Source organism: Bordetella genomosp. 13, from assembly GCF_007679965.1.
Taxonomy (GTDB): domain Bacteria; phylum Pseudomonadota; class Gammaproteobacteria; order Burkholderiales; family Burkholderiaceae_B; genus Bordetella.
On sequence record NZ_VEHL01000003.1, the window covers coordinates 115,343 to 171,988 of the forward strand.

General features: G+C 67.5%; 49 protein-coding genes and 1 tRNA gene (2 of these 50 only partly in view). 26 read left to right on the plus strand and 24 right to left on the minus strand.

Translation table 11 applies throughout. The features are described 5' to 3' along the window. Positions 1–944, minus strand: partial view of an Nramp family divalent metal transporter gene (locus tag FS845_RS09280; protein WP_144633377.1) — the 5' portion only. 349 nt of this gene lie to the left of the window's left edge; only the first 944 of its 1,293 coding nucleotides appear in the window; its start codon is at positions 942–944; its stop codon lies beyond the left edge, outside the window. Positions 945–1,080: 136 nt separating this feature from the next. Then, positions 1,081–1,506: an OsmC family protein gene (locus FS845_RS09285; protein WP_144633380.1), complete on the minus strand. Its 426-nt coding sequence runs from the start codon at positions 1,504–1,506 to the stop codon at positions 1,081–1,083. A 142-nt stretch (positions 1,507–1,648) separates the two neighbouring features. On the opposite strand from FS845_RS09285, the gene FS845_RS09290 reads away from it, so the two are divergent. The 7 genes from FS845_RS09290 (at position 1,649) to FS845_RS09320 (ending at position 8,580) form a co-directional block, all read left to right on the plus strand. Then, the gene (locus FS845_RS09290; RefSeq protein WP_144633383.1) at positions 1,649–2,596 is read left to right on the plus strand and encodes an ornithine cyclodeaminase family protein; all 948 of its coding nucleotides are present in this window, start codon (positions 1,649–1,651) and stop codon (positions 2,594–2,596) included. Positions 2,597–2,847: 251 nt separating this feature from the next. Beyond that, positions 2,848–4,014, plus strand: coding sequence for an ABC transporter substrate-binding protein (locus FS845_RS09295; RefSeq protein WP_144633386.1), 1,167 nt, complete (start codon positions 2,848–2,850; stop codon positions 4,012–4,014). 159 nt (positions 4,015–4,173) lie between these two features. Then, positions 4,174–5,118 carry an ectoine/hydroxyectoine ABC transporter substrate-binding protein EhuB gene (ehuB, locus tag FS845_RS09300; RefSeq protein ID WP_144633389.1) on the plus strand — a complete coding sequence of 315 codons (945 nt, stop codon included), beginning with the start codon at positions 4,174–4,176 and terminating at the stop codon, positions 5,116–5,118. Positions 5,119–5,134: 16 nt separating this feature from the next. Next, complete coding sequence (ehuC, locus tag FS845_RS09305; RefSeq protein ID WP_144633392.1) at positions 5,135–5,776, plus strand: ectoine/hydroxyectoine ABC transporter permease subunit EhuC; 642 nt, start codon at positions 5,135–5,137, stop codon at positions 5,774–5,776. Then, on the plus strand, positions 5,773–6,444 hold the full coding sequence (gene ehuD / locus FS845_RS09310) for an ectoine/hydroxyectoine ABC transporter permease subunit EhuD (protein WP_144633395.1): 672 nt from the start codon (positions 5,773–5,775) through the stop codon (positions 6,442–6,444). Before ehuC ends, ehuD begins: the two co-directional genes overlap by 4 nt. After that, positions 6,441–7,211, plus strand: coding sequence for an ectoine/hydroxyectoine ABC transporter ATP-binding protein EhuA (gene ehuA / locus FS845_RS09315; protein WP_144633400.1), 771 nt, complete (start codon positions 6,441–6,443; stop codon positions 7,209–7,211). The genes ehuD and ehuA overlap by 4 nt, the downstream gene beginning before the upstream one ends. A gap of 259 nt (positions 7,212–7,470) precedes the next feature. Then, positions 7,471–8,580: an NADH:flavin oxidoreductase/NADH oxidase gene (locus tag FS845_RS09320; RefSeq protein ID WP_144633403.1), complete on the plus strand. Its 1,110-nt coding sequence runs from the start codon at positions 7,471–7,473 to the stop codon at positions 8,578–8,580. 4 nt (positions 8,581–8,584) lie between these two features. Here FS845_RS09320 and dut read toward each other — a convergent pair whose 3' ends face one another. From dut to FS845_RS09335, 3 genes are all read right to left on the minus strand, one after another. Beyond that, positions 8,585–9,034 carry a dUTP diphosphatase gene (gene dut, locus FS845_RS09325; protein ID WP_144633406.1) on the minus strand — a complete coding sequence of 150 codons (450 nt, stop codon included), beginning with the start codon at positions 9,032–9,034 and terminating at the stop codon, positions 8,585–8,587. Between the two features lie 137 nt (positions 9,035–9,171). Then, a complete protein-coding gene (locus FS845_RS09330) occupies positions 9,172–9,741 on the minus strand; it encodes a hypothetical protein (RefSeq protein WP_144633409.1) in 570 nt (189 codons plus the stop codon). Positions 9,742–9,755: 14 nt separating this feature from the next. After that, positions 9,756–10,391, minus strand: a complete 636-nt coding sequence (locus FS845_RS09335) for a DedA family protein (protein ID WP_144633412.1) — start codon at positions 10,389–10,391, stop codon at positions 9,756–9,758. 184 nt (positions 10,392–10,575) lie between these two features. Between FS845_RS09335 and FS845_RS09340 the strand changes: the two genes are divergently transcribed. Next, positions 10,576–11,613, plus strand: coding sequence for a metal-dependent hydrolase (locus tag FS845_RS09340; protein ID WP_144633415.1), 1,038 nt, complete (start codon positions 10,576–10,578; stop codon positions 11,611–11,613). Positions 11,614–11,757: 144 nt separating this feature from the next. Here the strand turns inward: FS845_RS09340 and coaBC are convergent, their stop codons facing one another. The 4 genes from coaBC to FS845_RS09360 are packed head-to-tail and all read right to left on the minus strand — an operon-like array spanning position 11,758 to position 17,337. Beyond that, a complete protein-coding gene (coaBC, locus tag FS845_RS09345; RefSeq protein ID WP_144633417.1) occupies positions 11,758–12,960 on the minus strand; it encodes a bifunctional phosphopantothenoylcysteine decarboxylase/phosphopantothenate--cysteine ligase CoaBC in 1,203 nt (400 codons plus the stop codon). A 39-nt stretch (positions 12,961–12,999) separates the two neighbouring features. After that, complete coding sequence (lspA, locus tag FS845_RS09350) at positions 13,000–13,518, minus strand: signal peptidase II (RefSeq protein WP_144633420.1); 519 nt, start codon at positions 13,516–13,518, stop codon at positions 13,000–13,002. A 2-nt stretch (positions 13,519–13,520) separates the two neighbouring features. Next, positions 13,521–16,382 carry an isoleucine--tRNA ligase gene (gene ileS, locus FS845_RS09355; RefSeq protein ID WP_144633423.1) on the minus strand — a complete coding sequence of 954 codons (2,862 nt, stop codon included), beginning with the start codon at positions 16,380–16,382 and terminating at the stop codon, positions 13,521–13,523. Next, a complete protein-coding gene (locus FS845_RS09360) occupies positions 16,372–17,337 on the minus strand; it encodes a bifunctional riboflavin kinase/FAD synthetase (protein ID WP_144633426.1) in 966 nt (321 codons plus the stop codon). Before FS845_RS09360 ends, ileS begins: the two co-directional genes overlap by 11 nt. Before the next feature lie 145 nt (positions 17,338–17,482). On the opposite strand from FS845_RS09360, the gene purN reads away from it, so the two are divergent. Both purN and FS845_RS09370 read left to right on the plus strand, forming a co-directional pair. Then, positions 17,483–18,085: a phosphoribosylglycinamide formyltransferase gene (gene purN, locus FS845_RS09365; RefSeq protein WP_260986245.1), complete on the plus strand. Its 603-nt coding sequence runs from the start codon at positions 17,483–17,485 to the stop codon at positions 18,083–18,085. 236 nt (positions 18,086–18,321) lie between these two features. Beyond that, entirely contained in the window at positions 18,322–19,809 is a 1,488-nt protein-coding gene (locus tag FS845_RS09370) for an RsmB/NOP family class I SAM-dependent RNA methyltransferase (RefSeq protein ID WP_144634554.1), read from the plus strand. Positions 19,810–19,873: 64 nt separating this feature from the next. Here FS845_RS09370 and FS845_RS09375 read toward each other — a convergent pair whose 3' ends face one another. Then, entirely contained in the window at positions 19,874–20,272 is a 399-nt protein-coding gene (locus FS845_RS09375; RefSeq protein ID WP_144633433.1) for a hypothetical protein, read from the minus strand. Between the two features lie 234 nt (positions 20,273–20,506). Here FS845_RS09375 and FS845_RS09380 point away from each other — a divergent pair, with 234 nt between their 5' ends. Both FS845_RS09380 and FS845_RS09385 read left to right on the plus strand, forming a co-directional pair. Beyond that, a complete protein-coding gene (locus FS845_RS09380; RefSeq protein ID WP_144633437.1) occupies positions 20,507–21,715 on the plus strand; it encodes a fatty acid desaturase in 1,209 nt (402 codons plus the stop codon). Next, positions 21,712–23,994 (plus strand): UvrD-helicase domain-containing protein, encoded by a 2,283-nt coding sequence (locus tag FS845_RS09385; protein ID WP_144633440.1) that lies wholly within the window; start codon positions 21,712–21,714, stop codon positions 23,992–23,994. The genes FS845_RS09380 and FS845_RS09385 overlap by 4 nt, the downstream gene beginning before the upstream one ends. Before the next feature lie 471 nt (positions 23,995–24,465). Here the strand turns inward: FS845_RS09385 and FS845_RS09390 are convergent, their stop codons facing one another. The 5 genes from FS845_RS09390 to dapC are packed head-to-tail and all read right to left on the minus strand — an operon-like array spanning position 24,466 to position 30,499. Next, on the minus strand, positions 24,466–26,397 hold the full coding sequence (locus tag FS845_RS09390; protein WP_144633442.1) for an ABC-F family ATP-binding cassette domain-containing protein: 1,932 nt from the start codon (positions 26,395–26,397) through the stop codon (positions 24,466–24,468). Further along, positions 26,394–27,287: a 50S ribosomal protein L3 N(5)-glutamine methyltransferase gene (prmB, locus tag FS845_RS09395; RefSeq protein ID WP_144633444.1), complete on the minus strand. Its 894-nt coding sequence runs from the start codon at positions 27,285–27,287 to the stop codon at positions 26,394–26,396. Before prmB ends, FS845_RS09390 begins: the two co-directional genes overlap by 4 nt. Before the next feature lie 6 nt (positions 27,288–27,293). Further along, positions 27,294–28,436 carry a succinyl-diaminopimelate desuccinylase gene (gene dapE / locus FS845_RS09400; protein WP_144634558.1) on the minus strand — a complete coding sequence of 381 codons (1,143 nt, stop codon included), beginning with the start codon at positions 28,434–28,436 and terminating at the stop codon, positions 27,294–27,296. Then, the gene (gene dapD / locus FS845_RS09405; protein WP_144633447.1) at positions 28,433–29,254 is read right to left on the minus strand and encodes a 2,3,4,5-tetrahydropyridine-2,6-dicarboxylate N-succinyltransferase; all 822 of its coding nucleotides are present in this window, start codon (positions 29,252–29,254) and stop codon (positions 28,433–28,435) included. Before dapD ends, dapE begins: the two co-directional genes overlap by 4 nt. Positions 29,255–29,302: 48 nt before the next feature. Continuing rightward, complete coding sequence (gene dapC, locus FS845_RS09410) at positions 29,303–30,499, minus strand: succinyldiaminopimelate transaminase (protein ID WP_186332220.1); 1,197 nt, start codon at positions 30,497–30,499, stop codon at positions 29,303–29,305. A gap of 45 nt (positions 30,500–30,544) precedes the next feature. On the opposite strand from dapC, the gene FS845_RS09415 reads away from it, so the two are divergent. The 6 genes from FS845_RS09415 to FS845_RS09440 all read left to right on the plus strand — a co-directional run bounded on the left by FS845_RS09415 (position 30,545) and on the right by FS845_RS09440 (position 34,184). Beyond that, positions 30,545–30,630, plus strand: a tRNA-Leu gene (locus FS845_RS09415). Between the two features lie 30 nt (positions 30,631–30,660). Beyond that, positions 30,661–32,226 carry a sensor domain-containing diguanylate cyclase gene (locus FS845_RS09420; RefSeq protein WP_144633453.1) on the plus strand — a complete coding sequence of 522 codons (1,566 nt, stop codon included), beginning with the start codon at positions 30,661–30,663 and terminating at the stop codon, positions 32,224–32,226. A gap of 154 nt (positions 32,227–32,380) precedes the next feature. Then, entirely contained in the window at positions 32,381–32,662 is a 282-nt protein-coding gene (locus FS845_RS09425) for a hypothetical protein (protein WP_144633456.1), read from the plus strand. Positions 32,663–32,701: 39 nt separating this feature from the next. Beyond that, positions 32,702–33,022: a hypothetical protein gene (locus FS845_RS09430; protein WP_144633459.1), complete on the plus strand. Its 321-nt coding sequence runs from the start codon at positions 32,702–32,704 to the stop codon at positions 33,020–33,022. Positions 33,023–33,354: 332 nt separating this feature from the next. Further along, positions 33,355–33,558 (plus strand): cold-shock protein, encoded by a 204-nt coding sequence (locus FS845_RS09435; RefSeq protein ID WP_066130314.1) that lies wholly within the window; start codon positions 33,355–33,357, stop codon positions 33,556–33,558. Between the two features lie 419 nt (positions 33,559–33,977). Next, on the plus strand, positions 33,978–34,184 hold the full coding sequence (locus tag FS845_RS09440; protein ID WP_144633462.1) for a cold-shock protein: 207 nt from the start codon (positions 33,978–33,980) through the stop codon (positions 34,182–34,184). Between the two features lie 95 nt (positions 34,185–34,279). Here the strand turns inward: FS845_RS09440 and FS845_RS09445 are convergent, their stop codons facing one another. Next, positions 34,280–34,849 (minus strand): TIGR00645 family protein, encoded by a 570-nt coding sequence (locus FS845_RS09445; RefSeq protein WP_144633465.1) that lies wholly within the window; start codon positions 34,847–34,849, stop codon positions 34,280–34,282. A 182-nt stretch (positions 34,850–35,031) separates the two neighbouring features. Between FS845_RS09445 and tig the strand changes: the two genes are divergently transcribed. The 4 genes from tig (at position 35,032) to lon (ending at position 41,145) form a co-directional block, all read left to right on the plus strand. Next, positions 35,032–36,339 (plus strand): trigger factor, encoded by a 1,308-nt coding sequence (gene tig / locus FS845_RS09450; RefSeq protein ID WP_144633468.1) that lies wholly within the window; start codon positions 35,032–35,034, stop codon positions 36,337–36,339. Positions 36,340–36,342: 3 nt separating this feature from the next. Next, positions 36,343–36,996, plus strand: coding sequence for an ATP-dependent Clp endopeptidase proteolytic subunit ClpP (gene clpP, locus FS845_RS09455; protein ID WP_066415548.1), 654 nt, complete (start codon positions 36,343–36,345; stop codon positions 36,994–36,996). Between the two features lie 147 nt (positions 36,997–37,143). Beyond that, positions 37,144–38,445, plus strand: coding sequence for an ATP-dependent Clp protease ATP-binding subunit ClpX (gene clpX / locus FS845_RS09460; protein ID WP_144633471.1), 1,302 nt, complete (start codon positions 37,144–37,146; stop codon positions 38,443–38,445). Positions 38,446–38,703: 258 nt separating this feature from the next. After that, the gene (gene lon / locus FS845_RS09465) at positions 38,704–41,145 is read left to right on the plus strand and encodes an endopeptidase La (protein ID WP_144633474.1); all 2,442 of its coding nucleotides are present in this window, start codon (positions 38,704–38,706) and stop codon (positions 41,143–41,145) included. Between the two features lie 217 nt (positions 41,146–41,362). Here the strand turns inward: lon and FS845_RS09470 are convergent, their stop codons facing one another. The 8 genes from FS845_RS09470 to FS845_RS09505 form a co-directional block, all read right to left on the minus strand. Further along, a complete protein-coding gene (locus FS845_RS09470; protein WP_144633477.1) occupies positions 41,363–41,752 on the minus strand; it encodes a DUF4150 domain-containing protein in 390 nt (129 codons plus the stop codon). 10 nt (positions 41,753–41,762) lie between these two features. Then, entirely contained in the window at positions 41,763–42,824 is a 1,062-nt protein-coding gene (locus tag FS845_RS09475) for a pentapeptide repeat-containing protein (protein WP_260986246.1), read from the minus strand. Continuing rightward, a complete protein-coding gene (locus FS845_RS09480) occupies positions 42,824–45,568 on the minus strand; it encodes a DUF2169 domain-containing protein (RefSeq protein WP_144633483.1) in 2,745 nt (914 codons plus the stop codon). The genes FS845_RS09475 and FS845_RS09480 overlap by 1 nt, the downstream gene beginning before the upstream one ends. Positions 45,569–45,588: 20 nt before the next feature. Continuing rightward, positions 45,589–46,011, minus strand: coding sequence for a DUF3592 domain-containing protein (locus tag FS845_RS09485; RefSeq protein ID WP_144633486.1), 423 nt, complete (start codon positions 46,009–46,011; stop codon positions 45,589–45,591). Between the two features lie 10 nt (positions 46,012–46,021). Next, on the minus strand, positions 46,022–48,376 hold the full coding sequence (locus FS845_RS09490) for a type VI secretion system Vgr family protein (RefSeq protein ID WP_144633489.1): 2,355 nt from the start codon (positions 48,374–48,376) through the stop codon (positions 46,022–46,024). 467 nt (positions 48,377–48,843) lie between these two features. Then, entirely contained in the window at positions 48,844–49,818 is a 975-nt protein-coding gene (locus FS845_RS09495) for a tripartite tricarboxylate transporter substrate-binding protein (protein ID WP_144633492.1), read from the minus strand. Between the two features lie 325 nt (positions 49,819–50,143). Next, positions 50,144–50,797, minus strand: coding sequence for a transcriptional repressor LexA (lexA, locus tag FS845_RS09500; RefSeq protein ID WP_144633495.1), 654 nt, complete (start codon positions 50,795–50,797; stop codon positions 50,144–50,146). Between the two features lie 249 nt (positions 50,798–51,046). Then, entirely contained in the window at positions 51,047–52,249 is a 1,203-nt protein-coding gene (locus FS845_RS09505; RefSeq protein ID WP_144633498.1) for an amino acid aminotransferase, read from the minus strand. 103 nt (positions 52,250–52,352) lie between these two features. Between FS845_RS09505 and uvrB the strand changes: the two genes are divergently transcribed. The 4 genes from uvrB to FS845_RS09525 form a co-directional block, all read left to right on the plus strand. Further along, positions 52,353–54,383 carry an excinuclease ABC subunit UvrB gene (uvrB, locus tag FS845_RS09510; protein ID WP_144633502.1) on the plus strand — a complete coding sequence of 677 codons (2,031 nt, stop codon included), beginning with the start codon at positions 52,353–52,355 and terminating at the stop codon, positions 54,381–54,383. A 247-nt stretch (positions 54,384–54,630) separates the two neighbouring features. Continuing rightward, positions 54,631–55,122 (plus strand): low molecular weight protein-tyrosine-phosphatase, encoded by a 492-nt coding sequence (locus tag FS845_RS09515; RefSeq protein WP_144633505.1) that lies wholly within the window; start codon positions 54,631–54,633, stop codon positions 55,120–55,122. A 215-nt stretch (positions 55,123–55,337) separates the two neighbouring features. Then, positions 55,338–55,871: a Fe-S cluster assembly transcriptional regulator IscR gene (gene iscR, locus FS845_RS09520; RefSeq protein WP_144633510.1), complete on the plus strand. Its 534-nt coding sequence runs from the start codon at positions 55,338–55,340 to the stop codon at positions 55,869–55,871. 17 nt (positions 55,872–55,888) lie between these two features. Further along, on the plus strand, positions 55,889–56,646 hold the 5' portion of the coding sequence (locus FS845_RS09525; protein WP_144633513.1) for an IscS subfamily cysteine desulfurase. The gene runs 454 nt beyond the window's last position; 758 of the gene's 1,212 nt are visible here — the first part of the coding sequence; it begins with the start codon at positions 55,889–55,891; the stop codon falls past the right edge of the window.

Consider the following 56,646-nt stretch of genomic DNA (forward strand, 5'->3'; position numbering starts at 1 on the left):
GTGGAGCTCTGGCCGGCCGCGTACAACGCGACGGCGAAGACCACGGCGGCGCCGGCGCCCAGCGTGTGGCCGATCGCGGCATGCGCGTCGTCCAGGCTGGCCACGACCGGGCCCAGGCCGGACAGGGAGGCGGCCGCCACGATCATGATGGCCGCGTTGATCAGCATGGCGATACCCAGCGACACCACGGTGTCGTTGCGCGCGATGCGCATGGCCAGCGGGCGATCGCCTGTTGCCAGGTCGGCGGCGCGCTGCGCGAGGGCGCCCGAATGCAGGTAGAGGTTGTGCGGCATCAGTGTCGCGCCCAGGATGCCCAGCGCCACCAGGAAGGCCTGCGGGTCGCGCAGCGTGCGGCCGGTGTCGGCCAGGCCCGCGGCCATGGCGGCGGCGGAGGGCTGCGCCCGCACCAGCAGGTACACGAAGGCCAGCGCGACGATGCCCAGCAGCACGCCGATGATCTGCTCGTGCCGGTCGGCATTGCGGCGCGCGGCGTAGAACACGGCCAGGGTACCCAGCGCGGTGACGGCCACGCCCGCCATCAGCGGCAGGCCCAGCAGCAGCCGCAGCGCGATGGCGCCGCCGATCAGTTCGGCCAGCGCCGTGGCCAGGATGGCGGCCTCGCCGGCCACCCAGGCGGTGCGCGCCAGCGGGCGCGGCAGGTAGCGCGAGGTCAGCGTGGCCAGGTCCTGGCCGGTGGCCAGCGCCAGGCGCGCCGTCAGGACCTGGAATCCCATGCCCAGCAGCGCCGCCGCGAACACCACGGCCAGCAGGCCATAGCCGAAGCCGCTGCCGCCGGCGATGTCGGTGGCCCAGTTGCCCGGATCGATGTAGCCCACGGCCACCAGCAGGCCGGAGCCCGCCAGCGCGCGCAGGCCGGCCATGCGCGCGGGTTGGGCCCGGTGGGCGGCGTCGGTGCCGGACATGGCGAGGATGAGTGTGTTCATGAGGCGATCCTGAGAATGGTTTCCATTCTCGGGATCGCGCTCGGGCGGGTCAAATTGATTTAGGGCAAGGGTCCGATAGGTTTTACGAACCCCGAGCCAGAGAAGGCCCCGAGGGGGCCCTCAGCGCGCGATTGGCTCAGTTCTTGAGCGTCGCATCCATCGTGATCTTGGCGTTCAGCACCTTGGAGACGGGGCAGCCGGCCTTGGCCTTGGCGGCGGCTTCCTCGAACGCCTTGGGGTCGGCGCCCGGGATGGCGGCCACGACCTTGAGGTGGACGGCGGTGATGGAGAAGCCGCCTTCGTCCTTGTCCAGGGTGACTTCGGCCGAGGTCTCGATGCGGTCGGCCTTCAGGCCGGCCTCGCCCAGGATGTTCGACAGAGCCATCGAGAAGCAGCCGGCGTGCGCGGCGCCCAGCAGTTCCTCGGGATTGGTGCCGGGCTCGTCGCCGAAGCGGGTGTTGAAGCCGTACGGCTGCTCGCGCAGCGCGCCGCTCTGCGTGGAAACGGTGCCTTTGCCGGTCTTGAGATCGCCTTGCCAGACGGCGGATGCAGTCTTCTTCATGGGGACACTCCTGAGAGGTTGGGGCGTCTTGACGCCTGAGTAGGGCCCTCCATGATACGGCGGCGAACCAGCAGGAATGTGTCCGCCAGGTTTCGAGGCGCGCGATAATGCTGCGTCCCTGACAGCTTCGGAGCGCGTGTCCATGCAGGTGATCGATACCGCCGCCACGCGCGGCGCGCTGGCGTTCGAGACGGTGATTCCCGCCCTGCGCGACGCCTTCCTGGGCGACGTGGCCGTGCCGCCGCGGCACGTGCACGCCATCGAGTGCGACGGCGCGCATGGCACCTCGCTGATCATGCCGGCCTGGAACGCGCAGGGCTATTTCGGGGTAAAGGTCATCAACATCTTTCCCGGGAACACCCGGCAAGGCCTGCCCGGCCTGCATGCCACCTACACGCTGTACAGCGCCCGCACGGGCGTGCCGCTGGCGCAGGTCGACGGCGACGTGGTCACGGCGTTCCGTACCGCCGGCGCGGCGGCGCTGGGGGCGTCCTACCTGGCGCGCGGCGACGCGCGCACCTTGCTGATCGTCGGGTCGGGTCGCATCGCGGGTCTGCTGGCCCAGGCGATGCGCGCGGTGCGGCCGATCGATCGGGTGCTGGTCTGGAACGTGCGACCCGCCGGCGCGCAGGCGCTGGCGCGGACGCTGGCCGCGCAGGGCACCGACGCCCGGGCCGTGACCGACCTGGAATCCGCGGCGCGGCAGGCGGACATCGTCAGTTGCGCCACGCTGTCCACCGAACCGCTGGTGCGCGGCGGCTGGCTGCGTCCCGGCACGCACCTGGACCTGGTCGGCAGCTTCAAGCCCGAGATGATCGAGGCGCACGCCGACTGCTTTGCCGGGGCGTCCGTCTACGTGGACACCGACGAGGCACCGACCAAGGCAGGCGACCTGCTGGCGGCCTTCGCGGCCGGCACGCTCGCGCGGGACGGGCTGCGGGGCACGCTGTTCGACCTGGCGGCCGGCCGCGCGCCGGGGCGCACAGAGGCGTCCGAGATCACGGTGTTCAAGGCCGTGGGCAGCGCGCTGGAAGACCTGGCGCTGGCTGCCCTGGTGTACGAGGCCGTGACACGCGCGAACGTGGGCTGAGGCGTGCGGCTTGCCTGGCCGGTCACCGCTGCCGCGCCGACGAAGGCGACGCTGGAACCCACTCCCATGCGCGTGCGGCGGCAGAGAACCGCCGGCGGGGCGGGCGCGTCGGGACACGCGCCGCATGGAGAAGCTACGTGGCAACCCTGTGACGGAAGCCCGGGCCATTGAGGCACAATGAGGTTTTCTCCCCGCAGGGCGTGGCCGCCGGGCCGCTCCCGCCAAACGTCTTCAACCTCACCGGATTCTTCATGCCTCACGCGTTTGCCCGCCTTGCCGCCGCCGTCGCCGTCGCGCTTCCCGCCCTGTCCGCCCCCGTGGCCCAGGCCGAGGTGGTCATCGGCGTGAACCTGTCCACGACCGGCCCCGCCGCAGCCATCGGCATCCAGAGCAACAACGCCGTGCGCATGTGGCCGGCCACGCTGGGCGGCGAGCCGGCGCGCTACGTCGTGCTGGACGATGCCACCGACGTCAGCCGCTCGGTGCGCAACATGCGCAAGCTGACCGCCGAGGACAAGGTCGACGCCATCGTCGGGCCCAACACCACGGCCGCCGCCGTGGCGGGCCTGGACGTGCTCGCCGAGACGGGCACGCCGATGGTGGCGCTGGCCGCCTCGGCCGTCATCGTCGATCCGCAGACCGATCCCAAGCGCCACTGGGCGTTCAAGATGCCCCAGAACGACACGCTGATGGCGTCCGTGCTGGTCGAGGACATGAAACGCAAGGGCGTGCACACGGTGGGCTTCATCGGCTTCGGCGATTCCTATGGCGACAGCTGGTGGCAGGCGTTCAACGCGGCCGCGGGCGACAGCGTGAAGGTGGTGGCACAGGAACGCTTCCAGCGCACCGACGCCTCGGTGGTGGGCCAGGCGCTGAAGGTGATCGCGGCCAAGCCGGATGCCGTGCTGATCGCGGGCTCGGGCACGCCGGCGGCCCTGCCGCAGAAGACGCTGCTGGAGCGCGGCTACACCGGGGCCATCTACCAGACCCACGGCATCGGCACGCTGGAATTCCTGCAGGTAGGCGGCAAGGACGTCGAGGGCACGCTGTTTCCCACCGGCCCGGGCGTGGTCGCCCGCGAACTGCCGGACGCCAACCCGGTGAAGAAGGTGGCGGTCGAGTTCGCCGACCGCTACGAGGCCCAGTACGGCGCCAACACGCTCACGCAGTTCGCCGGCGACGCTTACGGCGCCTGGATGCTGCTGGATTCGGCCGTGGGCCGCGCCCTGAAGGACGGGGCCAAGCCGGGCACGCCGGAGTTCCGCAAGGCGCTGCGCGAGGCCCTCGAGACCACGCAGAACCTCATCGTGCCCAACGGCGTGCTGAACATCTCCACCAAGGACCATCAAGGCTTCGACGAACGCGCCCGTGTCATGGGCGTCGTGCGCAGCGGCCGCTTCTCGTATGCTGCGCAGTAACGTGTAGTTACTTGGATCACGCCGCCCACGGCGGCGCTTCCCGGAGGAGGCAGGCGCGGACCTGCCTTCTTTTGTGACATTTGATTCGTACTCAAATTATTTGATGGGATATCATTTTGAGCGAATCAATTGCATGGCACATCACGGGAGGAAAAGAACATGGCACCCTATGCCCACGCCGCGAAACGGCTCTTGCTGGCGGCAGGTCTGACGCTGGCCCTGGCCGCCTGCGACTCCGGCAGCGGTTCCAGCGACGGCGGCACCGCCGCATCCGGCAAGGCGCCCGCCGCCGGACAATCTGACGCTTCCGGCGGCGACACGCTGGCCGCCGCCCGTCGCGCGGGCACCCTCCGCATCGGCTATGCGAACGAAGCGCCGTACGCCTACATGGACAGCAAGGAGGCGCGCGTCACCGGCGAGTCCGTCGAAATCGCCCGCGTGGTGCTCAAGCGCATGGGCGTGAACGAGGTCGAGGGTGTGCTGACCGAGTTCGGTTCGCTGATTCCCGGCCTGCAGGCCAAGCGCTTCGACATCATCGCCGCCGGCATGTACGTCACGCCCACGCGCTGCGGCCAGGTGGCGTTCTCCAACCCCACCTACGGCGTGGGCGAAGCCTTCCTGGTGCAGAAGGGCAATCCCAAGAATCTGCACAGCTACGAGGATGTGCTGAAAAGCGATGACGCCCGCCTGGGCGTCGTGGTGGGCGCCATCGAGGGCGAATACGCCGAGAAGCTGAAGATCCCCTCCGAGCGGGTCATCGTGTTCCCCGACGCCGTCAGCGCGCTGTCCGGTGTGCAGGCCGGGCGCGCGGATGCCTATGCCGGCACGGCGCTGACCATCGCCGACCTGATGACCAAGGTGACCGACCAGCCGGTGGAGCGCGCCGATCCCTTCACCGATCCCGTCATCGAGGGCGCCGACGTGCGCGGCTACGGCGCCTATGCCTTCCGCAAGGAAGACCAGGCCTTCGCCGACGCCTTCAACGCCGAGCTGGGCAAGCTGATCGGCAGCGAGGAGCACCGCAAGCTGGTCGAGCCCTTCGGGTTCAGCCAGCAGGAGCTGCCGGGCGACGTGACGGCGGCCAAGCTGTGCGGCGCCAACTGAGGGGGGGAGCAGGCACATGAATGACGACATTTCCATCCTGCAGCCGCTGCTGGAAGGCCTGGCGGTCACGCTGCAGATCACGCTGGGGGCGGCCGTGCTGGCCGTGCCGCTGGCGCTGCTGGCCGGGCTGGGCCGCATGTCGGGCAGCGTGCTGGTGCGTGGCGTATCGATGACCTACGTCGAGATCTTTCGCGGCACGTCGGCCCTGGTGCAGCTGTTCTGGTTCTACTACGTGCTGCCCATGTTCGGCCTGAAGCTGCCGGCGGTGCTGGTCGGCATCGTGGTGCTGGCCGCCAATGCCGGCGCGTACGGGGCCGAGGTGGTGCGCGGCGCCATCGTCGCGGTGCCGCAGGGCCAGCGCGAGGCGGCCCTGGCGCTGAACTTCACGCGCGGGCAGATCATGCGCCGCGTGGTGCTGCCGCAGGCATTTCCCGCCATGCTGCCGCCCGCCGGCAACCTGGCCATCGAGCTGCTGAAGAACACCGCACTGGTGTCGCTGATCACCATCACCGACCTGACCTTCCGCGGCCAGCTGCTGCGCAGCGACACGCTGCGCACCACCGACATCTTCGTGGCGATGCTGCTGATGTACTTCGCGGTGGCGCTGCTGATCACGGGCGGTGTCCGCCTGCTCGAACGGAGGTTCAAAGTCCGATGAGCCCGATATTCGACTGGAGTTTCGCCCTCGAGATCCTGCCCACGCTGGCGCAGGCGCTGGTCATCACGGTGCAGGCCACGCTGATCGGCATGTTGGTGGCCGTCACGCTGGGCCTGGCGCTGGCGATGATGCGCCGCGCGCCATTGTGGATCGTCTCCGCGCCGGCCGCGCTGATCATCGAGTTCGTGCGCAGCACACCGCTGCTGGTGCAGATGTACTTCCTGTTCTACGTGCTGCCCGTCACCGGCGTCAGCCTGTCGCCGCTGACCACCGGCATCCTGGCGCTGGGCGTGCACTACGCCGCGTACTGCGCCGAGGTCTACCGCGCCGGCATCGAGGCCGTGCCGCGCGGCCAGGTGGAAGCTGCCACGGCGCTGAACCTGTCGCGCTGGCGCACGGCGGTGGGCGTGGTGCTGCCGCAGGCCATTCCGCCCGTGGTGCCCGCTCTGGGCAACTACCTGGTGGCCATGTTCAAGGACACGCCGCTGCTGTCGGCCATCACGGTGGTCGAGCTGCTGCAGCAGAGCAAGATGATCGGTTCGAGCACCTTCCGCTACACCGAGCCGCTGACGCTGGTGGGCATCATGTTCCTGGTGCTGAGCCTGGCGGCCGCCTGGTGCATGCGCCGCGTGGAGAGCCGACTGAAACTGATTGGAGGAAAACGATGAGCGCAAGCATCACGCTGAAGAAACTGACCAAGCGGTATGGCGACGTGGAAGTGCTGCGCGGCATCGATCTGGAGATTCCCGCCGGGCAGACCGTGTCGGTGATCGGGCCGTCCGGCTCGGGCAAGTCCACGCTGCTGCGCATGCTGATGACGCTGGACCGTCCCACCAGCGGCGAGATCGAGATCGATGGCGAGCCCATGTGGCACGACGCCAGCGGCAAACTGATGACGCCGCACTCGGCCCACGTGCGCAAGGTGCGCGGCAAGATCGGCATGGTGTTCCAGCACTTCAACCTGTTCCCGCACAAGACCGCGCTGGGCAACGTGATCGAGGCGCCCATCCATGTCGAGGGCCTCGGCCGCGACGAGGCCGTGGCGCGCGGCCGCGAGTACCTGGAACTGGTGGGCCTGGGCGACAAGATCGATTCGTACCCCGCGCAGCTGTCGGGCGGGCAGAAGCAGCGCGTGGGCATCGCGCGCGCCCTGGCCATGCGGCCCGAGATCATGCTGTTCGACGAGGTGACCTCGGCGCTCGATCCGGAGCTGGTCGGCGGCATCCTGCAGATCATGCGAGACCTGTCGGCCAAGCGCACCATGACCATGATCATCGTCACGCACCAGATGAAGTTCGCCGAGCGCTCGTCCGACCGCACGCTGTTCTTCGACCAGGGCAACGTGGTCGAGGACGCCGAGTCGGCCACGCTGTTCGCCTCGCCGAAGGAAGCGCGCACGCAGCAGTTCCTGCAGTCGGTGATCGAGGCGGAGTAAGCCGCGCGCGGCGCCTGCGCGGGACGTCGCCACGCGTGCGATGCCCGCGCACCCTGCTGGCTGAAAGGCCGCTGACGATCGCGTGCCTCTTGCGCGGGGAGGCTGCGCTCGGCGCCGCATACCCGTCCTCGCGTCATGGCGATGGGGCCTGCGTCGCAAACGCCCGGCTATGCTGGCGGCTTTGCGCCTCGCCATGTGCGGCTTCGGCACGGCGGGGCCGTTCACGGGCATCGCCCGGATTGCCACGCGCAGGAATCCCATGAGTCTGCTCTTCTCGCCGATCACCTTCGGCAACGTCACGCTGGACAACCGCATCGTCATCGCGCCGATGTGCCAGTACTCCGCCCAGGAGGGCTGTGCCACCGATTGGCACATGATCCACCTGGGCCATCTGGCGCTGTCGGGCGCCGGTCTGCTTATCGTCGAGGCGACCGCCGTCGAGGCCGATGGCCGTATCACGCCGGGCGACGTGGGCCTGTGGTCGGACCAGACCGAGGCCGCGCTAGCCAAGGTGGTCCATGCCATCCGCAGGCATTCGCCCATCAAGCTGGGCATCCAACTGGGCCACGCGGGCCGCAAGGCCTCCAGTCAGGCGCCCTGGGACGGCGGGCAGCAGATCCCGCTGGCCGAAGGCGGCTGGATCGCGCATGCGCCCTCGGCCGTGCCGCACCTGGACACCGAGCTGCCGCCGCGCGCCCTCGATGACGACGGCCTGGCGCGCGTCAGGCAGGCCTTCGTCGACAGTGCGCTGCGCGCCGACCGGCTGGGCTTCGAGGTGATCGAGCTGCATGCCGCGCACGGCTACCTACTGCACGAGTTCCTGTCGCCGCTGGCCAACCGGCGCGACGATCAGTACGGCGGGTCGCTGGAGAACCGCATGCGCTTCCCGCTCGAGGTCTTCCAGGCCCTGCGCGCGGCGCTGCCGGGCAAGACGCTGGGCGTGCGCGTGTCGGCCACCGACTGGGTGGAAGGCGGCTGGGATGCCGACCAGACCGTGGCGTTCGCCCATGCCTTGAAGGCGCTGGGCTGCGATTTCATGGACGCGTCCAGCGGCGGCGTGTCGCCCCGCCAGCAGATTGCGCTTGCGCCGGGCTACCAGGTGCCGTTCGCGCAGCGCATCAAGCGCGAGACCGGCTTGCCCACGATGGCGGTCGGCCTGATCACCGAGGCGCGGCAGGCCGAGCGCATCCTGCAGGAAGAACAGGCCGACATGATCGCGCTGGCGCGCGGCGTGCTGTACGACCCGCGCTGGGCGTGGCACGCCGCGGCCGAGCTGGGCGCGCAGGTGAAGGCGCCGCACCAGTACTGGCGCTCGCAGCCGCGCGACCAGAAGAGCCTGTTCGGCGAAACCCGGATCGGACAGCGCTAAGGGCTCAGCCGCGCCCCGTGCTGCCGAAGCCGCCGGCGCCGCGGTCCGACGCGCCGAACTCGTCGACCACGTTGAACGACACCTGCATCACCGGCACGATCACCAGCTGGGCCAGGCGGTCCATGGGCTGCAGCGTGAATTCGGTCGACCCGCGGTTCCAGGTCGAGACCATCAGCTGGCCCTGGTAGTCGGAGTCGATCAGCCCCACCAGGTTGCCCAGCACGATGCCGTGCTTGTGGCCCAGTCCCGAGCGCGGCAGGATCATGGCCGCGTAGCCGGGATCGGCGATGTGGATGGCCAGGCCCGTGGGCACCAGCCCGGTGGCGCCGGGGGCGAGGGTCAGCGGCGCGTCCAGGCAGGCGCGCAGGTCCAGCCCGGCCGAGCCGGGCGTGGCGTAGGCGGGCAGGAACTCGCGCATGCGCGCGTCCAGGATCTTCAGGTCGACGGAATTCATGGTGTGGGGGGAACGGGGTAGGGCGGGGCGCGGTGCGCCGGGGGGCCAAGGGTACCAAAGAACTGGCTGGCATATCGCCGACATGCCGCTGGCTTTGGCGGCCCCTGTCTTTGGAGGCAAGGCTGAGCCGGAGGGCTTCAGTCGCCTTTGCGCACCAGCGATTCCAGCTTGCCGTACTGCGGCAGTGCGCCTTGCCGCGCCTTGGCGCGCAGCCCACGCGCGGCGCGGAACAACATGAACGACACGAATCCCAGGAACACCGCGGGGAAAAAGGCTTCGATCTCGTAATGCTCGCGGTTGATGGCCTCGAGCACGGTGGACACGGCATTCCAGGCCAGCAGCGCGGCCACGACGGTCAGCACGAAGGCGACGCGGCGATGCGAGGCCAGCTTGGCCAATTGCGCCGACGCCTCGGGCGAGCCCGCCGCGAAGCCGCCGGGCGTGCCGCGCGGCGGCCGGGGCACCGGCTTGGCGGCGGCCGGCTTGGTGTCGTTGCGGCCCCAGCCCGTATCCCACTGGCTGGCCTGCGGCCCGCCCGGCACGGCGTCGGGAAACTGCTGCTCCTGGTGGACGATGGCCTGGCGGCGAGTCTTCTTCTCGGCACGGGTGGGCTTGATGACCTGGCCGGGCGCCTGCATGCCGGTGCGGCCCAGCGCCTCGACGTAGCTGGCGAAGTCGCCGTTCTTGGGTTCTCCGGGCAATGTCATGGCAGGGATTCCGGTCAATTGCCGCGGCGCTCGGCCACGGGACGGCGCTTGCGCATCAGCATCGACAGCAGGCCGCCGCCGATCACGATGGATGCCAGCACGCCGACCGCCAGCGTCAGTTGCTGGGCCTCCTGCGCGGCGCCCAGGCCGCGCGCGGTCAGGTAGCCGGGCGCCAGCATCAGCGGCAGCCACAGCACGGCCGACAGCACGTTGGCCGCCTGGAAGCGCCAGTGGTCCATGCGCATCACGCCGGCCACGGTGGGCACGGTGGAACGCAGCGGCCCCAGGAAGCGGCCGATCACCACCGAGGCGAAGCCGTACCGCCAGAAGAACAGGCGCGCCCGCGCCACGTTGGCGCGCTGGCGGTTCAGCGGCCAGCGGCGCAGCACGCCCGGCCCCATCCAGCGGCCGATGGCGTACGAGATGGCGTCGCCGACCACGGCGCCCGCCACGCCCCAGGCCAGGATGCTCCAGGGCGCCAGCGTGCCCGAGCCGATCAGGCCGCCGGTGATCAGCAGCAGGGCGGTCGCCGGAATGAACAGGCCGACCACCAGCAGCGATTCCCCCAGCGTCAGCAGGAAGGTGATCAGCCCCGCCCATTCCTGATTGGCCTGGATGAAGTCGCCGATCTGTTCGATGTAAGTGTCCATATGTGGGTGCAAAGCCTGAGCGTCCTGTATCTTAACGCCTGCCCGGAGGGGCCGCGCGGGGCGGCCGGCGGGCGCGCGCAAGGGAGTTCGCGGCGGGCCCGCGGCCGGGTGTAAAACACCCCCTGTCAGAGGGGTGTCGGGCGCCGCCCGCCGGATCCGGCGCATTTTCGGGATTGAAGTCTTCATGGATTCGTTGACGCAGGCGGTGCTGGGCGCCGGCATACAGGGCGCGGTGCTGGGACGCATGCAGGGGCGCCGCGCGCTGCTGTACGGCGCCTTGCTGGGCACGCTGCCCGACCTGGACGTGCTGGTGCGCTATGCCGACCCGGTGTCGTCCATGACGTACCACCGTGGGTTTTCGCATTCGGTGTTCGTGCTGAGTGCGCTGTCGGTCGTCATGGCGTGGCTGATCCGCAGGCGGTGGCCGCAGGCGCCGTACGGCCCGTGGCGGCTGCTGCTGGCCATCTGGCTGGTGCTGATCACGCATCCCGTGCTCGACGCCTTCACGGTCTACGGCACGCAGCTGTTCTGGCCGCTGGCCTGGACGCCCGAGAGCTGGTCGGCGGTCTTCATCATCGATCCGGTCTACACGCTGCCCATGCTGTTCGCCGTGCTGGCGGCTGGCATCGCCGGGGTCACCGTCCGCACGCAGCGGGCCATGGCGGCCACGGTGGTGTTCGGGGCGCTGTACCTGCTGTCGGGGCTGGCGGGGCGCTGGCAGGCCGAGCAGCGCGTGCTGGCCGAGCTGGGCCGGCAGGGCATGCAGGTCGACCGGGTCATCGGCACGCCCATGCCCTTCAACACGCTGCTGTGGCGCGTGGTGGCCGCCACGCCCGACGGCGACTACTACGAAGCCGTCAGCGGCTGGTTCGACCGCGCGCCGCCCGAGACCCTGCGCCTGCCGCGCCACACCGACCTGGCGGCCGCGCTGGCCGACGTGCCGCTGCACCAGCGGCTGCGCTGGTTCACCGACGACTGGCTGCGCTACGACGCCCTGGGCGACGCACTGGTGGTGACCGATCTGCGCATGGGCGTGGCCGGCTACTACACGTTCCGTTTCGTGATGGCCGAGCGCGGGGCCAACGGGCAGTGGCAGGCGGTCACGCCCTATCGGTGGCCCAGCGACCGAGGCGGCGGCGAGCAACTGCGTCGCATGGTGGACCGTGTCGTCGACGGCCTGCCGCTGCCGCTGGCCACGTGGTCGGAGCAGGCGCTGCACTGAGCGTGTCGGCCCGCATCCATGCGGGCGGCCGGGTGTCGCAGTTCCGGGTGCAGGACCTGCAGTTCCGCCGCGCCAGCAGAAATGAAGAAGGCCCGCGACTCATGTGTCGCGGGCCTTCGTTTTTCGTCGCAGCGGGGGCCTTGGTCAGGGCTTGCGAGGCAGCCGGGCCGCGATCTCGGCCACCAGCCGGCGCGCCGCGTCCAGCTTGGGCGCGGCGGGCAACGGATGCACGCCGGCTTCATCGAACAGCACCAGTTCGGTGGTGTCCGCGTCCATCACCTTGTGCGCCAGGTTGCCCACCAGCAGCGGAATGCCCTTGCGCTGGCGCTTGGACTCGGCGTGTTCGGCCAGCTTCTCGGTCTCGGCGGCGAAGCCCACGCACCAGGGGCCATCGGCCATGCGCGCCACTTCGGCCAGGATGTCGGGATTGGGTTCGAATTCCATCACGGGGGCGCCGCCGCCCTCGGAGGTCTTCTTCAGCTTCTGCTCGCTGACGTTCTTGATGCGCCAGTCGGCCACCGCGGCCACGGCCACGAAGACGTCGGCGTCGGCGGCGCTGGCCATCACGGCGTCGCGCATCTGGCGCGCCGTCATCACCTGCAGCGCGGTGACGCCGCGCGGCACGGGCAGGGCGGTGGCGCCGGTGATCAGCGTGACCCGCGCGCCGGCCTCGTGCGCGGCGCGCGCCAGCGCATAGCCGGTCTTGCCGGACGAGCGGTTGCTCAGCACGCGCACCGGGTCGACCGGCTCGGACGTGGGGCCCGCCGTCAGCAGCACGTGGCGGCCGGCCAGCAGCTTCGGCTGGAACGAGGCGATCAGGTCGGACAGGATCTCGTGCGGCTCGAGCATGCGGCCGCTGCCGGTCTCGCCGCAGGCCTGCTCACCGGCGGCCGGGCCCAGCACGCCGATGCCGTCGGCGCGCAGTTGCGCCACGTTGCGCTGCGTGGCCGGGTTGGCCCACATCTCGCGGTTCATCGCGGGCGCCACCAGCAGCGGACAGGCGCGCGCCAGGCACAGCGTGGACAGCAGGTCGTCGGCCAACCCATGTACCAGCTTGGCCATGAAGTCGGCGCTGGCCGGCGCGATCAGCACCGCGTCGGCGCCGCGTGTCAGGTCGATGTGCGCCATGTTGTTGGGCACGCGCGCGTCCCACGCGTCGACGAAGACCGGCCGGCCCGACAGGGCCTGCATGGTGACGGGCGTGATGAAGTGCGTGGCCGCCTCGGTCATGACGACGTCGACGACGGCGCCCTGTTCGGTCATGCGGCGCACCAGCTCGGCGATCTTGTAGCAGGCGATGCCGCCGGTCATTCCGATGACGATGCGTTTGCGGGCGAGGTCTAGCATGGCGGTGCGGCTCAGTAGGGGGTCATGCCATTATGCAGGCTATGCGCCCGCGGTGCGCGCCTTGCGGGCGCGCAGGATCTCGTCGAGCACCAGCAGCACCGCACCGCACGTGATGCCTACGTCGGCCAGGTTGAAGGCCGGATAGTACCAGTCGCGCCAGTAGAACAGCAGGAAGTCCACGACGTGGCCATAGGCCACGCGGTCGATCACGTTGCCCAGCGCGCCGCCCATGATCATGGCCAGTGCCAGGCAGAAGCGCGGCTGGCCCTTGGTCCGGCGCAGCAGCCAGGTGATGAAGACGGCCGCGCCGATGCCCAGCAGCGTGAACAGCCAGCGCTGCCAGCCTTCTTCCTTGGCCAGGAAACTGAAGGCTGCGCCGCGGTTGTACATCAGCGTGAAGTCGAAGAACGGCAGCACATTCAGGCGCTGGCCGTACGAGAACGCGTTGTCGAAGTACAGCTTGGTCGCCTGATCGAACACGATGATCAGGGCGGCCAGGCCGAGCCAGCGCCCCAGGTTGGAGCGGGCGCCGTCGTCGGTGGTGGCTGCCGGGACCATGGTCAGGCCTTCTCGCGCGGTTCGCCCGCGCCGAACAGGTTGGCCACGCAGCGCCCGCAGATCTCGGGATGCTCGGCATCGGCACCGACGTCGTCGCGCCAGTGCCAGCAGCGCTCGCACTTCCGGTGCGAGGACGGCGTGATCTGCACCTGCAGCTCGCCGTCGCCTTCGTGCACCGTGGCGCGCGAGACGATGAGCACGAAACGCAGGTCGCCCGCCAGGCTGGCCAGCCATTCGCGGTCTTGCGCGGTGGCGCGCACGTCGACCTCGGCCTGCAGCGACGAGCCGATGTTGCCGGCCGTGCGCACCTCTTCCAGCTTGCGCTGCACCTCGGCACGGATGGCGCGCAGGCGCGTCCACTTGGCCGTCAGGGCCTGGGCGTCGTCGTACGCGGGCAGCACGTGATAGACCTCGGTGAAGATGGTGGCGCGGGCCGCCTCGCCCAGGTGCTTCAGGGTCGACGCGCCCAGCAGCTTCCAGGCTTCCTCGGCCGTGAACGACAGGATCGGCGCCATCAGCTTCAGCAGCGTCTGCGTGATCTCCAGCAGCGCCGTCTGCGCCGAGCGGCGCGCGCGGCTGCCGGCGGCCGTGGTGTACAGGCGGTCCTTCAGGATGTCCAGGTAGAACGCGCCCAGGTCTTCCGAGCAGAAGGTCTGCAGGCGCGAGACGGCCGGATGGAAGTCGTAGCGCTCGTAGTTGGCCAGCACGTCGGCCTGCATCTGCGCCGTCATGGCCAGCGCGTAGCGGTCGATCTCGAACAGCTCGGCGTGCGGCACGGCCTGAGTCGCCGGGTCGAAGTCGGCCACGTTGGCCAGCAGGAAGCGCAGCGTGTTGCGGATGCGGCGGTAGCCCTCGACCACGCGCTTGAGGATCTCGTCGGAGATCGACAGCTCGCCCGAGTAGTCGGTGGAGGCGACCCACAGGCGCAGGATCTCCGCGCCCAGCGAGTCGGACACCTTCTGCGGCGCGATGACGTTGCCGACCGACTTGCTCATCTTGCGGCCCTGGCCGTCGACCACGAAGCCGTGGGTCAGCAGCGCCTTGTAGGGCGCGCGGCCATACAGCATGCAGCCGGTCAGCAGCGACGAATGAAACCAGCCGCGATGCTGGTCCGAGCCTTCCAGGTACAGGTCGGCGGGCCAGGCCAGCTGTTCGCCGTGCGAGCCGCCCAGGTCGTGGTCCTTGCCGCCCAGCACCGTGGCGTGCGTGGTGCCCGAGTCGAACCACACGTCCAGCGTGTCGCGGTTCTTCTCGTACTGGTCGGCCTCGTCGCCCAGCAGGTCGCGCGGGTCCAGGCTCTGCCAGGCCTCGATGCCGTGCTGTTCGACGCGTTGCGCGATCTGCTCGAGCAGTTCGTCGGTGCGCGGATGCAGCGCGCCGGTTTCCTTGTGCACGAAGAAGGCCATCGGCACGCCCCATTGGCGCTGGCGCGACAGCGTCCAGTCGGGACGGTTGGCGATCATGGCGTGCAGGCGCGCGCGGCCCCACGCGGGGTAGAAATCGGTGGCGTCGATCGCGGCCAGCGCGGTCTGGCGCAGCGGCGCGTTGCCGTCGTTGGGTTGCACGTCCATGCCCGCGAACCACTGGCTGGTGGCGCGGTAGATGATGGGCGTCTTGTGGCGCCAGCAGTGCATGTAGCTGTGCGGCAGCTTCACCACGTGCATCAGCGAGCCGGCTTCCTTCAGCGTCTCGGTGATCCTGGGGTTGGCCTCCCAGATCGACAGGCCGCCGAACAGCGGCAGGCTGGGCACGTACTTGCCGTCGCCCATCACGGGGCTCAGGATCTCGTCGTCGCGCACGCCGTGTTCCTTGCAGGACACGAAGTCTTCGATGCCGTAGGCGGGCGCCGAGTGCACCAGGCCCGTGCCGGCGTCCAGCGTGACGTAGTCGCCCAGGTAGATGGGCGAGGTGCGGTCGTAGCCGGCGTCGACGTGGGCCAGCGGGTGGCGCATGCGCAGGCCGGCCAGCGCCGCGCCCTTGGCGGTGGCGATGACCTCGCCCTGCAGGCCCCAGGTCTTCAGGCATTCCTCGACGCGCTCGGCGGCCAGCAGCAGCAGCGGGCCGTGCGCCGGCGCGGGCGTGGCGCGCACCAGCACGTAGTCGAAGTCGGGATGGGCGTTCAGCGCCTGGTTGGACGGGATGGTCCAGGGCGTGGTGGTCCAGATCACCGCGGCGCCGTCTTCCACCGAGCTGAGCCCGAAGGCGGCGGCCAGCGCGTCGCGGTCGGCGAACGGGAAGGCCACGTCGATGGCCGGATCCACCCGGTCGGCGTACTCGACCTCGGCTTCGGCCAGCGCCGAGCCGCAGTCGAAGCACCAGTTCACCGGCTTCAGGCCGCGGAACACGTAGCCCTTCTTCAGGATGCGCCCGAGCGCGCGGATCTCGTCGGCCTCGTTGCTGAAGTTCATGGTGAGGTACGGACGATCCCAGTCGCCCAGCACGCCCAGGCGCTTGAAGTCCTTGCGCTGGCGGTCGATCTGCTCCAGCGCATAGGCGCGGGCACGCGACTGCACTTCCGCCACGGGCAGGTGCTTGCCGTACTTCTTCTCGATCTGGATCTCGATCGGCATGCCGTGGCAGTCCCAGCCCGGCACGTACTGCGCGTCGAAGCCCGCCATGTTGCGGCTCTTGACGATGATGTCCTTCAGGATCTTGTTGACCGCGTGCCCGATGTGGATGTCGCCGTTGGCATAGGGCGGGCCGTCATGCAGCACGAAACGCGGGCGGCCATCGCTGGCGGCGCGGATCGCCTGGTAGATGCGGTTTTCTTCCCATTCGGCCACCCAGGCCGGTTCCCGCTTGGCGAGATCGCCGCGCATGGGGAAGGGAGTGTCGGGCAGGTTGAGGGTGTTTTTATAGTCCATGAACGGCAAAATAGGCGCGCGCGTTTCGCGCGTCTTCGGCGATGGCGGCAGTCAGGGAGGGGAGGTCGGGAAATTTCTCTTCGTCCCGCAGCTTGTGCAGGAATTCGATGCGCACGAGTTTACCGTAAGCGTCGGCCGGGCCATCGAGCAGATGCGACTCGAGCAGCACGCGGCCGTGGTCTTCCACGGTCGGACGCACGCCCAGGCTGGCCACGGCGGGCCGCGGCCCGTCGCCCAGGCCCAGCACGCGCACCACGTAGATGCCCGAGCGGGCCGCGCAGCGCGGCGCCACGCGCAGGTTCATCGTGGGATAGCCCAGCGTGCGGCCCAGCTTCTGGCCATGGATCACGTGCCCGCTGATGTGGAAAGGATGCCCAAGCAGGTCCTGCGCGCGTTCCAGGTCGCCCACGGCCAGCGCGGTGCGCACCTCGGAACTGGATATGCGGTGGCCCTGGCGGTCGGTCACGTCGGACAGCGTGTGCACCTCGAAGCCGTGGTGGGCGCCGGCCTCGCGCAGCAGGTCGATGTCGCCGCTGCGCTTGGCGCCGTAGCGGAAGTCTTCGCCCACCAGCAGCCAGCGGGTCTGCAGCCCATTGACCAGCAGGTCTTCGATGAAGGCATTGGCGGACATGCCGGCCAGCCTGGCGTTGAAGCGCTCGACCACGACCCGTTCGATGCCCGCGCGCGCCAGGGCCGAGAGCTTGTCTCGCAGGCCGAAGATGCGGGTGGGCGCCAGCTCGGGGCGCTGGTTCAGGGCGGCGAAGTACTCGCGCGGGTGCGGTTCGAACGTCATCACCGCGGGCGCGAGCCCGCGGGCTTGCGCCTCGCGGCGCAGGCGCGACAGGATGGCCTGGTGGCCCAGGTGGACGCCGTCGAAATTGCCGATGGTCAGGGCGCACGGGGTGCGCCGGGCCGGCGGGGGCAGGTAGCGATAAATGCGCAGCGTAGGTTTCACGAGCAACAGTTTACAATTTCAGGTTGCCTTGCTCATGGAAAGCCCCATCTTGCCGGATTTCTCCGCCGATTCCCCGCCCGCCGTCCAGCCTGCGGGCAGCGTGCGCCGCCGCCTCGTCCTGCTGATCTCGGGCCGCGGCAGCAACATGCAGGCGCTCGTCGACGCCTGCCGCGCCGAAAGGTGGCCCGCGGACGTGGCCGCCGTCATCAGCAGCCGTCCCGATGCCGCCGGCCTGGACTGGGCACGCGCCCAGGGCATCGCCACGCAGGCCGTCAGCCATAAGGACTATCCCAGCCGCGAGGCCTTCGACGCCGCGCTGGCCGCCGCCATCGAATCCTACCAGCCCGACTACGTGCTGCTGGCCGGCTTCATGCGCGTGCTGACCCCCGGCTTCGTTGCCCGCTACGCCGGCCGGCTGGTCAACATCCATCCCTCCCTGCTGCCGGCTTTCCCCGGCCTGCACACGCATGCCCAGGCCATTGCCACCGGCGTGCGCGTGCATGGCTGCACCGTCCATTTCGTGACGCCGCTGCTGGACCACGGTCCGATCATCGCCCAGGGCTGCGTGCCCGTGCTGGCCGATGATACGCCCGAGGCCCTGGCCCAGCGGGTCCTGCAGGTCGAACACCTGGCCTATCCGGCCGCGGCCCGCTGGCTGGCCGAAGGCCGTGTCAGCCTGGCGGCCGACCAGCGGGTAGACGTCGCGGGCGACCCGCCCCGCCTGTTCATGCTCGAGTCTTGCCGATGACCAAATCCTCTTTCCCCCGTTCCCGTTCCGGCCGCCCCGACCCCTCGGGCGACGGCCGCCGGCCCGCCCGTTCGTCCGGCGGACCGCGCCGCGCCGAGGGCGACCGTTTCCGCCCGGACGGCGACCGGCCGTCGCGCCCGTCCTCGGGCCAGCAGTCCCCGGGCCACCCCCCCGCGGCCCGGCCCGATCGCCCGCGCGTACCCCTGGCCGCGATCCGCGTGGACCAGGTCCAGCGCGTGTTGGGCGAGCTGCTGCAATGGACCTATCCGGCCGATGCGACGCTGTCGCACTGGCTGCGCGCCCATCCCAACCTGGGCGGACGCGACCGCGGCGAGATCGCCGAAGCGGTCTATGACGTGCTGCGCCACCTGCGCCGCTATCGCCGCATGGCCGAGTCCGGCATCGGCCCGGCCTCGCGCCGGCTGGCCATCCTGGGCCTGGCCGCCACGCTGGGCCAGGACAACCTGGCCGAGGGGCTCAGCCACGCCGAGGCGGAATGGCTGCGGCACGTGCTGCGCATCGACCCTGCCACGCTGCCGCGCGCGGTGCGCGCCAGCATGCCCGACTGGCTGGACGAGCGCCTGGGCGCCATGCCCGAGCCCGAGCGCCTGATGCAGGCGCTGAACCGTCCCGCCTCGCTGGACCTGCGCGTCAATCCGCTGAAGGCCGAGCGCGACGCCATGCTGGCGGTGTTGCAGAACGGTCCGGCGGCGCAATACGATCCGCGGCCCATGCCGCATTCGCCCTGGGGCATCCGCGTCGCCGGCCGCCCCGCGGTCAATCGCTGGCAGCTGTTCGAGGACGGCAGCCTGGAAGTGCAGGACGAGGGCAGCCAGTTGCTGGCGCTGCTGGTCGGCCCCAAGCGCGGCGAGATGATCATCGACTTCTGTGCCGGCGCCGGCGGCAAGAGCCTGCTGCTGGGCGCGCTGATGCGCTCCACCGGCCGCCTGTACGCCTTCGACATTTCCGCCGCGCGCCTGGCACGCGCCAAGCCGCGCTTTGCCCGCAGCGGCCTGTCCAACGTGGTGCCGGTGGCGATCGACGGCGACAACGACGCGCGCGTCAAGCGCCTGGCCGGCAAGGCCCAGCGCGTGCTGGTCGACGCGCCGTGCAGCGGCATCGGCACGCTGCGCCGCAATCCCGACCTGAAGTGGCGCCAGCACCCCGAGTCGCTGGTCGAGCTGTGCGCCTTGCAGCACCGCATCCTGAAAAGTGCGGCGCGCTGCGTCGCGCCCGGCGGCCGGCTGGTCTATGCCACCTGCAGCCTGCTGGAAGAGGAGAACGCCGCGCAGGCCGAGCGCTTCCTGGCCGAGCATCCCGATTTCGAACGCGTGGACGCGGCGGAGCTGATCAAGAACCGTTGCCCGGACCTGGAACTCGACGGTCCCTACATGCAGCTGCGCCCGGACGTGCACGGCACCGACGGCTTCTTCGCGGCGGTTTTCGAACGCCGCAAGGCGTCCGCCAAGCCGGCCAGGCAGCCGGCGGAAGGCGCTGCGGCGGCGACGCAAGGTGCAGCCGCCGGCGAAGCCGCGGATGCCGCGCCGGCGGACGGCCTGGTTGACGAGATCCTGGGTGACGAGCCCGACGCGGGCCTGGCGCCGGACGAGCCGGATGCCGTCCACGCCGGCATGACGGCCGATACCGCGTCGCAGGGCCTGGCCGGGGACGACGACGAGTCGTTGGGCGAAGACGACACTCGCACGGACGCGCCGAAGTCATGATCGAGGGCCGAAGCAGGGAAGTGCCGCCTGTCTCGGCATTCGAGACCGCCCTGCGCCGGGCCGTTCAGTGCCTGGGCAGCGGCGGCGCCACGTTCACCATCGAGCTGAACCGCTCCGGCTCGGGTCCGCGGCGCTGGTAGCGCACCTGCCAGGCCACGGTGTCCATGCCCGGCTTGTCGGCCTGGTACAGGACTTGCGCAATGGTCACCAGCTTGGCCGGGCATCGTCCGAAGCCCGACGCCGGTTTCTGGGTCCGCACGATGATGGCCTTGCCCAGTATTGCCTTCTGGGTGATGCGCACGCGCGGCGCGCTCAGGACCTGGCAGCTCTCGGCGTCCACCTCGTAGTAGGTGGCCAGTACCACCTGGCCGCCGCTGGCGACCTGGACCTGGGCCCAGGCGGACGCGCTGGCGCCCCACAGCAGCAGGGGTGCCAGACGGCGGAGGACGGAAGCAAGCGGCATGGGAAAAAGTGCGTGGAGTACGTAGTTCCCGCACTTTATCGCGGTGCCGCTTATGTAGCAAAATGTTGGAACCGCGCCACGGACGTTGGGTTTTACATCGCGGGGCGCGCATGGGAAGGCAGGGGCTTAGTCCTTGATTTATCTCAAGAACCTTTTTGAAACCCCACTGTCATAAGAACACCGGGTAGGCTAAACTGCATCGGTAACCATACTTACGAGGCTCCCTCAAGCTTTATGGATCAAGTCCTTACCTTTTTGTCCGGCGGTCTGACCCAAGCCCATTGGTGGCAGATCGTCGTGTTCGCCCTGGTGGTCACGCACATCACGATCGTGTCGGTCACGGTGTTCCTGCACCGTAGCCAGGCGCACCGGGGCCTCGAACTGCATCCCGCGGTCATGCACTTCTTCCGCTTCTGGCTGTGGCTCACCACGGGCATGGTCACCAAGGAATGGGTCGCCATCCACCGCAAGCACCACGCCAAATGCGAAAAGGAAGGCGATCCCCACTCGCCCATGCTGTTCGGCATCTGGAAGGTGCTGTTCCGCGGCGCCGAGCTGTATCGCGTCGAGTCCGACAACCGCGAAACCATGGCCAAGTTCGGCCATGGCACGCCCGACGATTGGCTCGAGCGCAACCTCTATTCGCGCCGCAGCCTGATGGGCGTGCTGATCATGCTCGGCATCGACCTGGCGCTGTTCGGCGTCATCGGCGTCACCGTCTGGGCGGTCCAGATGGCCTGGATCCCGTTCTGGGCGGCCGGCGTGGTCAACGGCATCGGCCACTACTGGGGCTATCGCAACTACAACAGCCCGGACACCAGCACCAACGTGTTTCCGTGGGGCATCATCATCGGTGGCGAAGAGCTGCACAACAACCACCACGCCCACGGCACGTCGGCCAAGTTCTCGGCCAAGTGGTACGAATTCGACATCGGCTGGTGCTACATCAGCGCGCTGCGCTTCCTGGGCCTGGCCAAGGTAAAGAAGGTCGCGCCCAAGTTGAAGCTCGATCCGTCCGCCAAGGCCATCGACCAGCGCACGCTGCAGGGCGTCATCACGCACCGCTATGAAGTCATGGCGCGCTATGCCGACGTCATCAAGGACGCCGCCCGCGAAGAACTGGCCAAGCTGAAGACGTCGCGCCGGAAGGGTAGCGCCGACTGCCGCTGGACCATGCTGCACCGCGTGCGCCGTTCGCTGCATCGCAATGAAGACATCCTGCAGCCCGAACAGCTGGCCGCGGTCGACCAGGCCATCGCCCAGAACCAGTCGCTGGCCACGCTGGTGCAGATGCGCCGCGAACTGGGCCGCCTGTGGGAAAGCTCCAGCGCCAGCAGCGAACAGTTGCTGAACGACCTGCAGGCCTGGTGCCAACGCGCCCAACATAGCGGTATCTCCGGGCTCGAGCAGTTCGCGCTTCGTCTGCGCCGCTACGCGGCATGATGCTGGACAAGCTCAACCCCGAACAACGCGCCGCCGTCACGCTCGAACCGCAGCACGCCCTGGTACTCGCCGGGGCGGGCAGCGGCAAGACCCGGGTGCTCACCACCCGGATGGCCTGGCTGATCCAGACCAGCCAGGCCAGTCCCTACGGACTGCTGGCCGTCACCTTCACCAACAAGGCCGCGCGCGAGATGCTCACGCGCATGACGGCGATCCTGCCCATCGATCCGCGTGGGCTCTGGATCGGCACGTTCCACGGCCTGTGCAACCGCATGCTGCGCGCGCATCACCGCGATGCCGGCCTCCCGCAGACCTTCCAGATCCTCGATACCACCGACCAACTGGCCGCCATCAAGCGGCTGCTCAAGGCCAACGGCATCGACGACGAGAAATATCCGCCGCGCGACGTGCAGCGCTTCATCAATGGCTCCAAGGAAGACGGCCTGCGGCCTGCCGACGTCGAAGTCTGGGACAACGACAGCCATCGGCGCCGCCTGATCGACCTCTACCAGCTGTACGAGGCGCAGTGCCAGCGCGAGGGCGTGGTCGACTTCGCGGAATTGCTGCTGCGCGCCTACGAGCTGCTCAGCCGCAATGCGCCGGTGCGCGAGCACTACCAGCGACGTTTCCAGCACATCCTGGTCGACGAGTTCCAGGACACCAACGTCCTGCAGTACAAATGGCTGCGCCTGCTGGCGGGCGGCGGCGCCCGGATCTTCGCGGTCGGCGACGACGACCAGTCGATCTATGCCTTCCGCGGCGCCAACGTCGGCAACATGGCCGACTTCGAGCGCGACTATGCGCACGGCAACGTCATCCGCCTGGAGCAGAACTACCGTTCGTACGGCCATATCCTGGATGCGGCCAATGCGCTGATCAGCAACAACGGCGGCCGCCTGGGCAAGAATCTCTGGACCGACCAAGGCGAAGGCGAGCCCGTGCGCATCGTCGAGCAGCCCAGCGACGGCATGGAAGCCCAGTGGCTGGTGGACGAGGTGCGCGCCCTGATCAACGACGGCCGCGCCCGCCGCGAGATCGCCGTGCTTTATCGCAGCAATGCGCAGTCACGCGTCATCGAGCACGGGCTGTTCTCGGCCGGCATCCCGTACAAGGTGTACGGCGGCCTGCGCTTCTTCGAGCGCCAGGAGATCAAGCACGCGCTGGCTTACCTGCGCCTGATGGCCAATCCCAACGACGACACGTCCTGGATGCGGGTGGTCAACTTTCCCACGCGCGGCATCGGCGCGCGCACGCTCGAGCAACTGGCCGACGCGGCGCGCGCGAACGACAGCAGCCTGTACGGCGCCGTCGGCATGGTGCCGGGCAAGGGCGGCGCGAACCTGCTGCAGTTCGCCCAGCTCGTCGGCCGCATGGCCGACGAAACGCGCGAGCTGCCGCTGCCCGAGCTGGTCGAGCACATGCTGGCCGCCAGCGGCCTCATCGAGCACTACAAGACCGAGCGCGAAGGCGCCGAGCGCCTGGAGAACCTCAACGAATTGATCACCGCCGCGGCGGTGTTCGCGTCCGAAGAGAACTACGACGGCCTGCCCGCGGGCGTGGTCCCGCAGGTCCAGGCCCCGCAGGGCGAGGCGGGCGAGGTCCCGGCCGCCGACGGCCTGACGCCGCTGGCCGCCTTCCTGTCGCATGCCGCGCTCGAGGCCGGCGACAACCAGGCGCAGCAGGGCCAGGACGCCGTGCAGCTGATGACGGTGCACTCGGCCAAGGGCCTGGAGTTCGATGCGGTGTTCATCACCGGCCTGGAAGAGGGCCTGTTCCCGCACGAGAACAGCATCCTGGAGCAGTCCGGGCTGGAGGAAGAGCGGCGCCTGATGTACGTGGCCATCACGCGCGCGCGCGAACGCCTGTATATCAGCCTGGCCCAAAGCCGCATGCTGCATGGGCAGACGCGCTATGCGATGCGCTCGCGGTTCCTGGAAGAGATTCCCGAGGAACACGTGAAGTGGATCACGCCGCGCGCCGCGCTGCCCTCGGCCGCGCGCGAGGCCGCGTGGAGCGGCAACTGGGGCGGCGACGCGTTCGGCCGCAAGGCCACGGGCGCCATCGCGCCGCGTGCGCCGCGCGGCACGGCCAGCGGCGTCACGGTGGGCGACAAGGAGTTCCGCATCGGGCAGGGCGTGCGCCATGCGCGCTTCGGCGACGGCACCATCATCGGGCTGAGCGGAGCGGGACAGGATGCCCAGGCCCAGATCCAGTTCCGGGATGTGGGGGCCAAGACGTTGGCACTGGGGATTGCCAAGTTGGACATCGTCCAGGGGTAACGGTATCGGCGGCGGTCGCCGGATTGCGGCGGTTGTCTCTTTGAAGGCGTCCTCGCTGAGGGCGCGCGGCCCGAGCCGGGCAAGTCGGTCGGCTCGGGCGCGCCATCAGGCGCCCTCGGCCCTTTCGGGGCTTCCCTCACTCCAATTGCCCGGCTCGGGCCGCGCACATCAACGAGGACTTGCGTCAATGGAATGCATCGGATCCTGATTCCCTGACGCCTGGTGTTGCCGCTGGATAGCGTGCGTCCGCAGGGTATGCGCTTCATGCAGCGGGGGCGTCCTGGTGCAGGGAGAGAGAGGAGGCTTGCCGCGTTCGGCGCAATTGGGCCCGGCTTGGTCAACGTACCGGCCGCTCTCCGTCCGGTGTGCTGCGATGATGTCGGCAGGCTGCTTCGCGCATCATCGCCAGCCATGCAGCCGGCCTGGCCGCACGCAGGGAAACGCAGGGAGGCGTACGCCTCCCTGTTTGCATCACGCCGGCGACTTGTCGATGTCTTCCAGGGATTCCTGGATCTCCAGCCACTGCTCCTCCAGTTCGTCGACCTTCTTGCCCAGTTCGCCGTGCTCGGCCATGACCTGCTGGCGTTCGGCGCGGCGGGCGTCGGAATAGAAGTCGGGGTCGGCGATCAGGGCGTCCAGGGTCTGCATGCGCAGCCGCGCCTTCTCCATCTCGGTCTCGACCTTGGCCAGGCGTGCTTCCAGCGGCTTGCGCAGGGCGGACAGGCGTTGCCGCTGTTCGGCCTCCAGGCGCTTCTGGGCCTTGCGGTCGACCACCGGCGCGGCGGCCGTGCCGCCCGCCGCGCGGGCGGCTTCCGCCTTTTCTGCGCGTTCGGCGGCGGTGCGGGTGGCCAGCCAGTCGCGGTAGTCTTCCAGGTCGCCGTCGAACTCGCGGACCTGGCCGTCGGCCACGATCCAGAAGCTGTCGACGGTGGTGCGCAGCAGGTGCCGGTCGTGCGAGACCAGCAGCATGCTGCCCGAGAACTCGGCCAGCGCGGCGGCCAGGGCCTCGCGCGTTTCGACGTCCAGGTGGTTGCTGGGTTCGTCCAGCAGCAGCAGGTTGGGCTTCTGCCAGACGATCAGGGACAGCGCCAGGCGCGCCTTCTCTCCCCCCGACATGGGGCCGACCTTGCTCAGCACGGTCTCGCCCGAGAAGCCGAAGCCGCCCAGGTAGTTGCGCAGCTCCTGCTCGCGCACCTCGGGCGCCATGCGCGCCAGGTGCTGCAGCGGGGTGCTGTCCAGGTCCAGCATGTCGAGCTGGTGCTGGTGGAAATAGCCGATGGCCAGGCCGCGCGAGGCGCGGCGTTCGCCGGCCTGCACCGGAATCTCTTCGGCCAGGGTCTTGATCAGCGTGCTCTTGCCCGCGCCATTGGCGCCCAGCACGCCGATGCGGCTGCCGGCGCGCACCATCAGCGTCACGTCGCGCAGGATGGGCGCTTCGGGATAGCCCGCCGAGGCGTGCTCCAGCACCAGCAGGGGATCCGGCGTGTGCTCGGGCGAGGGGATGCGGATGTCGATGCCGGCCTCGGCGTGCAGCGGCGCGCGCGCCTCCATGCGCGCCAGCGCCTTCACGCGGCTTTGCGCCTGCTTGGCCTTCGAGGCCTTGGCCTTGAAGCGGTCGATGAAGCTCTGCAGCCGCGCCGCTTCGCGGTTCTGGCGCTCGTAGGCCACGTTGGCCTGGCGCAGGCGCTCGGCGCGCTGCGTGACGAAGTCTTCGTAGCCGCCGCGATAGCGCACCAGCTTGGCGTGGTCGAAATGCAGCACCGCGCGCGCGACCGCGTCCAGGAACTCGGTGTCGTGCGAGATCAGCAGCACGGTGCCCGGATAGGCGCCCAGCCATTTCTCGAGCCACAGCATGGCGTCGAGATCCAGGTGGTTGGTGGGTTCGTCCAGCAGCAGCAGGTCGGACGGCGCCATCAGCGCGCTGGCCAGCGCCAGCCGCATGCGCCAGCCGCCCGAGAAGCTTTCCACCGGCCGCATCCATTCGTCCGGCGCGAAGCCCAGGCCGGCCAGCAGCTGTTCGGCGCGCGAGGCGGCATCCCAGGCGCCGGCCTCGGCCAGTTCGGCCTCGACCTCGGCGATCTGCGTGCCCTGATCGGGCGACAGCGCCGCGCGTTGCGCCTGCAGCGCGCGCAGGTGGCGGTCGCCGTCGATGACGAACTCGCGGGCCGGTTGCGTATCGGCCGCGATCTCCTGCTTCACGCTGGCGATGCGCCAGCCGGCGGGCAGGTCCAGCGTGCCGGCGTCGGCGTCCAGCGTGCCGGTCAGCAGGCCGAACAGCGACGACTTTCCGGCGCCGTTCTTGCCGACGATGCCGACGCGCTCGCCGGGGTGCACGACGAATTCAGCGCCGTCCAGCAGCACCTTGGTGCCGCGGCGCAGGGTCAATCCAGAAGCACGTATCACAGTTGTTCGCGGGTCAGCAGCAGGATCTGGTTCGAGGTCTCGGCGCTGTCCAGCCACACCGGGTCCAGGTGCGGGAAGGCGTCGACGAAGTTCTCGTATTCATGGCCGATCTCCAGCACCAGCACGCCTTGCGGGGACAGGAAGTCCGGGGCCCGCGCAAGAATGTTGCGCACCACGTCCATGCCGTCCGCGCCGCCCGCCAGCGCCATGGCCGGCTCGTGGCGGTACTCGGGGGGCAGGGCGTCCATCGAATCGCTGTTCACGTAGGGCGGGTTGCAGACGATGACGTCGTACTGGCACGCGGGCAGGGCGTCGAACAGGTCGCCCTGGTACAGCGCCAGCCGGTCTTCCAGGCCATAGTCGGCCACGTTGCGGCGCGCGACTTCCAGCGCGTCCGGCGACAGGTCGACGGCGTCGACCTGTGCGTCGGGGAAGGCCAGGGCCGCCAGGATGGCCAGGCAGCCCGAGCCGGTGCACATGTCCAACGCGCGCTGCACCTGGCCCGCATCGGGCACCCAGGGCGACAGCCCGGTCTCCAGCAGTTCCGCGATGGGCGAGCGCGGCACGATGACGCGCGCGTCGACGTAGAAGCGATGGCCGCGCAGCCACGCCTCGTTGGTCAGGTAGGGCGCCGGCACGCGGTCGGCGACGCGGCGGTCGATCAGGCCCAGCACGCGCTCGCGCTCGTTGGGCAGCACGCGGGCGTCCAGGAAGGGTTCGAGCGTGTCCAGCGGCAGGTGCAGCGCGTGCAGCACCAGGTACACGGCCTCGTCGTAGGCGTCGTCCGTGCCGTGGCCCAACACTGCGTGCGAGGCGTTCAGGCGCGATACGGCATAGCGCACCAGATCGCGCACGGTTTGCAGTTCGATACGGGCTTGAGCAGCGACCATAAGGCCTCAGTGGGTGGCCGGCAGCAGGTTTTCCAGCGTGCGGCGGTAGATGTTCTTCAGGGGATCCAGGCTGGCCAGCTCGACGCGCTCGTTGACCTTGTGGATGGTGGCGTTGCAGGGACCGAACTCGATCACTTGCGGACAGATCTTGGCGATGAAGCGCCCGTCCGAGGTGCCGCCCGTGGTGGACAGCTCGGCCGTCACGCCGGTCTCGGCCGCGATGGCCTGCACCAGGGCATCGGTCAGTGTGCCGCGCGGCGTCAGGAAGGGCTCGCCGCCCAGGTTCCACTCCAGGTCGTATTCCAGGCCATGCCTGTCCAGCACTGCATGCACCCGCGCCTTCAGCCCGTCGGGCGTGCTGGCGGTGGAGAAGCGGAAGTTGAACAGCGCGACCGCCGCGCCCGGCACCACGTTGGTGGCGCCCGTGCCGGCGTTCAGGTTCGAGACCTGGAAGGTAGTGGGCGGGAAGTACTCGTTGCCCTGGTCCCATTCGATGCCGACCAGTTCGGCCAGTGCCGGCGCCAGCTGGTGCACGGGGTTGCGCGCCAGGTGCGGATAGGCCACGTGGCCCTGCACCCCCTTGACGGTGAGCTTGCCCGACAGCGAACCGCGCCGACCGTTCTTGCAGGTGTCGCCCAGCACCTGGCCGGACGTGGGCTCGCCCACGATGCAGTAGTCGAGCCGTTCGCCGCGGCGCTGCAGTTCCTCGCAGACGATGACCGTGCCGTCGATGGCGGGGCCCTCTTCGTCGGAGGTCAGCAGCAGCGCGATCGAACCGCCGTGCCGCGGATTCGCCGCCACGAATTCCTCGGCCGCCACCACGAAGGCGGCGATCGAGCTCTTCATGTCGGCCGCGCCGCGGCCATACAGGAAGCCATCGCGTTCGGTGGGCACGAACGGGTCGCTTTCCCAGCTGTCGCGGGGACCGGGCGGGACCACGTCGGTGTGGCCCGCGAACACGGTCAGCGGCGCGGTGTCGCCGCGCCGCGCCCACAGGTTGGTGACGCCGCCGCGCGAGATGGTCTCGCAACGAAAGCCCATGCGTTCCAGGCGCTGCGCCAGCAGTTGCTGGCAATCCAGGTCGTCGGGCGTGACCGACGGCCGGGCGATCAGGTCGCGTACCAGGTCGAGGACGGCGTTGCTCATCAGGCCCTCAGCAGGTCGTTGATGCTGGTCTTGGCACGGGTCTGCGCGTCGACGCGCTTGACGATCACGGCGCAAGCCAGGCTGTGCGAACCGTCGGCCGAGGGCAGCGAGCCCGGCACCACGACCGAACCCGAGGGCACGCGGCCGTACGAGATCTTGCCGGTGGCGCGGTCATAGATCTTGGTGCTTTGCGACAGGTACACGCCCATGGCCAGCACCGAGTTCTCTTCCACGACCACGCCTTCGACGACTTCCGAGCGGGCGCCGATGAAGCAGTTGTCCTCGATGATGGTCGGGTTGGCCTGCAGCGGCTCCAGCACGCCGCCGATGCCCACGCCGCCCGACAGGTGCACGTTCTTGCCGATCTGGGCGCACGAGCCGACGGTGGCCCACGTGTCGACCATCGTGCCTTCGTCGACGTAGGCGCCGATGTTGACGTAGGAGGGCATCAGCACCACGTTGCGGGCGATGAACGCGCCGCGGCGCGCCACGGCGGGCGGCACCACGCGGTAGCCGCCGGCCTTGAAGGCGTGGTCGCCGTACTCGGCGAACTTCAGCGGCACCTTGTCGTAGAACTGCATGGGCGCCTGGCCCATGACGGCGTTGTCCTGCAGGCGGAACGACAGCAGCACGGCCTTCTTGATCCACTGATGCACGACCCAGTCGGCGCCGGTCTTCTCGGCCACGCGCAGGCGGCCCATGTCCAGGGCGTCGAGCGTGTGCTCGACGGCTTCGCGGATCTCGGGGCTGGCGTCGGTGGGGGAGAGGTTGGTGCGGTTCTCCCAGGCGTTTTCGATGGTGGTCTGCAGGTCGAGAGTCATGATGATCCGGTGTCTAGACGGGTTGAAAAGGAATGGTTGGGTGAGGGGTCAGGCGCCCAGGCGCACGAAGCGCGCGATGCGCTCGGCGGCCTGCACGCAGTCCGCCAGCGGCGCGACCAGCGCCATCCGCACGCGGCCTTCGCCGGGATTGGCGCCGTGCGCCTGGCGCGCCAGGAAGCTGCCAGGCAGCACCGTGACGCCGGTGCTGCCGTACAGGTCGCGCGCGAAGGCGGTGTCGGGGCCCGGCGTGGGTGCCCACAGGTAGAACGATGCCTGCGGCCGCCGCACGTCCAGCGCCGATTGCAGGATGGGCAGCACGGCCTCGAATTTCTCGCGGTACTGGCGGCGATTGTCGCGCACGTGCGCTTCGTCGCTCCAGGCGGCTACGCTGGCGGCGGCCACTGCCGGGCTCATGGCGCTGCCATGATACGTGCGGTAGCGCAGGAACGGCGCGATCAGCGCGGCGTCGCCGGCCACGAAGCCCGAGCGCAGGCCGGGCACGTTGGACCGCTTGGACAGGCTGGAGAAGGCCACCAGCCCGCGGTAGTCGTCGCGGCCCAGCCGGCGCGCGGCCTGCAGGCCGCCCAGCGGCGCATCGCCCTCGTCGAGGTAGATCTCGGAGTAGCACTCGTCGGAAGCGATGACGAAGCCGTGGCGGTCGGCCAGCGCGAACAGCTCGCGCCAGTCTTCCAGCGACATGACGTTGCCCGCCGGATTGCCCGGCGAGCACACGAACACCAGGCGGGTCTCGCGCCAGACGTCCTCGGGCACGTCGCTCCAGTTGCCGCCGAAGTCGCGCGCCGGGTCGGCGTTCAGGTAATAGGGGCGTCCGCCCGCCAGCAGCGTCGCGCCCTCGTAGATCTGGTAGAACGGGTTCGGGCACACCACGCGCTGATTGCCGGTGGGGTCGAGTACCACCTGCGCGAAGGCGAACAGCGCCTCGCGCGAGCCCAGCACGGGCAGCACCTGCGTGTCGGCGTCCGGCGCGGGAATGCTGTAGCGATGCGCGAGCCATTGGGCGATGGCCTGGCGCAGGCGCGGATCGCCGTGCGTGGCGGGGTACACCGACAGTCCGTCGAGGCCGTCGCGCAGGGCTTGCACGACGGCCTCGGGCGCGGCATGCTTGGGTTCGCCGATGGACAGATTGATCGGCTGCAAACCGTGCGCCGTGGCCCGCGCCGAGGCCAGCAGCGCACGCAGCTTCTCGAACGGATAGGGGTGCAGAATATCGAGGCGGGGATTCATGGCCCAAGATTTTACCAAGCAAGCTACAATAGCGGGCTTGGCTTTGCGAGGGTGGCGAAATTGGTAGACGCACCTGGTTTAGGTCCAGACGCCGTTAAGGTGTAGGGGTTCGAGTCCCCTCCCTCGCACCAACATCGCCGCATGTCCTCATGGAGGCAAGCATGCAGCACTTCGGATTGCCCTTGCGCCGCCGCGCGCGCAAGCTGGCCGGGCACTATGCCGGCCGCACCGTACAACTGATCGGCGGGCATCCCTACGCCGCCGGCTTTGCCGGCACCCTCATCGCGCTGGCCATGGCCGGCCTCATCGGTTCCATCCTCTACCTGGGCCGCAGCGACGCGCTGGACCGCGCCCGCGACGCGGCCGCCAGCCTCGTCGCCATCATGACCGGCGACCTCGAACGCAACATCGAGACTTACAACCTGTCGCTGCAGGGCGTGGTCGAAAGCGCGCAGCGCCCGGGCATCTGGGAGCTCCCCCCGGACCTGCGGCAAAGCCTGCTGTTCGACCGCTTCACCACCGCCAGCTACGTCAGCGGTGCCTACGTCGTCGACGCCAACGGCGCGGTGGTGGCCTCGCAAAGCCGTCTGATCGACCGCACCGTGCGGCTGTCCGACCGCGACTATTTCCTGGTGCATCAGCGCAGCCCGTCCGTCGGCCTGTACGTGTCCCATCCGTACCGGTCGCGGCTGCGCGGCGGCCTGCTGTCCATTGGCCTGACCCGCCGCATCAACGCGCAGGACGGCAGCTTCGACGGCGTCGCGCTGATGGCCGTGCCCGTGGATTTCTTCCAGCGCCTGGTCGACCGGATCAACACGGGGCGCGCGGGTTCCGCCTTCATCGCGCTGTCCGACGGCACCTGGCTGGCGCGCAAGCCCCTGGTGCACCACGACGTCAGCGCCAGCCATCCGCGCCTGCCCGCGTTCGCCGTCATGGCCACGCACGTGCCCGGCTCCTACGTGGCGCGCTCGCGCGTGGACGGCGTAGAGCGCATCTTCACCTTCGCGCGCGTGCCCGGCAGTCCGCTGATCGCCGTGGTGGCGCCCGCCGTCGACGACGTGCTGGCCGACTGGCGCGAGCGCAGCATCGTGGTGGGCGGGCTGACCTCGGCGCTGGTCGGTCTGTTCATCCTGCTGTCGTGGCTGCTGGCCTTCACCTTGCGCGACAGGGTGCGCACGCAGATCGAACTCGAGCGCCTGGCCGTGACCGACGGCCTGACGGGGCTGAGCAACCGCCGTGCGCTGGACACCCGCCTGGAGCAGGAATGGGCCCGAGCGCGCCGCGGCGGCACGCCGCTGGCCGTGCTGTTCATCGACGTGGACCACTTCAAACGGTTCAACGACACCTATGGCCACGCGGCGGGCGACGAGGTCCTGGCCGCCGTGGCCGAGTGCATCGGCTCGTGCGCACGCCGGCCCGCGGACATGCCGGCACGCTATGGCGGCGAGGAGTTCGCCATGGTGCTGCCCGAACTGACCGCGGAGCAGGCGGCGACGGTGGGCGAGCGCGTGCGCCGCAAGATCCAGGCGCTGCGCGTGGCGCACGAGGGCAGTGCGCATGGCGAGGTCACGGTCAGCGTCGGCGCGGCCAGCTGCATGCCCGCGGCGGGCGGCGGGGTGGAAGACCTGCTGCGCGTGGCTGACGCGCTGCTCTACGAGGCCAAGGCGGCGGGGCGCAACCGGGTGCATTCGGCCACGGCGGCGCAGGCGGTCGCCGGCGTGCCTTGAGCCGTGCCGGCGTCCCAGCACATGTTCGCAGAAACGAGTACACTGTCGACCGACTGGCAGCCCGTTCCGGGGTCGCCTCCAGATATTCCAGCAAGCCATCTTTCCGCAAGACACCCCCGCCACGGGCCACGCCCGTCCGGCTGCACTTCTCTCCATGCAGTACGAATCCCTGTTCTGGTCCATGGCAGCTCTCGTTGCGCTCGCGCTCGTGGGCGGCACGCTGCTGGCCGGACTGCGCTCGCTCGTGCACAGCCTAGCCGGCGTGCTGCTGGGTGCGCTGTGCGTGCTGGCGGTCGTGCTCGCGGTGTCCGGCGAGGGTGAACTCGCCAGCCAGGCCTGGCTGCTCGCGGTAGCCTCCTTCCTGTTCTGTTCGGTGATCGGCACCGCGGCCACGCTGGTGGCGCGCAAGGTGCTGCACCGCATGCGGACGCGCTAGCGTCGCGCTGCTTCCCTCCCTACAAGGCGATATCGATACATGGACATACTCAGCCGCCGCCAGGCCACGCTCGAACACGGCCTGTGCCTGGAAACCACGCTGGACGGCGCCGTCCTGACGGTCTACGTCATGCTGGGCGACGCCGACCTGGAATCGATACCCGCCATCGTGCCGCCCGAGCTGGTGGAGGCGGGCGCCGCCATCCACGCGGCCGGCGTAGATGACGTCGACCAAGCACAGGAACAGATCGATCAGGTGCTCGAAAACGTCAGTCCCGGCGATGTCGCGGTGTTTTTCTGCGCCGACGAGAACAGTTTCGGCGCGGCTTTGGATCTGCTTGGATTACCGATTGATGACTAATATTTGCGTTTACTGATTTGGTGTAATCCTCGACCTGCGTTACCATCTGTCCCCCACCTCAACCGGGGTAGGGACCAGTGGCGTTTTGGATAATTGGGCATTTGTTGCTCACCATGCGTCCCTGTTTCTCTTTGTTGCATTATGGGCACGCATTTTTGAGGATTATGTTGACTTGAGAGGGGAACCTGACGATAGTGTCGGCACACGATCCAGGGTGTTGATGCTTGTACAGTACCTTGCCTTATCGGCGACCGTTCTTGTTCTACTGTCCCCTCCTTGCTTGATTCGTGGTCCCGGGCGCAAGCCCAATTTAAATCTCTAGGAAATACAGTATGGAAACCGGCGTCGTTAAATGGTTCAACGCGGAAAAAGGTTATGGCTTCATCACCCCCGAGTCGGGTGGCAAGGACCTGTTCGCGCACTTTTCTGAAATCCAATCGCAGGGCTTCAAGTCCCTCGAAGAAAACCAGCGCGTCAGCTTCGTGACGGCGATGGGCCCCAAGGGTCCCCAGGCCACGAAGATCACGCCCCTGTAAGGCGAGATCGAAGCCCTGAAAAAGCCCCGCAAGGGGCTTTTTTATTTTCCGCCGCTATTAGTTCCTGTCATTTTCTTATTTACTTGCGGCGTAGCCCGTGAACGCTGCCGTTCATGTGCATTGGTATAAACCCTGAGATAATCGGGCACGCAGTGTCGCATGGGTAATACGGCATAAGCACTGCGCCACGCGGATATTGAAAAATTTGTATTGGCGTGTAACAAAACACCTGGTTGCATACCCATCCCGGTGTCCGTTGACCCCTGCGATGGACGCTCCTAAACTGGGTCGGCGAGATTTTCAAGCAGTGCGGCTGTTTGCTGTTTTGTGCCGGTTGGTACCCGCGTGGGCGGGGCGTCTTTCCTACTTGATGATCTGGCGCTTCCGCGAGCAATCGCTACTAGGTTGAAGGACATATCATGGCAACAGGCATCGTCAAGTGGTTCAACGCCGAGAAAGGCTACGGCTTCATCGTTCCCGATGACGGCAGCAAGGATCTCTTTGCACACTATTCCGAGATCCGCAGCGAGGGCTACAAGTCGCTGCAGGAGAACCAGCGCGTCACGTTCGAGGTAGGCGAGGGGCCCAAGGGTCCCAGTGCCAAGAACATCAAGGTCGCGGCCTGACCGACGCATGGAGGAGGGTGCGGGCCAGCCTGGCGCCGCACGAAGAAATCCCGGCCTGGCGCCGGGATTTTTTTCGACCGCGGGGACGGATGGCGTCAGTGGCGCGCCGGCTTGTCCGCCGCACGGGGCTCATGGGCCGCCGTGGTCAGCCGGTCGACATAGGCAATGCCGATCGCGGAAAGGATGAACAGCGCGTGGATGATGGCCTGCCACATCACGCCTTGCTCGGTGACGCGCGAGCCCTCGGTGCCCAGGTTGCCCACTTCGATGAACGTACGCAGCAGGTGGATCGACGAGATGCCGATGATGGCCATGGCCAGCTTGACCTTCAGCACGCTGGCGTTGACGTGGCTGAGCCACTCGGGCTGGTCGGGGTGGCCCTCGAGCCGCAGGCGCGACACGAAGGTCTCGTAGCCGCCGACGATCACCATCACCAGCAGGTTCGAGATCATCACGACGTCGATCAGGCCCAGCACGATCAGCATGATCTCCAGTTCGCCGAAGCTCGTGGCATGGGTGACCAGGTGCCAGAGTTCCTTCAGGAACAGCATGACGTAGACGCCCTGGGCGACGATCAGGCCCAGGTACAGAGGCAGCTGCAGCCAGCGCGAGCTGAAGATCAGCGCGGGCAGCGGTTGCAGGCGGCGAGGGGTGTGAAGCGACATGATGGTGGGTGCGAGCCGTGTGTTGTAGGAGATGCGAGGCCGATTCTAGCAACCCGGCGAGGTCCCATGTTGCGGTGCGTCACCAGGGGGCAGGAATCCCCCAGGAGGGTGGTCCTGCCGTTTCCGGTAAAATGGTTCGTTTATCGCTAGTCTTCTTCTACTCTCGGAAAATAGGTCTTTTAATGCAGCCTGTGGTTGAAACCCTCTCCGGCCTGGAGCGCCGTGTTGATCTGTCCGTCTCGGTCGCTGACGTCGAAAAGGAAGTCCAGGCGCAATTGCAGCGCGTGGCGCGCACGGCCAAGGTGCCCGGCTTCCGTCCCGGCAAGGCCCCCATCGGCATGCTCGAGCGCAGCCATGGCCCCGGCATCCGCTACGACGTGATCAACGGCCAGGTCGGCCGCGCCTTCGAGCAAGCCGTCGACGGCGCCAAGCTGCGCGTCGCGGGCGCGCCCACCCTCGAACCCAAGACCGAAGGCGTGGCTGAGGACACGCTGGCCTTCACGGCCACCTTCGAGGTCTACCCCGACGTCGCCGTGCCCGACCTGTCGGCGCTGGCCGTCACCCGCACCTCGACCGACGTGTCCGACGCCGAAGTCGAGAAGACGATCGACGTGCTGCGCAAGCAGCGGGCCACGTTCGAGGTCCGCGAAGACCGCGCCGCCGCCGACGGCGACCGCGTCACGCTGGACTTTGCCGGCACCATCGACGGCGTGCCGTTCGAAGGCGGCAAGGCCGAAGGCTTCCCCTTCGTGCTGGGCCAGGGCCGCATGCTGCCCGAGTTCGAAGACGCCGCGCGCGGCCTGAAGGCCGGCCAGACCAAGGTCTTCCCGCTCAAGTTTCCCGATGACTACCAGGGCACCGAGGTCGCCGGCAAGACTGCCGAATTCACCATCACGGTGAAGGAAGTGGCCGAGGGCGTGCTGCCCGCCGTCGACGGCGAATTCGCCAAGTCGCTGGGTCAGGCCGAAGGCGACGTCGAGAAACTGCGCGCCGACATCCGCGCCAACATCGAACGCGAGGTCAAGAACCGCGCGCAAAGCCGCACCAAGGCCAGCGTCATGGACGCCCTGGTCGGTGCCGCCCAGTTCGACGTGCCCAAGGCCTTGATCGACAGCGACACGCAGAACCGCGTGGCCGCCGCCCGCGAGGAACTGAAGCAGCGCGGCGTGCCGAACGCCGATTCGATGCCCATTCCGGCCGACGCCTTCACGGAAGAGTCCACGCGCCGCGTGCGCCTCGGTCTGCTGATCTCGGAACTGGTCAAGCAGGCGCAGCTGCAGGCCAAGCCCGAGCAGGTCCGCGAGCGCATCGAAGAGTTCGCGCAGAACTACGAACAGCCGGCCCAGGTGGTCAGCTACTATCTGTCCGACCGCCAGCGCCGCGCCGAGATCGAGGCCATCGTGCTGGAGGACAACGTCGTGGCCCATGTCCTGGGCCAGGCCAAGGTCACCGACGAAGCGGTGCCTTTCGATCAGCTGATGGGGATGTAAAGCATGCAGAGATTCACCGATTTCTACGCGTCCATGCACGGCGGCTCGTCGGTCACGCCGACCGGCCTGGGGTACATCCCCATGGTCATCGAGCAGTCGGGCCGGGGCGAGCGCGCTTACGACATCTACTCGCGACTGTTGCGCGAACGGCTGATCTTCCTGGTCGGTCCGGTCAACGACGCCACCGCCAACCTGGTGGTGGCGCAGCTGCTGTTCCTGGAATCGGAGAATCCCGACAAGGACGTCTCGTTCTACATCAACTCGCCCGGCGGGTCGGTGTATGCGGGCATGGCCATCTACGACACCATGCAGTTCATCAAGCCCGACGTCTCGACGCTGTGCACGGGGCTGGCGGCCAGCATGGGCGCGTTCCTGCTGGCGGCGGGCAAGAAGGGCAAGCGCTTCTCGCTGCCCAACTCCCGCATCATGATCCACCAGCCTTCGGGCGGCGCCCAGGGCCAGGCCACCGACATCCAGATCCAGGCTCGCGAGATCCTGGACCTGCGCGAGCGCCTGAACCGCATCCTGGCCGAGAACACCGGCCAGCCGGTCGAGCGCATTGCGGTGGACACGGAGCGTGACAACTTCATGTCCGCCGAAGATGCGGTATCGTATGGTCTGGTTGACAAGGTTCTGACGACCCGTGCGGACGTCTGATTTCCCGGAAGCTCCAACCCCGGACGTTTGAATCCCCGGGGGCCGCAACCAGTCCCCGGTCCGCACTGCCGTCATTTTTCGAGTAAGCGTTGGATGTGTCGCCGCCCAGGCGGCGGACGCATCCGGCTCCAGAGAAACGAAACACTTATGCCTGAAAAAAAGGGATCGGCAGACGCAAAGGTGCTGCATTGCTCGTTCTGCAACAAGAGCCAGCATGAAGTCCGCAAGCTGATCGCAGGTCCGTCCGTATTCATCTGCGATGAATGCATCGACTTGTGCAACGACATCATCCGCGAGGAGGCCCAGGCCACCGCGCGCGCCGCGATTCGCTCCGAGCTGCCCACCCCGGCCGAGATCAAGACGTTCCTTGACCAGTACGTCATCGGCCAGACTTCGCCCAAGCGCATGCTTGCCGTGGCTGTCTACAACCACTACAAGCGCATCCGCCACGGCGAGATCAAGGGCGACGAGGTCGAGCTGTCCAAGAGCAACATCATGCTCATCGGCCCCACCGGCTCGGGCAAGACGCTGCTGGCCCAGACGCTGGCGCGCATGCTGAACGTGCCGTTCGTGATGGCCGATGCCACCACGCTGACGGAAGCCGGCTATGTGGGCGAGGACGTCGAGAACATCATCCAGAAGTTGCTGCAGAACTGCAACTACGATGTCGAGAAGGCGCAGCGCGCCATCATCTATATCGACGAAATCGACAAGATCTCGCGTAAATCCGACAACCCGTCCATCACCCGCGACGTGTCGGGCGAGGGCGTGCAGCAGGCGCTGCTGAAGCTGATCGAAGGCACCATCGCCTCGGTGCCCCCGCAAGGCGGGCGCAAGCACCCCAACCAGGACTTCGTCCAGGTCGATACGACCAACATCCTGTTCATCGTGGGCGGCGCCTTCGACGGGCTGGAGAAGGTCATCCGCGACCGTACCGAGAAGTCCGGCATCGGCTTCTCGGCCGCCGTCCGGGCCAAGTCCGAACGTGGCGTGGGCGAGCTGTTCAGCGAAGTCGAGCCCGAAGACCTGATCAAGTTCGGTCTCATCCCCGAGCTGGTGGGCCGCCTGCCGGTGGTCGCCACGCTGGACGAGCTGGACGAGGCTGCCCTGGTGCAGATCCTCACCGAGCCCAAGAACTCGCTGGTCAAGCAGTTCCAGAAGCTGTTCGCCATGGAAGGCGCTGAGCTGGACGTGCGGCCGGGGGCCATGAAGGCCATCGCCCGCAAGGCGCTCAAGCGCAAGACCGGCGCGCGGGGCCTGCGTTCCATCCTGGAAGGCGCGCTGCTGGACACCATGTACGACCTGCCCTCGCAGGGCAACGTCAAGCGCGTGGTGTTGGAGGACGGCGCGATCGAAGGCGAGGGCAAGCCACTGCTGATCTACGCCGACGACCAAGGCGAAGCCGACTCCAAGCCGTCGCGTGGCGAGGTCCGCAACGCGGCGGCCTGATCCCCGAACGTTTTCCGCGACGAGCCATACCCATGCGCGACGCATGGGCATGGCTTTCGATAAAAAGGGCTTTTTTGCCCTTCAAAGCGGCAAAAAACCCTAAAAAACCCGTCATGCACGGGTTTTTTTGCATCTGTCGGTGGCATCGCCCACGGTCGCTTGAATTTTCGGCTATTGTTCCCATATCAGACGTAACCGATGGGCCCATCGACGTCGATAGGCCCGTCTTCGATACGCCGAGTCAACCGAGGAATTCCTATGTCTGCCAGCCAGACCCTGCCTTCCGAACCCATCGACCTCCCGCTGCTTCCGCTGCGCGATGTCGTGGTGTTTCCGCATATGGTCATCCCGCTGTTCGTCGGCCGCCCGCGCTCCATCCGCGCGCTCGAGGTCGCCATGGAGGCGGGCAAGAGCATCATGCTGGTCGCCCAGAAATCGGCCGGCAAGGACGATCCCACCCCCGAGGACGTCTACGAGATCGGCTGCGTCGCCGGCATCCTGCAGATGCTGAAGCTCCCCGACGGCACCGTGAAGGTGCTGGTCGAGGGCACGCAGCGCGCCCGCATCGACAGCATCCAGGACGTCGAGTCGCACTTCACCTGCCAGGTCACGCCCATCGAGCCGGATGCCAGCCAGGGCTCCGAGACCGAGGCCCTGCGCCGCGCCATCGTGGCCCAGTTCGAGCAGTACGTGAAGCTCAACAAGAAGATCCCGCCCGAGATCCTCACCTCGCTGGCGGGCATCGATGACGCCGGCCGTCTGGCCGACACCATCGCCGCGCACCTGCCGCTCAAGCTCGAGCAGAAGCAGGCCATGCTCGAGATCACGGGCACGTCGCAGCGCCTGGAGGGCCTGCTCACGCAGCTCGAGACCGAGATCGACATCCTGCAGGTCGAGAAGCGCATCCGTGGCCGCGTCAAGAAGCAGATGGAGAAGAGCCAGCGCGACTACTACCTGAACGAACAGGTCAAGGCCATCCAGAAGGAACTGGGCGAAGGCGAAGAGGGCGCTGACCTCGAAGAGCTGGAAAAGAAGATCATCGCCGCGCACATGCCCAAGGAAGCGCGCAAGAAGGCCGATGCCGAGCTCAAGAAGCTCAAGCTGATGTCGCCCATGTCGGCCGAGGCCACCGTGGTGCGCAACTACATCGACACGCTCATCAATCTTCCCTGGAAGAAGAAGAGCAAGATCAACAACTCCATCGTCAACGCCGAGAAGGTGCTGGACGACGACCACTACGGCCTGGAGAAGGTCAAGGAACGCATCCTCGAGTATCTCGCGGTGCAGCAGCGCGTGGACAAGGTCAAGGCGCCGATCCTGTGCCTGGTCGGCCCTCCGGGCGTGGGCAAGACCTCGCTGGGCCAGTCCATCGCCAAGGCCACGAACCGCAAGTTCGTGCGCATGGCCCTGGGCGGCGTGCGCGACGAGGCCGAGATCCGCGGCCATCGCCGCACGTACATCGGCTCGATGCCCGGCAAGATCCTGCAGAACATGAGCAAGGTCGCCGTGCGCAACCCGCTGTTCCTGCTGGACGAGATCGACAAGCTCGGCATGGACTTCCGTGGCGATCCATCGTCGGCCCTGCTCGAGGTGCTGGATCCGGAACAGAACCACACGTTCCAGGACCACTACATCGAGGTCGACTTCGATCTGTCCGACGTCATGTTCGTGGCCACCAGCAACACGCTGAACATTCCGCCGGCCCTGCTGGACCGCATGGAAGTGATCCGCCTGTCGGGCTACACCGAGGAAGAGAAGATCCACATCGCCCGCGACCATCTGCTGCCCAAGCTGATGAAGAACAACGGCGTGAAGGAAGCCGAGCTGTCGGTCGACGACAGCGCGCTGCGCGACATCGTGCGCTACTACACCCGCGAAGCCGGTGTGCGCGCGCTCGAACGCGAGATCGGCAAGATCTGCCGCAAGGTCATCAAGAAGCTGCTGACCCAGTCTGACAAGGGTGAAGAGGCCGTGGTCACCCCGGTCACGGTCGACGCCGAGAACCTGAACGAGTATCTGGGCGTGCGCCGCTACACGTTCGGCATGGCCGAGAAGGAAAACCAGATCGGCCAGGTCACCGGACTGGCCTGGACGGAAGTAGGCGGCGACCTGCTGACCATCGAAGTCGCCGACATGCCGGGCAAGGGCAACATCCAGCGCACCGGCTCGCTGGGCGACGTGATGAAGGAATCGGTCGAGGCGGCCCGTACGGTGGTGCGCTCGCGCGCCCGCCGCCTGGGCTTCGCGGACAGCGTGTTCGAGAAGCACGACATGCACGTGCACGTGCCCGAGGGCGCCACGCCCAAGGATGGTCCGTCGGCCGGCATCGCCATCACCACGGCGATGGTGTCCGCGCTGTCGCGCATTCCGGTGCGCGCCGACGTGGCGATGACGGGCGAGATCACGCTGCGCGGCGAGGTCCTGCCCATCGGCGGCCTGAAGGAGAAGCTGCTGGCGGCCCACCGTGGCGGCATCAAGACGGTGCTGATCCCCGAGGAAAACGTGAAGGACTTGGCCGACATCCCGGACAACGTCAAGAACTTCCTCGAGATCGTGCCCGTGCGCTGGATCGACAAGGTTCTCGAGCTGGCGCTGGAGCGCCTGCCCGAGCCGTTGTCCGACGACGAAGCCGTCAAGGAACCCCTGGTGGCCGCCAAGCCGGTCGAGCCGTCCAGCTCCAGCGATCAGATCAAGCACTGATCGGGCATGCATGTCGGCCACCGGCAGGTGGCCTGTCTTGCAGGGCACGCGTCGCGGCATCGTCCGCGACGCCCATGAAATAGCCGCTCATCGAGCGGCTATTTTTTCGTGCAGGTCATGCCTTGCGCATGGGCGGGGCATTTCGATGGCCGCCTGATTGCCGGCCGCTCACCGCGCAAGCGCTGTGTCCGGCAGTCCGGACGCCATTCCTTTCCGCTCAGGCGCCCAGCGCCAGGATCTTCGGCTGGCTGGGCACGATGCGCATGCCGATCGTGTTGATGCCGTTCTGGGTGTTGATCGACGTCAGCCGCGTGGTGGGCGCGCAGCGGTTCAGGTAGGTGAACGCGCCAGTGCGCGGCGTGGACGGTCCCATGACCAGGTGCGAGATCACGCCGGTGGCGATGCCGGGGTTGTCGCCGTTGGTGATGGGGGTGATCGTGAACAGGTTATGGACCGGCGCGAAGCAGTGCAGGATGTTGAAGCACACGGGTATGGCCGTGGGGCCCAGCGCAATGTCGGGATAGGGGATCGGGATCAGCGCCGGCGGCGTCAGGCAGACGTCGGGAAAGCCCAGGTCCACGCCGAACATCTGTGTGTTGGTAAACATGTGTGGTCTCCTAAATGCTGTTGCCGTGGCCGGCGCTCCAGAGCTCTGCCTCGTACAGCGCGGGATCGGTCGCCAGCACGCCGGGGCGCCTGAGCAATGCATCCGAGTCCATCAACGCCCGGTGGAACTTGGTCCGGCTGAAGGCCGACTTGGCGAAACTGCTGCCGTTGACGTCGGCATATGAGAAATCCGTGTACTCCAGGTCGCAGTCGTCGAACCGCGCGTCCTTCAGCAGCGCCTTGTGGAAGACCGCCTGCTTCAGCGAGGTGCCGGTGAAATCGGCGTGGTCGGCCTCGCACTCGACCCATAGCGACGCATCCAGCCGGGCGTTCCTGAACGACGCGCCGGCCGCCTTGGCATAGGGGAACAGCGCATTGTTCGCGCTGGCCGAGTCCAGCCGCGCCCCGGCCAGGTCGCAGCCCTTGAAGCTGCTCTGCGTCAGGTCGCTGCCCGTTAGGTCCACGCCGTGCAGGTTCGCATCGATGAACTGGCACATCACCATGGACTGGCGCGGCATCCGCAGGCCGTGCAGGTCGGATTCGAAGAACACGGTCTTCTCGAACGCCACGTCCTCGAATTCGCAGGCGCTCAGGTCGGCCTGGTGGAACGTGAACTGCGAGAACGTCATCGACTCGAAGCGCGTGCGGTCCAGCCGCGAGCAGAAGAACACGGCGTGGTCGTTAACGATGTCGTTGAACACGGCGTCCGTCAGCGTGCAGTGGCGCAGGGTGGTGAACCCCAGGTTGCTGTCCGACATCCGGACGGCCGAGAGGTCGCAATCGTTCAGGATGGCGTGCGTCAGGGCCACGCGCGTGTAGCGTCCATCGCCCATCCGGCATTCGTTGAAGATGGCCTTCTGCAGCGTGCAGTCCTTGAAGACGGCGCCGGTGAAGTCGCAGCCGGTGAAGGTGGCCTCGGCCAGGTTGCAGCCGTCGAAATCGCAGGCGGAAAAATCGACGTGATCGAAGCTCGTCGCGGACAGGTCGGCGCCAGCCAGGCGCAGGCCGGCGAAGCGCTGGTCCGAGACCGGTTCGCCGTACTGGGTCTTCTCGAGCAGTTCGTCCAGGGTCATCACGAGGCCTTTGCCTGCCGCAGGGGATACAGGTTCACTTCCTTCTTGTACGCGCCATCCAGTGCCGTGCTGTCGTCCATCTTGCCCAGGGCGAAATTGGTGCGGAACAGGTTGGCCACGCTGAGGTCGGCGTGCCGCAGGTCGGCCGCCTTGAAGTCGCTGCCCATCAGGTTCGCGTGGGAAAGGTCCGAATGCACGAGCGTGGCCCGCGTGTACAGGCTGTTGGCGGCGCGGCTGTTGCGCAGGTTCGCGTTGCTGAGGTCCGCCAGGGAGAAGTCGCACAGCTCGATGCGGGCGTCCTCGAAGTTCACCGACTGCATCGGCGTCTCGCGGAAGTTGCACTGCTTGAGGCTGGACGACTCGAACGAGCAGGCGTCCAGCCGGGTCTGGTGCACGAACGCGGTGTTGCTGATCTGGCAGCGATGGAAGAACACGCTGGACAGGGTCGTGATGAAGAACGAGCCGCCGTCCAGGTGGGCGCCGTCGAACACCGTGTCGGCCAGCCTGCCGTTCTGGAACGACACCTTTTCGAAGCGCACGTCCTCGAGGCGGCAGTCCGACAGGTCGGCCTCGTTGAAGATGCTCATGCGGAAATGGGCGCCGCCCAGCAGTCGGCATTTCAGCAGGCGCACCTTGTTGGGCATCAGCGAGTCGAACAGGCCGCCCTGGATCACGCATTCCTCGAAGTCCGCGTTCTCGATCACCGATTCCTTGAATGCGCAGTTCTCGAAGCACACGTTGTACAGCTTGGCCAGCGACAGGTTGGCGCGTTCGAAGGTGCAGTTCACGAACCTGCTGTTGGACAGGTCGGCGCGCGCCAGCACGCACTCCGTGAAATCGCAGTCCCGGAAGGTGCAGTCGGACAGGTCGCTGTTCTCCAGGAACGAGCGGCTGAAGTCGGCGTTCTCGAAGCCGAGCTTGGGCAGGGCGCACCCGGTCAGGTCCAGTTCCGACAGCGATTCGCCGCGCTGGTATTTTTCCTGCACCAGTTCGCGGATGATGCGGTTCTGCTCGGTGTCCAGCTTCAGGGCGGCATCCTGCCAGTGCGCCGAATACAGATAGCTCTTGTGCAGCAGCGGCTTCATCGAGCGCATCTGGCGCTGGAAGGCGGGCTCCTGCGTCCAGGCCGTGGCCTCGCTCGTGTTCGTCTGCGGGTTCCTCTTCACGAACTCCGCATACTCGGGCGGCTGCCTGTAGTCCGCGGGCGCCAGCGGCTCGGCGTCGCCGACCAGCTTGCCGAGCAGGCTGAAATCGACCTCGCCGGTGCCGGGCTTGACCAGCGACGCCAGCATGTCCGGCTGGCCCAGCAACTCCAGCAGCGCCTTGGGCGGGCCGGAGGGCCGGCTGTCGGTGTCGGGCACGGGCATGCCCTGTCTTTCGTACTGCGCCTTCAGGTCCGCGCTCTGGCGCTCGAGCTGTTCCTTCAGCCTGGCGGCTTCCTCTTTCTGCTTGGCCATCTCCCTGGCCAGTTCGGGCAGGTCGCCCGGGCCGTAGCGGCGCTCCGGTCCGTGCAGGTCGGGCAGGAATTCGTCCGGATCCTGGCCGTAGCTGGCGATCTCCTGGCGTTGCTGCGCGACCATCCTGTGCTTGTACAGCTGCGACTTGATCCAGGTCGGCGTCTGGTACACGGCATCGGTGTCGACGTACACGGAACCCAGGATCGACGCGGTGATCAGCTCGTCGTCGCACATCACGTGCATGCCGCCCGTTTCCGGGTCCTCGCGCAGGCGCATGATGTCCGCATAGTGCTCCGCCGGCCGTTCGGCGCCCTGGGCTTCCAGCGCGGACATCAGGCTGAGCACGTCGCTGGCGTCGTCCTCTTCCACCTCGATGTTGCCGTGGTAGATCAGCAGCACTCTTTCCTGGTGGGGCACGAACCAGGCCGTCGTGGCGCGCATTTCGACTTCGTCGATGGCGGGCGCCTGGCCGTCCGCCGCCTTCCTGCGGATGAAGGCCCGCGCGTGCCAACGCGGCAGCGTGCCTTCCCAGCACCGCAGGGCAGGGTGCATGTTCCAGATGGCAAAGGCCTCGCCCAACGGCAGCTCGGCGCGGTCAGGCCAGCGCTGGTCGGGCTCGGCGGCATTGAAGATCAGGGGATTCATGTCCGGGAAGAAGCCCGGAAACTCTTCCATCTTCCAGCGTTCGGAATACGTGCCCATCAGCCCGAAGCGCCGCGGGTACATCATGTTGATGGGGCCGAGGCTGTAGGGCGTGCCGTTGCGCTGGCCGCGCTGATAGCGGTCGGTGCCATGCTCGATGTTGGGATAGCGCACCAGCCTCTGGCCGTTGACGTCCACGGGCTCGATGCCCGTGCCCGCGGGGTTCTCGGCGAAGGCCGGGCCGCCGAACGCGCGCGACCAGCTCATCGGCATGCTGTCGAAGGGCGCCGGATCGGTCGGACGGTCGCCGATCAGGTAGCGGTCGCCGAATACCAGCAATTCCTTCTGCAGGCCGCCGACCTCGGCGCGCACCATCACCTTCGTCTTGTCGTCCTGATGGGCGGTGTAGGCATGGCCGCCCACCAGGAACTCGGGCACGGTCTTGGGCAGTACGTGGTCGATGACGCCGTCGCAGTCCAGCTCGGGCATCACTTCGCGCCAGACTTCCATGTCGGTCAGCAGCTTGGGCGCGCGCGGGTCTCGCAGGTCGGCCAGCGCGAAGATCGCCACGGACAGGAAATTGCGCTTGCGCCAGGAATAGGGGCGATGCAGCGAGGTCAGGCGGAACGGCTTGATGGTTTTCATGGGCCTGGGCGCCGGCGCCCTCAGAACTGCAGGAGGAATTGATCGGTGTTCTTGGGGTCGACCAGGATGGAGATCCGCTTGCCCGGACGCACGGACGCCAGGGCCTGGTAGGGAATGGGCTGCTTCACTTCGTGCGAATGCTCTTTCCCGTTGACGGAATACCTGACGTTGACGCGCATGACGGGCACTTCGTTCACGTACGACGAGGTCTCCTGGACGCTGACGATGGAACCCTGCGCCCGGACCCCTTCCTTGTCCAGGCGCGCCAACAGCGCGTCCTGGCGGACGTAAGGGTGCAACATGAACAGGTAGATCCCGCCGACCACCAGGGCGCTGAACAGCATGCCGCCGGCCGTGCCATAGTCCGCGCTGTACGCAGCCCAGGCCGCCCAGATCAACAGGGCGGCCGTCAGCGTGATCATCAGGTATTTGACCCACTGCATCCGTCTCTCCCTAGGCGTGGCTCTCGAGCGCGGACACGCGGTTGTCCAGGGTGCTGATGTTGTTCTTCACCCCGTTCAGGTCCTGCTTGATGCCGCTTTGCGCCATCTTGACGCCCCGGGTGATGCGCGCCAGCGCGGCGGTACGGGAGCGGGCGACCGCCACCCCGTTCTCGATGCCGACCAGGCGCTGTTCGGTGGCCGCCAGCTTGGCCTTCTGGCCTGCGGTCGACAGGGTCTTGCCGACCACGGTGGCCGACGCGCCGTTCAGGGTGAAGCTCGCGCCGTTGGTCGACACGCTGACGGGCGCCATCGAGATATTGGGCGCGGCATACAGTGAAGTGTTCGTGCCGACCACCGCCGTGAATTTCGCGCCGATCGTCGTGTCGAACGAGCTGCCCTTGACCGACTTCCAGAAGCGACCGGACTCGATCTTCATCTCGCCCAGAACTTCCGTGCTTTGGTCCGCCTGCACCTTCAGGTCGTGGTTGGCCGTGACCAGTTGCGTGAGGGTCGTGTTGTAGGTGTGCAGGGCGGCCTGCTGCACCGTGATCTCCTGCCGCGCTTCGGTGATCCGCTTTTCCAGGCCGGTGACCGTCTTGGTGAACTGTCCTTGGAAGGTCTGCGTGGCGTCCTTCATCACGGTGATCTTCTGCTCGGCCTTCACCAGGCGCTCTTCCATCCGCTTGATGGTGGTCTTCAGGTCCTCGCCCACCTCGATGGTGTGGTTGCAGCCGATCGTCTGCGTGTGGTTCTTGCCGACGGTATGCGTGTGGTCCACGCCGACGTTCTGGCAGTGGTTGTTGCCGACGTGGTGGTCGTGGTCGTTCACCACGTCGTTGAGCATGTTGCGCTGGGCGCGCGTGTGGAACAGCTCCAGGCCCAGCTTGTCGTCGAAGATCATGCGGTTGGACATGGACGGATCGCCATGCACCGACTGGCTGCGGAAACCGCTCTGCGTGGCGCTGGCGGGCAGGTCGACGGGCGGCATGTTGTTGCCGTTGTAGACGCGGCCCAGGATCAGCGGACGGTCCGGGCAGCCGCCGATGAAGTCCACCACGACCTCGTCGTTGATGCGCGGCAGTTGCAGGCCGCCGAAGCCGCCGCCCGCCCACGGGCTGGAGACGCGCACCCAGCACGAGCTGTTCTCGTTCTTCTGGCCGTAGCGGTCCCAGTGGAACTGCACCTTGATGCGCCCGTACTCGTCCGTCCAGATTTCTTCGCCGGCGGGACCCACGACCTTGGCGGTCTGCGGGCCGTGCGTATGGGGAACCGGCGAGGTGCGCGGAGCGCGGTACTGCTGGCTGGTGGGCAGGACGACGAACGACGTTTCCCAGAAGAACTCGGAACCCGAACCCGTCGAATGGCCGCCGGAGTTCATGCGGTAGTTGGCCGACACGACCAGGTATTCCCTGTTCTCGGCCGCGCGGGGATGGTTCTTCAGCGTGAACAGGTAGCCCGGCGCGATCTTGCGCGCCGACCCCATGCCGCGTCCCTGCTTGCGATGGGTCTGCAGTTCCTGCAGGCGGATCTTCGAGTACTGCTCGGCCTGGTCGGGCTCCTGGAAGCCGCCTTGCCATTCGTACATCTCCAGGTTGCCGCTCTGGGACCCGCCCGGCTGGCGCGACACCGCGTCCAGGCTGGCGCCGGGCTTGATCGGGTCGTAGTCCACGGTGGCGTAGCTGTCTGGCGTGATCGCGGCCGCGACTTCCCACATCGAGATGTATTCGTCCTGCGGCGTGACCAGGCGGTCCGGCCCGTAGTAGGGGATGTCCTCGTAGCCCGCCTGCTGGTCGTGCGAGCCCACGTCGTCGATCATGACCAGCGTGTGCTGACCCTTGTCGTGCTTGAAGTAGTAGTAGATGCCTTCGTGCTCCATCAGGCGGCTGATGAAAGCGAAGTCGGTCTCCTGGTACTGCACGCAGTATTCCCAGGTGCGGTAGCTGCCGGTCAGCTTCGATTCGAAGGCGAACCCGTGTTCGGCCAGCACTTCGTTGATGACGTCCGGGATGGTCTTCTTCTGGAAGATCTTGCTGTCCGACGTCTGGGTCAGGTACCAGAGCCAGGGGCGCACCGTGGCGCGATAGATGTAGTGGCGCGAGGTGCCGCTTTCGCGGCCGATCATTTCGCAGCGGGTGACGTGGCCGTCCAGGAAGCGCGAGCCGGCCTGCGTTTCCATCTCCAGCGTCAGCGGCTTGCCCAGCAGGGCGTCCAGGTCCAGGTTGTAGTTGTCGGCGATCAGTTCGACGTCGAATTCGAACAGCCGCGACAGGCCTTCGGAGCCGGTCATGCTGCGGAAGGCCAGTTGGCCTTCCAAGGGCGTATGCGCAACGATGGCGCGGTATTGGATGGTATCCGGTACGTCCATGACATCCCTCGTGTGCCAGTGCGGCATTCCACCGAATGGCCGCTCCATCATCCTCGATGATGGCTGTTGTTATCAGGGTGGCGCGCGTGCGCGGGCGTAGGCCGCCGTTGCACCGAAGGCGCAATTAATAACCCGGGGGGCAGGCAGGCCATATGTGTGAATGAGCCATTTTGTTAAAAAACATGAATGGCCGGATTCAGGCCGGCGCGGGGACTTCGCGACATTGATCTGGGAGGCACGTCAACGAAGGATTGCGCCTATGGACGCAGGAGGTCGGAAGGCGCGGTTCGGGGCGAACGCAATTGCTGTGCCTGACGAGCCCGCTCTGGGATGGAATGGGGACTGCGCGGGCCTGTACTTTTTATTGCACTTTCCTTACAGGGATGCGCAACGCCGCCGAGGCCGACCGTGGTCGCCCACCGCCAGACGCGGCCGTGCACGGCGGTCGGGACAGCGGGCTGCTCCGGTCATTCGATGCGCGCGCCTGCCGCCTTGACGACGTCGGCGGACCGTTTCCAGTCGTCCTTCAGGAGAGCCTGGAACTGCGCCACGGGCAGGGATCCGGCTTCGACGCCCAGGCTGGCCAGCCGCTTCTGAACGACGGGCTCCTGCAGCACTTTCGTCACGGCGGCGTTGATGCGCTCGACTTCGGCCGCGGGCGTGCCGGCCGGCGCCAGCAGGCCCAGCCACGAGTCGAAGACGTAGCCGGGCAGGCCGGCCTCGGCCACGGTGGGCAGGTCGGGCAGGAACTGCGAGCGCTGCTGGCCCGAGTAGGCCAGCAGCTTGACGCGCGCGTCGTTGCGGTAGGCCAGCATGCCGATGCTGGCGCCGGTGACGACTTCCACGCGGCCGGCCAGCAGTTCGGTCACGGCATCGCCGGTGGATTTCGTGGGGATGTGCTGCAGCGTGATGCCGGCCTGCGCGGCCAGCAGGGCAGTGGCCAGGTGCGAGGCGCTGCCGTTGCCGGCCGAGGCGTAGTTCAGCTTGCCGGGCTCGGCGCGCGCGCGATCGATCAGGGCCTTCAGGCTGTCGATGCCGGAGGGCGCGGAGACGCCCACCACGTAGCCCGTTCGGCCCACGTACGACACCGGCGCGAAATCGCCGACCGGGTCGTAGGGCAGCTTCGCGTACAGATGCGCGGCCAGGTAGTGGCTGGCCGCGGCCATCACCAGCGTATTGCCGTCTGGCGTGGCCCGCGCGACCTGCGTGGTGCCCACGCTGCCGCCCGCGCCGGCGCGGTTCTCGACCACGACGGTGGCGCCCAATGCCTGGCCCAGCTCGTTGGTGAAGGTGCGTGCGACGGCATCCTGCGTGGCGCCGGGACCGTAGGGTACGACGATGCGGATGACGCGGTCGGCGTGGGCGGGGGCGGCCATGCAGGCCATCAGCGCGGCGGCGGCGCCGGCCAGGCGCAGCGTGGAAAAGCGCGGGGAAAACTTCATGGGGGACGTCCTGGAAAGAGTGCTGTGGGCGCCGCGGGGGGGCGACCGGACGCGCGATCTTAGGGGGACGTAATGGCGGCGACAACGACCGATAAGCAATATGCATATCGGGCACCGTGGCGGAGGAGAGTCCGCCGTGTCGGCGCGGGGGCTGCGGGGCAGCCAGGCGGCAGTTGCCTGGGCATCTGCCGGGTCATGGCGGGGACGGCGACGATGCCGCCCAATCACGCCAACCCGGCGCTGCCCCGCCTGACCAGTACAACGCAGCCAGCGCGGCCAATGCGATACAACCCGCCCCGCGCCGGAAATTGCGGCGCTGCCGCTTTCAGTGCAGCGCCTGCGTGCGGATCAGGCCCACGGCGATGCCTTCCACCGAGAAGTCCTGCCCTGCCTGAACGATGATGGGCGAGAAATCGGGGTTCTCGGGCAGCAGCTCGATGCGGCCATTCTGGCGCTGCAGCCGCTTGACGGTGACTTCGTCGTCGAGCCGGGCGATGACGATCTGGCCGTTGCGCGCCTCGGCGGTCTTCTTGACCGCCAGCAGGTCGCCCTCGAGGATGCCGGCGTCGCGCATGCTCATGCCGCGCACCTTGAGCAAGTAGTCGGGCGCCTGCGCGAACAGCCCCGGATCGACGCCCACTTCGCGTTCGACATGCTCGGCGGCCAGCATGGGGCTGCCCGCGGCCACGCGGCCGATGAGCGGCAGCAGCAGGTGCGCCAGTGTGGCGGCGGCGGAGGAGGGGGCATCGGCGGGGGCATCGGCCAGCGGCTTGAGCCGGATGCCGCGCGAGGCGCCCGCGGTGAGTTCGATGGCGCCCTTGCGCGCCAGTGCCTTCAGGTGATCTTCCGCGGCATTGGGCGAACGAAAACCCAGCGCCTGCGCGATTTCGGCGCGCGTGGGCGGGAAGCCGGTGCGGGCAACCGTCTGGCGGATGAGATCCAGGATTTCCTGTTGGCGTTCCGTGAGTTTGGTGGCCATGGCGATGATCCGTGTGCGCTGAACGCGGACTGTATGTATATACAGCGGCATTCTGGGGGACGCAGCGTAAAAATGCAAGACGCGCATGTGAAACGCGATGCTGCGGTGCCGTTGCGGGGCCGTACGGGCCTGCACCGCGCGTGGACGGGCCGCCGCGTGCCGGTCCCGGGCCTGTCGCCGCGCAGGGCGGGGCACAAAGAAAAACGGAGCCCGTGGGCCCCGTCTCTGGTCATCGAACCGCCGCGGGGCTTACTTGATGACGGCGGCGATGGCGGCGGCCACCTTGTCGATGTTGCGGCTGTTCAGCGCGGCCACGCAGATGCGGCCGGTGCTGATGGCATACACGCCGTGATCTTCGCGCAGGCGATCGACCTGCGCGCTGGTCAGGCCCGAGTACGAGAACATGCCGCGCTGGTCCAGCACGAAGCTGAAGTCCTGCGTGGCGCCGTGTTCCTTGATCTTCTCGACCAGTTGCTTGCGCATCAGGCGGATGCGGTCGCGCATGCCGGCCAGCTCCTTGTCCCACTGCGCGAACAGTTCGGCGTCGTTCAGGATGGTGGAAACCAGCGTGCCGCCGTGGGTGGGCGGGTTGGAGTAGTTGGTGCGGATGGTGCGCTTCAGTTGGCTCAGCACGCGGCCGGCTTCTTCCTTGTCGCCGGCCACCACGGTCAGCGCGCCCACGCGCTCGCCATACAGCGAGAACGACTTCGAGAACGACGAGCTGATCAGCATCGTGATGTCGAGGTCGGCGAACATACGCACGACCGAGGCGTCTTCCTGCAGGCCCGCGCCGAAACCCTGATACGCGATGTCCAGGAACGGCACCAGACCGTTGGCCTTGACCACGTCGGCGATCTGGCGCCACTGCTCGGCCGTGGGGTCGACGCCGGTGGGGTTGTGGCAGCACGCGTGCAGCACCACGATGGTGTTGGCCGGAGCCGACTTCAGGTCGGCCAGCATGCCCTCGAAGTTCAGGCCGTGCGTGGCGGCGTCGTAGTAGGTGTAGGTGCCGACCGGGAAGCCCGCGCGCTCGAACAGGGCGCGGTGGTTTTCCCAGCTGGGATCGCTGATCAGCACCTTGGATTTCGGCAGCAGCTGGCGCAGGAAATCGGCGCCGATCTTCAGCGCGCCGGTGCCGCCCAGGGCCTGGGTGGTCAGCACGCGGCCGGCGGCGGCCAGCGGCGAGTCGGCGCCCAGCAGCAGCGCCTGCGCGCCCTTGTTGTAGCCCGGGATGCCCTCGATGGGCAGGTAGCCGCGCGCGGCGGCGGCCTCGACGCGGGCAACTTCTGCGCGGCGCACCGCGCCCAGCAGGGGAATGCGTCCTTCGTCGTCGTAGTACACGCCCACGCCGAGGTTCACTTTGCCGGGGCGGGTGTCGGCGTTGTACTGCTCGTTCAGGCCAAGAATGGGGTCGCGCGGCGCGAGTTCGACGGAAGCGAAGAGGTTGCTCATGGGCGTTGAATGGCTGGGTGGACGCACTACCGGGTGCTGTGGATAATGGGCGGTTTAGCCCCGACAGAATGTCTTGAAAAAGACATCTTGGAAAAAGTCTAGCATGCCGCCCGATTCTGGATTCGTCGACTACCCCGGCAGCCCCTTCCACCTCTACCAACCCTATCCCCCCGCGGGCGACCAGCCCGGCGCGATCGAGGGCCTGGTGCAGGGCGTGGAAGACGGGCTGATGTACCAGACGCTGCTGGGCGTCACCGGTTCCGGCAAGACCTACACGATGGCCAACGTCATCGCGCGCATGGGCCGCCCGGCCCTGGTGCTGGCGCCCAACAAGACGCTGGCCGCGCAGCTGTACGCCGAGATGCGCGAGTTCTTCCCGCGCAACGCGGTCGAGTACTTCGTCTCGTACTACGACTACTACCAGCCCGAAGCCTACGTGCCGACGCGCGACCTGTTCATCGAGAAGGACTCCTCGATCAACGAGCACATCGAGCAGATGCGCCTGTCGGCCACCAAGAGCCTGCTGGAGCGCCGCGACACGGTCATCGTGGGCACGGTGTCGTGCATCTACGGTATCGGCAATCCGGGCGACTACCACGCCATGGTGCTGATCCTGCGCGCCGGCGACCGCATCTCGCGGCGCGAGATCCTGGCGCGGCTGGTGGCCATGCAGTACACCCGCAACGACGCCGACTTCACGCGCGGCACGTTCCGCGTGCGCGGCGAGACCGTCGACATCTTCCCCGCGGAAAGCCCCGAGCTGGCGCTGCGCATGACGCTGTTCGACGACGAGATCGAGACGCTCGAGCTGTTCGATCCGCTGACCGGCCGCGTGCGCCAGAAGCTGCCGCGCTTCACCGTGTACCCGGGATCGCACTACGTGACCCCGCGCGAGACCGTGCTGCGCGCCATCGAGACCATCAAGGAAGAACTGCGCGAGCGCCTGTCGTTCCTGACCAAGGACGGCAAGCTGGTCGAGGCGCAGCGCCTGGAGCAGCGCACCCGCTTCGACCTGGAAATGCTGCAGGAGCTGGGCTTCTGCAAGGGCATCGAGAACTATTCGCGCCACCTGTCCGGCGCCGCGCCGGGCGAGCCGCCGCCCACGCTCATCGACTACCTGCCGGGCGACGCGCTGATGTTCATCGACGAGAGCCACGTCACCATCGGCCAGCTGGGCGGCATGTTCCGCGGCGACCGGGCTCGCAAGGAAACGCTGGTGCAGTACGGCTTCCGCCTGCCTTCCGCGCTGGACAACCGGCCGCTGCAGCTCGAGGAATTCGAGGCGCGCATGCGCCAGTGCGTGTTCGTCTCGGCCACGCCCGCGGCCTACGAGAAAGAGCACGCCGACAACGTGGTCGAGCAGGTGGTGCGGCCCACCGGCCTGGTCGATCCCATCGTCGAGGTGCGGCCGGCCCGCACGCAGGTCGACGACCTGCTGGGCCAGCTGAAGACGCGCATCGCCGTGGGCGAGCGGGTGCTGGTCACCACGCTGACCAAGCGCATGGCCGAGGACCTGACCGACTACCTCACCGAGCACGGCATCAAGGTGCGCTACCTGCACTCGGACATCGACACCGTCGAGCGCGTCGAGATCATCCGCGACCTGCGGCTGGGCACCTTCGACGTGCTGGTGGGCATCAACCTGCTGCGCGAGGGCCTGGACATTCCCGAGGTGTCGCTGGTGGCCATCCTGGACGCCGACAAAGAAGGTTTCCTGCGCTCCGAACGCAGCCTGATCCAGACCATCGGCCGGGCGGCGCGCAACCTGAACGGCCACGCCATCCTGTATGCCGACCACATCACCGACTCGATGCGGCGCGCCATGGACGAGACCGAGCGGCGCCGCAACAAGCAGCTGCAGCACAACGCCGAGCACGGCATCACCGCGCGCGGTGTCAGCAAGGCGGTGCGCGAACTGATCGACGGCGTGGTGGCGCCCGCTGCCCATGACACGCTCGAGGCCGCGGTGCCGGCCGAGGCCCTGACGGACGAGAAGGCCATGGCCCGCGAGATCAAGCGCCTGGAAAAGCAGATGATGGATCACGCCCGCAACCTGGAATTCGAACAGGCCGCCGCGGCGCGCGACGCCCTGAACGCGCTGAAGAAACGGGTGCTGCTGGACGGCGCGGTGTAGATATCGGGACGACCGCGCACGTCACACTGTTACAGGAATCGCGTTTGCCGGGGCATTCTTGCATTAATCGGGGGCGGATGTGCGGCGGCCTGTTCGGCAGCGCAAAAGGCGCCGTGCAATGTTTTTGAAACGTCTCACAATTGATTGATTTTATTGAAAAAATTAATCTTTTAAATGATGGGTGATGCTATAACGGAACTGCAAAAAAAACTTGCTATGTTCCGGGTTTTCCCGCACACTTGATCCCATGATGACCAAGGTACTTTTCGTTTGCATGGGCAATATCTGTCGCTCGCCGAGCGCAGAAGGCGTCTTTCGCCGTCTGGTGGACGACGCCGGGCTGGGTGACGTCGTGCGGATCGATTCCGCGGGCACCCACTCGTATCACATCGGCGAAGCGCCCGATGCCCGGGCCCTGGCCGCCGCCCGCAAGCGCGGCTACGACATCACTCACTGCGAGGCCCGCCAGGTCACCGCGGAAGACTTCCGCGATTTCGACCTGATCCTGGCGATGGACTGGGACAACCTGTCCGCCATGCAGCAGCAGTGCCCCAAGGCCTACCAGCACAAGCTGATGCTGCTGATGCGCTTTGCCAATGAGTTCGAAGAGGCCACCGTGCCCGATCCGTACTACGGCGGCCCCGAGGGCTTCGGCAAGGTTCTGGATTACATCGAAGACGCCTGTCAGGGCGTGCTCGAACTGGTGCGCAAGCGCGCCACCCAGTACCAGGCCGCGTAATGTCGTTCTGATCCCCGCCGCGCCGCGCAGACGGCGTCCGGCAGGGTCGTGCAGTCTCCTCGAACCGCGCCCAGGCGCGGTTTTTTCCGACCTAGATGCCTAGCAAATTACTCGGGAATTTGCTATAGTTGAGGCAATTACTCAAGTATTAGGCCGCCTGAAACAATCCACCGGGTTGGGCTCGGGCGATTTTACGGATACACAGGAAACCCACCATGCGGCTAACTACCAAAGGGCGTTTCGCCGTAACGGCCATGATCGACCTGGCGATGCGGCAGCACAGCGGCCCGGTCACGCTCGCGGCCATCAGCCAGCGGCAGAACATCTCGTTGTCCTACCTGGAACAGCTGTTCGGCAAGCTGCGCCGTCACGAACTCGTCGACAGCGTGCGCGGCCCGGGCGGCGGCTATTCGCTGGCCCGCCTGGCGCGCAACGTCACCGTGGCCGACATCATCTTTGCCGTGGACGAACCTCTCGATGCCACCAGCTGTGGCGGCAAGCGCGATTGCACCAGCGGCAACGATGGTCGCCCGGGCAAGTGCATGACGCACGAGCTGTGGGCCACGCTCAATCGCAAGATGGTCGACTACCTCGATTCCGTGTCCCTGCAGGACCTGGTCGACCAGCAGCGCGTCCGCCAGTTGCAGGAAGCGGCCAACCAGGCCCAGGAATGCTCGGTGCGGGTCAACCGCACGGGGGCGGGCGCCGGTGCGCCGGCCGCCGCTGTCGAGGCCAACGCCACCGTATAAAGCAGGAGTAGCACAAAATGTCCAACCGTCCCATCTACCTCGATTATTCGGCCACCACGCCGGTCGACCCCCGCGTGGTCGACCAGATGGTGCCCTGGCTGTACGAAAACTTCGGCAACCCGGCCTCGCGCAGCCACGCCTTCGGCTGGGACGCCGAAGAAGCCGTGGAAAAGGCCCGCGAGGAAGTCGCCAAGCTGGTCAACGCCGATCCGCGCGAGATCGTGTGGACCTCTGGCGCCACCGAATCCGACAACCTGGCGATCAAGGGCGCGGCCAATTTCTACGCCGAGCGCGGCAAGCACATCATCACGGTCAAGACCGAGCACAAGGCGGTGCTGGACACCTGTCGCGAACTCGAGCGCCAGGGCTTCGAGGTCACCTACCTGGACGTCCAGGACGATGGCCTGATCAGCCTGGACGCGTTCAAGGCGGCGCTGCGTCCCGACACCATCCTGGTGTCGGTGATGATGGTGAACAACGAGATCGGCGTCATCCAGGATGTCGAAGCCATCGGCGAAATCTGCCGCGAGAAGGGCATCATCTTCCACGTCGACGCGGCGCAGGCCACCGGCAAGGTCGAGATCGACCTGCAGAAGCTCAAGGTCGACCTGATGTCGTTCTCGGCGCACAAGACGTACGGGCCCAAGGGCATCGGCGCGCTGTACGTGCGCCGCAAGCCGCGCGTGCGCATCGAGGCGCAGATGCACGGCGGCGGCCACGAGCGCGGTTTCCGCTCGGGCACGCTGGCCACGCACCAGATCGTCGGCATGGGCGA

Excerpts from the sequence above, each read along its gene's own strand:
- dapC (WP_186332220.1), bottom strand. The coding sequence starts at position 30,499 with ATGAATCCCCGCCTCGATATTCTGCACCCCTATCCGTTCGAGAAGCTG.
- FS845_RS09330 (WP_144633409.1), bottom strand. The coding sequence starts at position 9,741 with ATGACATTGCCCGGAGAACCCAAGAACGGCGACTTCGCCAGCTACGTC.
- FS845_RS09320 (WP_144633403.1), top strand. The coding sequence starts at position 7,471 with ATGAGTCTGCTCTTCTCGCCGATCACCTTCGGCAACGTCACGCTGGAC.
- FS845_RS09445 (WP_144633465.1), bottom strand. The coding sequence starts at position 34,849 with ATGTCGCTTCACACCCCTCGCCGCCTGCAACCGCTGCCCGCGCTGATC.
- FS845_RS09380 (WP_144633437.1), top strand. The coding sequence starts at position 20,507 with ATGGATCAAGTCCTTACCTTTTTGTCCGGCGGTCTGACCCAAGCCCAT.
- FS845_RS09480 (WP_144633483.1), bottom strand. The coding sequence starts at position 45,568 with ATGAAAACCATCAAGCCGTTCCGCCTGACCTCGCTGCATCGCCCCTAT.
- FS845_RS09375 (WP_144633433.1), bottom strand. The coding sequence starts at position 20,272 with ATGCCGCTTGCTTCCGTCCTCCGCCGTCTGGCACCCCTGCTGCTGTGG.
- iscR (WP_144633510.1), top strand. The coding sequence starts at position 55,338 with ATGCGGCTAACTACCAAAGGGCGTTTCGCCGTAACGGCCATGATCGAC.
- prmB (WP_144633444.1), bottom strand. The coding sequence starts at position 27,287 with ATGGTCGCTGCTCAAGCCCGTATCGAACTGCAAACCGTGCGCGATCTG.
- FS845_RS09420 (WP_144633453.1), top strand. The coding sequence starts at position 30,661 with ATGCAGCACTTCGGATTGCCCTTGCGCCGCCGCGCGCGCAAGCTGGCC.
- FS845_RS09290 (WP_144633383.1), top strand. The coding sequence starts at position 1,649 with ATGCAGGTGATCGATACCGCCGCCACGCGCGGCGCGCTGGCGTTCGAG.
- lexA (WP_144633495.1), bottom strand. The coding sequence starts at position 50,797 with ATGGCCACCAAACTCACGGAACGCCAACAGGAAATCCTGGATCTCATC.
- clpX (WP_144633471.1), top strand. The coding sequence starts at position 37,144 with ATGCCTGAAAAAAAGGGATCGGCAGACGCAAAGGTGCTGCATTGCTCG.
- FS845_RS09475 (WP_260986246.1), bottom strand. The coding sequence starts at position 42,824 with ATGACCCTGGACGAACTGCTCGAGAAGACCCAGTACGGCGAACCGGTC.
- FS845_RS09485 (WP_144633486.1), bottom strand. The coding sequence starts at position 46,011 with ATGCAGTGGGTCAAATACCTGATGATCACGCTGACGGCCGCCCTGTTG.
- FS845_RS09515 (WP_144633505.1), top strand. The coding sequence starts at position 54,631 with ATGATGACCAAGGTACTTTTCGTTTGCATGGGCAATATCTGTCGCTCG.
- ehuB (WP_144633389.1), top strand. The coding sequence starts at position 4,174 with ATGGCACCCTATGCCCACGCCGCGAAACGGCTCTTGCTGGCGGCAGGT.
- lspA (WP_144633420.1), bottom strand. The coding sequence starts at position 13,518 with ATGGTCCCGGCAGCCACCACCGACGACGGCGCCCGCTCCAACCTGGGG.
- FS845_RS09440 (WP_144633462.1), top strand. The coding sequence starts at position 33,978 with ATGGCAACAGGCATCGTCAAGTGGTTCAACGCCGAGAAAGGCTACGGC.
- dapD (WP_144633447.1), bottom strand. The coding sequence starts at position 29,254 with ATGACTCTCGACCTGCAGACCACCATCGAAAACGCCTGGGAGAACCGC.
- coaBC (WP_144633417.1), bottom strand. The coding sequence starts at position 12,960 with ATGCTAGACCTCGCCCGCAAACGCATCGTCATCGGAATGACCGGCGGC.
- lon (WP_144633474.1), top strand. The coding sequence starts at position 38,704 with ATGTCTGCCAGCCAGACCCTGCCTTCCGAACCCATCGACCTCCCGCTG.
- ehuD (WP_144633395.1), top strand. The coding sequence starts at position 5,773 with ATGAGCCCGATATTCGACTGGAGTTTCGCCCTCGAGATCCTGCCCACG.
- FS845_RS09295 (WP_144633386.1), top strand. The coding sequence starts at position 2,848 with ATGCCTCACGCGTTTGCCCGCCTTGCCGCCGCCGTCGCCGTCGCGCTT.
- FS845_RS09425 (WP_144633456.1), top strand. The coding sequence starts at position 32,381 with ATGCAGTACGAATCCCTGTTCTGGTCCATGGCAGCTCTCGTTGCGCTC.
- FS845_RS09435 (WP_066130314.1), top strand. The coding sequence starts at position 33,355 with ATGGAAACCGGCGTCGTTAAATGGTTCAACGCGGAAAAAGGTTATGGC.
- ehuA (WP_144633400.1), top strand. The coding sequence starts at position 6,441 with ATGAGCGCAAGCATCACGCTGAAGAAACTGACCAAGCGGTATGGCGAC.
- FS845_RS09430 (WP_144633459.1), top strand. The coding sequence starts at position 32,702 with ATGGACATACTCAGCCGCCGCCAGGCCACGCTCGAACACGGCCTGTGC.
- uvrB (WP_144633502.1), top strand. The coding sequence starts at position 52,353 with ATGCCGCCCGATTCTGGATTCGTCGACTACCCCGGCAGCCCCTTCCAC.
- FS845_RS09285 (WP_144633380.1), bottom strand. The coding sequence starts at position 1,506 with ATGAAGAAGACTGCATCCGCCGTCTGGCAAGGCGATCTCAAGACCGGC.
- ehuC (WP_144633392.1), top strand. The coding sequence starts at position 5,135 with ATGAATGACGACATTTCCATCCTGCAGCCGCTGCTGGAAGGCCTGGCG.
- FS845_RS09340 (WP_144633415.1), top strand. The coding sequence starts at position 10,576 with ATGGATTCGTTGACGCAGGCGGTGCTGGGCGCCGGCATACAGGGCGCG.
- tig (WP_144633468.1), top strand. The coding sequence starts at position 35,032 with ATGCAGCCTGTGGTTGAAACCCTCTCCGGCCTGGAGCGCCGTGTTGAT.
- ileS (WP_144633423.1), bottom strand. The coding sequence starts at position 16,382 with ATGGACTATAAAAACACCCTCAACCTGCCCGACACTCCCTTCCCCATG.
- FS845_RS09490 (WP_144633489.1), bottom strand. The coding sequence starts at position 48,376 with ATGGACGTACCGGATACCATCCAATACCGCGCCATCGTTGCGCATACG.
- dut (WP_144633406.1), bottom strand. The coding sequence starts at position 9,034 with ATGAATTCCGTCGACCTGAAGATCCTGGACGCGCGCATGCGCGAGTTC.
- FS845_RS09470 (WP_144633477.1), bottom strand. The coding sequence starts at position 41,752 with ATGTTTACCAACACACAGATGTTCGGCGTGGACCTGGGCTTTCCCGAC.
- FS845_RS09385 (WP_144633440.1), top strand. The coding sequence starts at position 21,712 with ATGATGCTGGACAAGCTCAACCCCGAACAACGCGCCGCCGTCACGCTC.
- clpP (WP_066415548.1), top strand. The coding sequence starts at position 36,343 with ATGCAGAGATTCACCGATTTCTACGCGTCCATGCACGGCGGCTCGTCG.
- FS845_RS09505 (WP_144633498.1), bottom strand. The coding sequence starts at position 52,249 with ATGAGCAACCTCTTCGCTTCCGTCGAACTCGCGCCGCGCGACCCCATT.
- FS845_RS09335 (WP_144633412.1), bottom strand. The coding sequence starts at position 10,391 with ATGGACACTTACATCGAACAGATCGGCGACTTCATCCAGGCCAATCAG.
- FS845_RS09495 (WP_144633492.1), bottom strand. The coding sequence starts at position 49,818 with ATGAAGTTTTCCCCGCGCTTTTCCACGCTGCGCCTGGCCGGCGCCGCC.
- purN (WP_260986245.1), top strand. The coding sequence starts at position 17,483 with ATGCAGGCGCTCGTCGACGCCTGCCGCGCCGAAAGGTGGCCCGCGGAC.